Source organism: Sphingomonas hankookensis (assembly GCF_001619955.1).
Classification (GTDB): domain Bacteria; phylum Pseudomonadota; class Alphaproteobacteria; order Sphingomonadales; family Sphingomonadaceae; genus Sphingomonas; species Sphingomonas hankookensis_A.
In genome coordinates this window covers 1-57671 of record NZ_LQQO01000007.1, presented here as the reverse complement: position 1 = coordinate 57671, position 57671 = coordinate 1, and the positions used below count along the sequence as shown (strand labels likewise).

At 67.0% G+C, this 57671-nt stretch carries 48 protein-coding genes and 2 pseudogenes (1 of these 50 running past the window's edge); 31 read left to right on the top strand and 19 right to left on the bottom strand.

Annotated elements, in window-relative coordinates; all coding sequences use genetic code 11:
• The 3 genes from AVT10_RS05685 to folD form a co-directional block, all read right to left on the bottom strand.
• Nucleotides 1-1981, bottom strand: the 5' portion of a protein-coding gene (locus tag AVT10_RS05685) for a TonB-dependent receptor plug domain-containing protein (protein ID WP_420038494.1). It extends 1046 nt beyond the left edge of the window; 1981 of the gene's 3027 nt are visible here — the first part of the coding sequence; its start codon is at nucleotides 1979-1981; its stop codon lies beyond the left edge, outside the window.
• 283 nt (nucleotides 1982-2264) lie between these two features.
• Nucleotides 2265-2885, bottom strand: a complete 621-nt coding sequence (locus AVT10_RS05680) for a MarC family protein (protein ID WP_066689270.1) — start codon at nucleotides 2883-2885, stop codon at nucleotides 2265-2267.
• Entirely contained in the window at nucleotides 2882-3757 is an 876-nt protein-coding gene (gene folD / locus AVT10_RS05675) for a bifunctional methylenetetrahydrofolate dehydrogenase/methenyltetrahydrofolate cyclohydrolase FolD (protein ID WP_066689268.1), read from the bottom strand. Before folD ends, AVT10_RS05680 begins: the two co-directional genes overlap by 4 nt.
• A 111-nt stretch (nucleotides 3758-3868) precedes the next feature.
• Here folD and AVT10_RS17700 point away from each other — a divergent pair, with 111 nt between their 5' ends.
• From AVT10_RS17700 to AVT10_RS05660, 4 genes are all read left to right on the top strand, one after another.
• The gene (locus AVT10_RS17700; RefSeq protein ID WP_084401393.1) at nucleotides 3869-4171 is read left to right on the top strand and encodes a GIY-YIG nuclease family protein; all 303 of its coding nucleotides are present in this window, start codon (nucleotides 3869-3871) and stop codon (nucleotides 4169-4171) included.
• A gap of 182 nt (nucleotides 4172-4353) precedes the next feature.
• On the top strand, nucleotides 4354-5097 hold the full coding sequence (gene otsB / locus AVT10_RS05670) for a trehalose-phosphatase (RefSeq protein ID WP_066689266.1): 744 nt from the start codon (nucleotides 4354-4356) through the stop codon (nucleotides 5095-5097).
• Nucleotides 5094-6890 carry a glycoside hydrolase family 15 protein gene (locus AVT10_RS05665; protein WP_066689264.1) on the top strand — a complete coding sequence of 599 codons (1797 nt, stop codon included), beginning with the start codon at nucleotides 5094-5096 and terminating at the stop codon, nucleotides 6888-6890. The genes otsB and AVT10_RS05665 overlap by 4 nt, the downstream gene beginning before the upstream one ends.
• Nucleotides 6887-8263: an alpha,alpha-trehalose-phosphate synthase (UDP-forming) gene (locus AVT10_RS05660; RefSeq protein WP_066689262.1), complete on the top strand. Its 1377-nt coding sequence runs from the start codon at nucleotides 6887-6889 to the stop codon at nucleotides 8261-8263. The genes AVT10_RS05665 and AVT10_RS05660 overlap by 4 nt, the downstream gene beginning before the upstream one ends.
• A 394-nt stretch (nucleotides 8264-8657) precedes the next feature.
• Here the strand turns inward: AVT10_RS05660 and AVT10_RS05655 are convergent, their stop codons facing one another.
• Nucleotides 8658-10178 carry a fumarate hydratase gene (locus AVT10_RS05655; protein ID WP_066689368.1) on the bottom strand — a complete coding sequence of 507 codons (1521 nt, stop codon included), beginning with the start codon at nucleotides 10176-10178 and terminating at the stop codon, nucleotides 8658-8660.
• A 120-nt stretch (nucleotides 10179-10298) separates the two neighbouring features.
• On the opposite strand from AVT10_RS05655, the gene AVT10_RS05650 reads away from it, so the two are divergent.
• From AVT10_RS05650 to trhO, 6 genes are all read left to right on the top strand, one after another.
• Entirely contained in the window at nucleotides 10299-12365 is a 2067-nt protein-coding gene (locus tag AVT10_RS05650; RefSeq protein ID WP_198158506.1) for an EAL domain-containing protein, read from the top strand.
• Between the two features lie 184 nt (nucleotides 12366-12549).
• The gene (ligA, locus tag AVT10_RS05645; protein ID WP_066689258.1) at nucleotides 12550-14685 is read left to right on the top strand and encodes an NAD-dependent DNA ligase LigA; all 2136 of its coding nucleotides are present in this window, start codon (nucleotides 12550-12552) and stop codon (nucleotides 14683-14685) included.
• A gap of 153 nt (nucleotides 14686-14838) precedes the next feature.
• A complete protein-coding gene (locus AVT10_RS05640; protein WP_066689256.1) occupies nucleotides 14839-17316 on the top strand; it encodes a TonB-dependent receptor in 2478 nt (825 codons plus the stop codon).
• Between the two features lie 148 nt (nucleotides 17317-17464).
• A complete protein-coding gene (locus AVT10_RS05635; protein WP_066689250.1) occupies nucleotides 17465-18565 on the top strand; it encodes a sensor histidine kinase in 1101 nt (366 codons plus the stop codon).
• Complete coding sequence (locus AVT10_RS05630) at nucleotides 18562-19374, top strand: LytR/AlgR family response regulator transcription factor (protein ID WP_066689248.1); 813 nt, start codon at nucleotides 18562-18564, stop codon at nucleotides 19372-19374. Before AVT10_RS05635 ends, AVT10_RS05630 begins: the two co-directional genes overlap by 4 nt.
• Nucleotides 19374-20306: an oxygen-dependent tRNA uridine(34) hydroxylase TrhO gene (gene trhO, locus AVT10_RS05625; protein ID WP_066689245.1), complete on the top strand. Its 933-nt coding sequence runs from the start codon at nucleotides 19374-19376 to the stop codon at nucleotides 20304-20306. The genes AVT10_RS05630 and trhO overlap by 1 nt, the downstream gene beginning before the upstream one ends.
• Before the next feature lie 112 nt (nucleotides 20307-20418).
• On the opposite strand, the gene AVT10_RS05620 is transcribed toward trhO, so the two are convergent.
• Entirely contained in the window at nucleotides 20419-20709 is a 291-nt protein-coding gene (locus AVT10_RS05620) for a DUF3297 family protein (RefSeq protein WP_066689243.1), read from the bottom strand.
• 93 nt (nucleotides 20710-20802) lie between these two features.
• Nucleotides 20803-21216, bottom strand: coding sequence for a hypothetical protein (locus tag AVT10_RS05615; RefSeq protein ID WP_066689242.1), 414 nt, complete (start codon nucleotides 21214-21216; stop codon nucleotides 20803-20805).
• A gap of 141 nt (nucleotides 21217-21357) precedes the next feature.
• Here AVT10_RS05615 and AVT10_RS05610 point away from each other — a divergent pair, with 141 nt between their 5' ends.
• Nucleotides 21358-21756, top strand: a complete 399-nt coding sequence (locus AVT10_RS05610; protein ID WP_066689241.1) for an EVE domain-containing protein — start codon at nucleotides 21358-21360, stop codon at nucleotides 21754-21756.
• Between the two features lie 278 nt (nucleotides 21757-22034).
• Here AVT10_RS05610 and AVT10_RS05605 read toward each other — a convergent pair whose 3' ends face one another.
• Nucleotides 22035-23318 (bottom strand): MFS transporter, encoded by a 1284-nt coding sequence (locus tag AVT10_RS05605; RefSeq protein ID WP_066689239.1) that lies wholly within the window; start codon nucleotides 23316-23318, stop codon nucleotides 22035-22037.
• Between the two features lie 142 nt (nucleotides 23319-23460).
• Entirely contained in the window at nucleotides 23461-24291 is an 831-nt protein-coding gene (locus AVT10_RS05600) for a 2-keto-4-pentenoate hydratase (protein ID WP_066689237.1), read from the bottom strand.
• Between the two features lie 118 nt (nucleotides 24292-24409).
• On the opposite strand from AVT10_RS05600, the gene AVT10_RS05595 reads away from it, so the two are divergent.
• Together AVT10_RS05595 and AVT10_RS05590 are read left to right on the top strand one after the other, a co-directional pair.
• The gene (locus AVT10_RS05595) at nucleotides 24410-25447 is read left to right on the top strand and encodes a LacI family DNA-binding transcriptional regulator (protein ID WP_066689235.1); all 1038 of its coding nucleotides are present in this window, start codon (nucleotides 24410-24412) and stop codon (nucleotides 25445-25447) included.
• A gap of 130 nt (nucleotides 25448-25577) precedes the next feature.
• The gene (locus AVT10_RS05590; RefSeq protein ID WP_066689233.1) at nucleotides 25578-27119 is read left to right on the top strand and encodes a carboxylesterase/lipase family protein; all 1542 of its coding nucleotides are present in this window, start codon (nucleotides 25578-25580) and stop codon (nucleotides 27117-27119) included.
• 134 nt (nucleotides 27120-27253) lie between these two features.
• Here the strand turns inward: AVT10_RS05590 and AVT10_RS18705 are convergent, their stop codons facing one another.
• From AVT10_RS18705 to AVT10_RS05580, 3 genes and pseudogenes are all read right to left on the bottom strand, one after another.
• Nucleotides 27254-27604: a cupin domain-containing protein gene (locus AVT10_RS18705; protein WP_232307894.1), complete on the bottom strand. Its 351-nt coding sequence runs from the start codon at nucleotides 27602-27604 to the stop codon at nucleotides 27254-27256.
• A gap of 36 nt (nucleotides 27605-27640) precedes the next feature.
• Nucleotides 27641-28342 (bottom strand): annotated as a pseudogene (locus tag AVT10_RS18700) (ThuA domain-containing protein); the annotation flags it as partial.
• On the bottom strand, nucleotides 28339-29718 hold the full coding sequence (locus tag AVT10_RS05580) for a pectate lyase family protein (protein ID WP_066689230.1): 1380 nt from the start codon (nucleotides 29716-29718) through the stop codon (nucleotides 28339-28341). The gene AVT10_RS05580 and the pseudogene AVT10_RS18700, both read right to left, overlap by 4 nt.
• 233 nt (nucleotides 29719-29951) lie before the next feature.
• On the opposite strand from AVT10_RS05580, the gene AVT10_RS05575 reads away from it, so the two are divergent.
• The 4 genes from AVT10_RS05575 (at nucleotide 29952) to AVT10_RS05560 (ending at nucleotide 36279) form a co-directional block, all read left to right on the top strand.
• Nucleotides 29952-32789, top strand: a complete 2838-nt coding sequence (locus AVT10_RS05575) for a TonB-dependent receptor (RefSeq protein ID WP_066689229.1) — start codon at nucleotides 29952-29954, stop codon at nucleotides 32787-32789.
• Between the two features lie 23 nt (nucleotides 32790-32812).
• The gene (locus AVT10_RS05570) at nucleotides 32813-34372 is read left to right on the top strand and encodes a family 43 glycosylhydrolase (protein WP_066689227.1); all 1560 of its coding nucleotides are present in this window, start codon (nucleotides 32813-32815) and stop codon (nucleotides 34370-34372) included.
• A 137-nt stretch (nucleotides 34373-34509) separates the two neighbouring features.
• The gene (locus AVT10_RS05565; protein WP_066689366.1) at nucleotides 34510-35787 is read left to right on the top strand and encodes an MFS transporter; all 1278 of its coding nucleotides are present in this window, start codon (nucleotides 34510-34512) and stop codon (nucleotides 35785-35787) included.
• Nucleotides 35788-35790: 3 nt separating this feature from the next.
• The gene (locus AVT10_RS05560; RefSeq protein WP_232307888.1) at nucleotides 35791-36279 is read left to right on the top strand and encodes a MarR family winged helix-turn-helix transcriptional regulator; all 489 of its coding nucleotides are present in this window, start codon (nucleotides 35791-35793) and stop codon (nucleotides 36277-36279) included.
• Nucleotides 36280-36343: 64 nt separating this feature from the next.
• Here AVT10_RS05560 and AVT10_RS05555 read toward each other — a convergent pair whose 3' ends face one another.
• From AVT10_RS05555 to AVT10_RS05545, 3 genes are read right to left on the bottom strand one after another with little or no spacing between them, the layout of a single operon-like run.
• Entirely contained in the window at nucleotides 36344-36652 is a 309-nt protein-coding gene (locus tag AVT10_RS05555) for a 2Fe-2S iron-sulfur cluster-binding protein (protein ID WP_066689225.1), read from the bottom strand.
• Nucleotides 36652-37890, bottom strand: coding sequence for an NAD(P)/FAD-dependent oxidoreductase (locus AVT10_RS05550; protein ID WP_066689223.1), 1239 nt, complete (start codon nucleotides 37888-37890; stop codon nucleotides 36652-36654). Before AVT10_RS05550 ends, AVT10_RS05555 begins: the two co-directional genes overlap by 1 nt.
• Entirely contained in the window at nucleotides 37887-38990 is a 1104-nt protein-coding gene (locus AVT10_RS05545) for an aromatic ring-hydroxylating oxygenase subunit alpha (protein ID WP_084401387.1), read from the bottom strand. Before AVT10_RS05545 ends, AVT10_RS05550 begins: the two co-directional genes overlap by 4 nt.
• Nucleotides 38991-39103: 113 nt before the next feature.
• Between AVT10_RS05545 and AVT10_RS05540 the strand changes: the two genes are divergently transcribed.
• Nucleotides 39104-40054 carry a LysR family transcriptional regulator gene (locus AVT10_RS05540; RefSeq protein WP_066689219.1) on the top strand — a complete coding sequence of 317 codons (951 nt, stop codon included), beginning with the start codon at nucleotides 39104-39106 and terminating at the stop codon, nucleotides 40052-40054.
• 156 nt (nucleotides 40055-40210) lie between these two features.
• On the opposite strand, the gene AVT10_RS05535 is transcribed toward AVT10_RS05540, so the two are convergent.
• The gene (locus tag AVT10_RS05535; protein WP_126014219.1) at nucleotides 40211-42583 is read right to left on the bottom strand and encodes a TonB-dependent receptor; all 2373 of its coding nucleotides are present in this window, start codon (nucleotides 42581-42583) and stop codon (nucleotides 40211-40213) included.
• A 239-nt stretch (nucleotides 42584-42822) separates the two neighbouring features.
• Here AVT10_RS05535 and AVT10_RS05530 point away from each other — a divergent pair, with 239 nt between their 5' ends.
• From AVT10_RS05530 to AVT10_RS05515, 4 genes are read left to right on the top strand one after another with little or no spacing between them, the layout of a single operon-like run.
• Nucleotides 42823-43881, top strand: a complete 1059-nt coding sequence (locus AVT10_RS05530) for an alpha/beta hydrolase (protein ID WP_066689217.1) — start codon at nucleotides 42823-42825, stop codon at nucleotides 43879-43881.
• 21 nt (nucleotides 43882-43902) lie between these two features.
• The gene (locus tag AVT10_RS05525; protein WP_066689216.1) at nucleotides 43903-44886 is read left to right on the top strand and encodes an alpha/beta hydrolase; all 984 of its coding nucleotides are present in this window, start codon (nucleotides 43903-43905) and stop codon (nucleotides 44884-44886) included.
• 54 nt (nucleotides 44887-44940) lie between these two features.
• Entirely contained in the window at nucleotides 44941-45471 is a 531-nt protein-coding gene (locus AVT10_RS05520; RefSeq protein ID WP_066689214.1) for a DUF3237 domain-containing protein, read from the top strand.
• Nucleotides 45472-45485: 14 nt separating this feature from the next.
• Nucleotides 45486-47219 (top strand): tannase/feruloyl esterase family alpha/beta hydrolase, encoded by a 1734-nt coding sequence (locus AVT10_RS05515; protein WP_084401396.1) that lies wholly within the window; start codon nucleotides 45486-45488, stop codon nucleotides 47217-47219.
• Nucleotides 47220-47278: 59 nt separating this feature from the next.
• Here AVT10_RS05515 and AVT10_RS18980 read toward each other — a convergent pair.
• The 4 genes and pseudogenes from AVT10_RS18980 to ligK form a co-directional block, all read right to left on the bottom strand.
• A pseudogene (locus AVT10_RS18980) lies at nucleotides 47279-47392 on the bottom strand (2-pyrone-4,6-dicarboxylate hydrolase); the annotation flags it as partial.
• Between the two features lie 81 nt (nucleotides 47393-47473).
• A complete protein-coding gene (locus AVT10_RS05510; protein ID WP_066689212.1) occupies nucleotides 47474-48361 on the bottom strand; it encodes an amidohydrolase family protein in 888 nt (295 codons plus the stop codon).
• The gene (locus AVT10_RS05505) at nucleotides 48358-49413 is read right to left on the bottom strand and encodes a 4-oxalomesaconate tautomerase (RefSeq protein WP_066689210.1); all 1056 of its coding nucleotides are present in this window, start codon (nucleotides 49411-49413) and stop codon (nucleotides 48358-48360) included. The genes AVT10_RS05510 and AVT10_RS05505 overlap by 4 nt, the downstream gene beginning before the upstream one ends.
• A complete protein-coding gene (gene ligK, locus AVT10_RS05500; RefSeq protein WP_066689208.1) occupies nucleotides 49406-50077 on the bottom strand; it encodes a 4-carboxy-4-hydroxy-2-oxoadipate aldolase/oxaloacetate decarboxylase in 672 nt (223 codons plus the stop codon). The genes AVT10_RS05505 and ligK overlap by 8 nt, the downstream gene beginning before the upstream one ends.
• 105 nt (nucleotides 50078-50182) lie before the next feature.
• On the opposite strand from ligK, the gene AVT10_RS05495 reads away from it, so the two are divergent.
• From AVT10_RS05495 to AVT10_RS05455, 9 genes are all read left to right on the top strand, one after another.
• A complete protein-coding gene (locus AVT10_RS05495) occupies nucleotides 50183-51379 on the top strand; it encodes a LysR family transcriptional regulator (protein ID WP_066689358.1) in 1197 nt (398 codons plus the stop codon).
• A gap of 53 nt (nucleotides 51380-51432) precedes the next feature.
• Nucleotides 51433-52263 carry an NAD(P)-dependent oxidoreductase gene (locus AVT10_RS05490; RefSeq protein ID WP_066689206.1) on the top strand — a complete coding sequence of 277 codons (831 nt, stop codon included), beginning with the start codon at nucleotides 51433-51435 and terminating at the stop codon, nucleotides 52261-52263.
• Nucleotides 52260-53279, top strand: a complete 1020-nt coding sequence (locus AVT10_RS05485) for an amidohydrolase family protein (RefSeq protein ID WP_066689204.1) — start codon at nucleotides 52260-52262, stop codon at nucleotides 53277-53279. The genes AVT10_RS05490 and AVT10_RS05485 overlap by 4 nt, the downstream gene beginning before the upstream one ends.
• Nucleotides 53276-53686, top strand: coding sequence for a protocatechuate 4,5-dioxygenase subunit alpha (gene ligA / locus AVT10_RS05480; protein WP_066689203.1), 411 nt, complete (start codon nucleotides 53276-53278; stop codon nucleotides 53684-53686). Before AVT10_RS05485 ends, ligA (AVT10_RS05480) begins: the two co-directional genes overlap by 4 nt.
• Nucleotides 53686-54528 (top strand): class III extradiol dioxygenase subunit beta, encoded by an 843-nt coding sequence (locus tag AVT10_RS05475; RefSeq protein WP_066689202.1) that lies wholly within the window; start codon nucleotides 53686-53688, stop codon nucleotides 54526-54528. Before ligA (AVT10_RS05480) ends, AVT10_RS05475 begins: the two co-directional genes overlap by 1 nt.
• A gap of 126 nt (nucleotides 54529-54654) precedes the next feature.
• Nucleotides 54655-55602: a Gfo/Idh/MocA family oxidoreductase gene (locus AVT10_RS05470; protein ID WP_066689201.1), complete on the top strand. Its 948-nt coding sequence runs from the start codon at nucleotides 54655-54657 to the stop codon at nucleotides 55600-55602.
• Nucleotides 55599-56768 (top strand): 4-hydroxybenzoate 3-monooxygenase, encoded by a 1170-nt coding sequence (pobA, locus tag AVT10_RS05465; RefSeq protein ID WP_066689194.1) that lies wholly within the window; start codon nucleotides 55599-55601, stop codon nucleotides 56766-56768. The genes AVT10_RS05470 and pobA overlap by 4 nt, the downstream gene beginning before the upstream one ends.
• A 233-nt stretch (nucleotides 56769-57001) precedes the next feature.
• Nucleotides 57002-57397, top strand: a complete 396-nt coding sequence (locus AVT10_RS05460; protein ID WP_066689193.1) for a hypothetical protein — start codon at nucleotides 57002-57004, stop codon at nucleotides 57395-57397.
• A gap of 65 nt (nucleotides 57398-57462) precedes the next feature.
• Nucleotides 57463-57642, top strand: coding sequence for a hypothetical protein (locus AVT10_RS05455; RefSeq protein WP_066689191.1), 180 nt, complete (start codon nucleotides 57463-57465; stop codon nucleotides 57640-57642).
• Nucleotides 57643-57671: the final 29 nt, after the last annotated feature.

Genomic DNA, 57671 nt, shown 5'->3' with positions numbered 1-57671 from the left:
ACTTCGCACCGATCTTCGGCGAGAAATTGTCCTGGCCGCTCGAGTACTTGTCGTACCGGCCCGAGGCGTTGATCAGGAACTGATCGACGATCGGCGCTTCGAGTTCGGCATAGGCCGAATAAACGGTGCGGTTACCCTTGGCTGCGAAGCCGTTCAGGCGGAAATAGCGCTGCGTCGGGCCGTTGATGTCGCTATTGGCGCTGGGCGCATCGACCGCTTCGTAGCGGATCGCGGTGCCGACACCGATGGCGAGCGGACCGCCGGGCAGTTCGAACAGCGACGTCTGGACGCTGGCCTGTGCCTGGTACAGGTCGGACGTGGCGTTGTTGATGTTTTCCGGCGCGATCTGGTCCAGCACCGCCTGGCTGTTGGCCTGCGGATTGATGAAGTTGTAGCTGCCGGTGTTGACCGCGTTCAGCAGGTTCTGAATGCGGACATAGCCGTTCGCGCGGGTCTGCAGGTCGATGTGCATCGCCGTCGCGCCGACATTGTAGCTGACATTGTCGGTGATGTCGCCGGTAACGCCGAGTGCCGCACGATAGGCGCGGGTGCGCGTCTCGTTTTGTTCCCGCAGGTTCGGGATGCGCCCGATGATCGCCGCCGTCTGGTTCTGCGCCGCGAACGGGTTGTTCGGGTTCAACACCCGGTCGGCCGCGGTCGAGCAGTTCACGCCCGACTGGCAGATATAGACCGGCAACTGCAGGATGGTGTTGTTGCCATAGGCAGCGATATTCGCCGAGGTGCTGTAGCGCGGGAAGTAGAACCCGGCCGGCGCATTGCCGCGGATCGTTGCCGGCAGACCTTCATAGAAGGTGTTGGTCTGCAGGAAGTTGAATTCGCCATAGGCTTCGCCATTGTCGCCGAACTTCGCGGTGGCGCGGGCCGAACCGCCGAAGCGTTCGATACGCGGCGCAATGTTGCCATAGAGCAGGGTCAGGTCTTCCTGGCACACCACGCCATTGGCCGGCGCGGCGGCATTTTGCGCCAGCGCCAGTTCGGCGGTGCTCAGCTGCGCAGTGGGCAGGCCCTGGCAACCGTTCAGATACTGATAGCGGCTCGACACGCCCGGGATCGCGGCGCCGGTGATGGGATCACGCGGACGGACCGCGAACGGCGTGGTGATTTCGAAACCGCCGGTGTTGCCATCAGCTTCCGTGCCGTTCAGCACGCCGTTGGCACCGCAGTTCCCTTCGTAGCACACCTGACGCAGATCGTCGGTGTTGTAGGGATAGCGGCGGTTGGCGGCGCGCAGCGCTTCCGAACGATAATAGAAGCCGCTGCCATAGATGTTGAAGCCGTCGTCCGACAGGTCGCCGATACCGGCGGTCAGAGACATGCGATACTGGCTCGCATCGCCCCGCTCGGAAATACCGGCTTCGGCGCGGCCACCGACGCCCTTGAACTGCTTCTTGGTGATGATGTTGACGACGCCCGCGACCGCGTCCGCGCCGTAGAGCGACGATGCACCGTCGCGCAGGACCTGCACTTCCTGGACGATATCGTCGGGGATGGTGTTCAGGTCGACGAAGTTGCGCGTGCCGTCGTCGGCCAGCGGGTAATAGGCGCCACGCAGGCCGTCGAAGAGCACCAGCGTCGAGTTCGACGACAGGCCGCGCAGCGACACCGCCGACGCACCGCCGGCGAAGGCGCCGTTGGCGGTGAACGAGTTGGTCAGCGCCGGGCCGTTGTTCGACGACAGCGTCTGCAGGCCGTCCTGGATCGTCGCGAGACCGCGGCGGTCGAGGCTTTCGGTCGTCACAACGGTAACCGGCGACGGCGTTTCGGCGTCGGCGCGGCGCAGCAGCGAACCGGTGACGACGATCGTCTCGTCGTCTGTCTGGGCGGCGGTGGTCGTCGGAACGGTCGCCGGCTGGGCGGCCGGCTCGTCGGCCGTTACCGTCGACTGCGCGAAGGCTGGACCGGCGATCGTGCTGACGATGAGCGCGGACAAAGCCGCTCCGTGGCGCAACGACGTGCGCATTGAGATGGCAACCATGGAAACAGCAATCCCCTTTAACCCAGACGGGCGTTCCAAGCGGCCGACCCGCATCGCTGGCGGGCCGAACCGGGCAAGTATCGGGCGTTACAAGCCTATTTGTAAATACGGATGGCTGTATTCTAGAAATTACGTGTCAGCTGTAACTATTGCGCAACACTTTGTCATAGAACGGATAGTGTGAGGAAACGATCCGCCCGTGGCGAAGCGGCATGCCGCCGCCTCGCAAGCGTTGCGAAGACCCGCCCGGACCGGTCGGAAAACGGCGTTACAGGAAGCTCGCGCGGACCCCGTCGATGACGAACTGCGCCGCCAGCGCCGCCAGCAGCACGCCGAGCAGGCGGGTGATGACCGCCTCGATCCGCGCGCCCAGCAGCTTCATGATCGGGCCGGCCGCCAGCAAGGCCGCAAGCGTCAGGGCGAGGATCGTGCCCAGCGCCCCCAGCACGACGGCGCGCGCGCCCCAGTCGCCGACCTGGCTCATCAACAGCATGACGGAGGCGATCGACCCCGGCCCGGCGATCATCGGCATCGCCATGGGGAAGGTCGAGACGTCCTCAACCTCGGGGGTTTCGATGATCTTCTGCGCGCGGTCCTCGCGGCGCTGGGTGCGCTTTTCGAACACCATTTCCAGCGCGATCAGGAACAGCATGATGCCGCCCGCGATGCGGAAACTGTCGAGGCTGATCCCGAGCGCCTTCAGCAGCGCCTGTCCGAACAGCGCGAAGACGACGAGGATCGCGGTGGCGATGCCGACCGCGCGGATCGCCATCGACCGGCGCTGGATGTTCGACGCGCCAGTGGTCAGGCCGGCATAGATCGGCGCGCAGCCCGGCGGATCGATCACCACGAAAAAGGTGATGAACGACGAGACGAACAGCTCGATCACAGTGTCTTGTCGTCGAACGCGATGCCTGCCCGGCGATACGCCGCGACCAGCGTGTTGCGCAGCAGGCAGGCGATGGTCATCGGCCCGACCCCGCCCGGCACCGGGGTGATCGCGCCCGCGACCTCCTTCGCCGACGCGAAGTCGACATCGCCGACCAGTCCCGCATCGGTGCGGTTGATGCCGACATCGATCACGGTCGCACCGGGCTTGATCCAATCGCCCGGCACAAAGTTGGCCCGCCCCACTGCCGCCACGACGATATCGGCGCGGCGGACATGGTCGGCCAGGTCGCGGGTGCGCGAATGGGCGATGGTGACGGTGCAGCTCTCGGCGGTCAGCAGCGCCGCCATCGGCTTGCCGACGATGTTCGAGCGGCCGACGACGACCGCGTCCATCCCCGAGAGATCGCCCAGCACGTCGCGCAGCAGCAACAGGCAGCCATAGGGGGTGCAGGGCACCATCCCTGGCAGGCCGGTCGCCAGCCGGCCGGCATTGACCGGGTGAAAACCGTCGACATCCTTGTCCGGGTCGATGGTCAGCAGCACGGCGTCGCTGTCGAGATGCTTGGGCAGCGGCAGCTGGACGAGGATGCCGTCGACCGCCGGATCGGCGTTCAGCTGTTCGACCCGCGCGATCAGGTCGTCCTGCGACACATCGGTCGACAGGCGATGTTCGAAGCTGGCCATGCCCGCCTCGCGCGTCGCCTTGCCCTTCGAGCGGACATAGACGGAGGACGCCGCATCCTCGCCCACCAGCACGACCGCGAGCCCCGCCGGACGACCGGCAGCGGCCGCGAAGGCGGCGGCATGGGTGGCGACACGCGCGCGCAAATTCGCGGCGAAGGCTTTTCCGTCGATGATCCGGGCAGTCATAGGGGTTGCATAGAGGGTGGCGGCAGGGTTCGCCACCCCCGGATTTTGCTCCCCCACACACACGTCACCCCGGGCTTGACCCGGGGTCTCGCTTCTTCTTCTCTTCACATCATGGACGGAGAGCGGCAGGGAGGCTGGGTGTACATCATGGCCGACCGCTATCGTGGTGCGACCTATGTCGGTGTTACCGCTGATCTCTTAATTCGTATTCATCAGCATCGAACCGGTCACGGTTCGATCCATTGCGCCAAGTACAATCTTGCCCGCCTTGTCTGGGCCGAACGCGGTGACGACATTCTCGCGTGCATCGCGCAGGAAAAACGCATGAAGCGCTGGCACCGGGACTGGAAGTTCGAACTGATAGAACGCGGCAATCCAGATTGGCGTGACCTTTCTACAACCATCTTCGGGTGAAGAAGCGGGACCCCGGGTCAAGCCCGGGGTGACGAGGTGGAAGCGGCTAAGCCAACTCCCCGCCGTTGCGATCCGGGCGGGGTCAAGCCCGGGGTGACGTGGAGGCGCGGAGGATGCGCCCCCACGTCAAAATACACCGCACCTGCGAAACGATTTCCCCCGACCCGGCGTTCATCGGACCGATGCCCTACCAGGACCTCCCTCCCCCGCCCGCCGGCCTGCTCGACGACGCCGGCCTGTTCCTCGATTTCGACGGCACGCTCGTCGACCTGGCCGACCGGCCGGACGGCGTGGTCGTCGGCGACTCGCTCCACGCGCTGCTGCGCCGCCTGCCCGACCGGCTGGGCGGACGGGTCGCGATCGTCAGCGGGCGGTCGGTCGAGCAGATCGACGGCTTTCTGGGCGATACGATCCGCGACTTTGCCGTCGTCGGCAGCCACGGCGCGGAAATCCGCCCGGCCGGTGGCACCACCCTGCTGCCCGATCGCCCGGCCAGCCTGACCGCCGCCGAACGCGCGTTCAAGGATCGCTTCGCCGACGACCCGCGCATTGTGATCGAGATCAAGACATTGGGCGTCGCGATCCATTATCGCGGCGCTCCCGAAGTCGAACAGGAGGCGCATGCGCTGGTCGACGCCTTCGCGCAACGCGACGGGCTCACGGCACAGGCAGGCAAGATGATGATCGAACTGCGCATGGCCGGCCATGACAAGGGCACCGCGATCGCGACCCTGTGCGAGGACGCGCCCTTTGCCGGCCACGCGCCGGTGTTCGTCGGCGACGACCTGACCGACGAACCGGGCATGGTGGTCGCCGCGCATCATGGCGGGGCGGGCATCTTGATCGGACCGATGCGCGATACCGCCGCCGCCTACCGGCTGGACGATGTCGCCGCCTTTCTCGACTGGCTGGAGAAGAATGCATGACCGCGACGATGGACCTTTGGCCGATCGGGAATTGCCAGGTATCGGCGCTGGTCGACCGTAACGGACGGTTCGTCTGGGGCTGCCTGCCGCGAGTCGATGGCGATCCGGCCTTTTCCTCGCTGCTCGACGACCGGCGGCGCGGGTCGGACGGCGCGTTCGGCTTCTGGGAGATCGATCTCGACGGCTGTGTCGAGACGCAGCAGACCTATATCCGCAACACGCCGGTGCTGGTGACGCGCCATGTCGACGGCGACGGCAATGCGATCGAGGTCGTCGATTTCTGCCCGCGCTTCAAACGGCACGACCGCATGTATCGCCCGGTCGCCTTCTGCCGGATCGTGCGCCCGATCGCGGGGTCGCCGCGCATCCGCGTGCGGCTGCGCCCGTCGGTCAACTGGGGCAGCGCGCAGGCGGAGCGGACGCGCGGGTCGAACCATATCCGCTACCTGCTCGACAGCGAAGCGATCCGCCTGTCGACCAGCGCGCCGGTCGGCTGGATCGAGGACGAGCGGCTGTTCCGGGTCGAGCGCACGCTGCATTTCTTCCTTGGGCCGGACGAGAGCTTTTCCGACGAGCTGCCGGCTTCGGTCGAGCGGATGCTGAAGAACACCATCGACGAATGGCGCCACTGGGTCCGCGGCCTCGCCACCCCGGTCGAATGGCAGCAGGCGGTGATCCGCAGCGCCATCACGCTGAAGCTATGCCAGCACGAGGAAACCGGCGCGATCGTCGCCGCGCTGACCACCTCGATCCCCGAACATGCGAATAGCGGGCGCAACTGGGACTATCGCTACTGCTGGATCCGCGACGCCTATTATACGGTGCAGGCGCTGAACCGGCTGGGCGCACTGGACGTGCTGGAGGGGTATCTCGAATATTTGCGCAACATCGTTGACAATGCCGCCGACGGGCAGATTCAGCCGCTCTATGGCGTGGGCGGTGAGGCGACCTTGGTCGAACGCGAGGCGGAGGGGCTGGACGGCTATCGCGGCATGGGTCCGGTGCGCGTCGGCAACCAGGCCTATGAGCAGATCCAGCACGACGCCTATGGCCAGATCATCCTGTCGAACGCACAAGGGTTCTTCGACCAGCGGCTGTTCCGCGTCGGCAAGCAGGCCGATTTCGAGGCGCTGGAGCCGATCGGCGAGCGGGCATGGGAAAGCTACGACAAGCCCGATGCGGGCCTGTGGGAACTGCGCACCAAGAGCCATGTCCACACCTATAGCGCGGCGATGTGCTGGGCGGCGTGCGACCGCCTCGCCAATGTCGCCGGCACGCTGGGCCTGACCGAGCGCGAGATCTTCTGGCGCGACCGGGCGACGGCGATGCGCGCCAAGATCGAGCGCGAGGCATGGCGGCCCGAGACGAACCGCATGTCGGCGACCTTCGGCGGCGACGATCTCGACGCCAGCATCATCCAGCTGCTCGACCTGCGCTTCCTCGAACCGAGCGACCCCCGCTTCATCGGCACGCTGGAGGCGGTGGAAAAGGGTCTGCGGCGCGGCAGCCACATGCTGCGCTATGCTGTCGAGGACGATTTCGGCCTGCCGCACACCGCGTTCAACGTCTGCACCTTCTGGCTGATCGAGGCGCTGCACGCGACCGGCCGCTATGACGATGCGCGCGAACTGCTGGAGGAGATGCTGTCGCGCTGCACCCCGGCGGGCCTGCTGTCCGAGGATATCGACCCCGAAACCGGGGAATTGTGGGGCAATTATCCCCAAACCTACTCGCTGGTCGGCATGATCAATTCCGCCGTCCTGCTGAGCAAGTCATGGAATGTCGTCAGATGAGTCGCTTGATCGTCATCTCGAACCGGGTGCAGGCCCCGCAGCCGGGCACCGGCGGCGGTGCGCAGGGCGGCCTTGCCGTCGCGCTGAACGCCGCGCTGGCCGAGGAGGACGGTATCTGGTTCGGCTGGTCGGGCGATACCAGCGACAATCGCGAACTCCGCTTCCAGACCTATGGCGGCGTCACCAGCGCGGTGATGGATCTGTCCGAGCAGGACGTGGAGGAATATTATGACGGCTATGCCAACCGGACGCTGTGGCCGCTGTTCCACTACCGGCTCGACCTGACAGAGTTCGAACGCGATTTCCAGGGCGGCTATGAACGGGTCAACCGCGTGTTCGGCGAACGCATCGGCCCGCATATCGAACCCGACGACCTGGTGTGGGTCCATGATTACCACATGATCCCGCTGGGCTGGGTGCTGCGGCAACAGGGGATCACCAACCGCATCGGCTTCTTCCTGCACATCCCGTGGCCGCCGCGCCGGCTGCTGACCGCGCTGCCCGACCATCGCCGGCTGGTCGAGGCGCTGTTCGCCTATGACGTGGTCGGGTTCCAGAACGAGGAATGGCTCGACAGCTTCTTCAACTATGTGAAGGAGGAGATGGACGGCACGGTCGACGGCAACAACGTCACCGTCGGCGGGCGCACCATCTGCGCGATCAGCTGCCCGATCGGGATCGAGGCGAAGGACTTCATCGCCGGCGCCGCTGGGCCGGTGGCGCGCGCGGCGCAGCTCAACCAGCTCGAAAGCGCGGTCGGGCGCAGCCTGATCGTCGGCGTCGACCGGCTGGACTATTCGAAGGGGCTGCCCGAACGCTTCGCCGGCTACGAACGCTTCCTGCAGAACCATCCCGACCGGCGGGCGTTGGTCTATCTGCTGCAGATCGCCCCGCCGTCGCGCACCGCGGTGCAGACCTATCGCGACATCCGCAACAACCTCGAACAGATGTCGGGGCGGATCAACGGGGCCTATGCCGATACCGACTGGGTGCCGATCCGCTATGTGAACAAGGGCTATCCGCGCGAGGTGCTGGCCGGCATCTACCGCGCGGCGCGGATCGGGCTGGTAACCCCTTTACGCGACGGCATGAACCTGGTTGCGAAGGAATATGTCGCGGCGCAAGATCCGCGCGATCCGGGCGTGCTGATCCTGTCGCGCTTTGCAGGTGCCGCGCAGCAGCTGTCGGTCGGGGCGCTGATGATCAATCCCTATAGCGCCGAGGACATCGCCGACGGCATCGACAAGGCGCTCCGCATGCCGCGCGCCGAGAGGATCGACCGGTGGCAGGCGATGATCGAAAATGTGGTGGAAGAGGACGTCATCTGGTGGCGCAAGCGGTTCATCGACGCGCTGTCGGCGGAGACGCAATAGCCGACCTGCGCGTCACCCCGGGTTTGACCCGGGGTAACGCTTCCTTGCGGCGGTAGAAGAAGAAGCGGGACCCCGGATCAAGTCCGGGGTGACGTGGGCGGGAAGGAAGTGTCCCGCCCCCCGGCCCCCCGGCCCCCGTCATCCCGGCGCAGGCCGGGATCCAAGGTTCCGCATGCGCCGAAGTCTTGGGGGTATGCGGTACGGTGGATCCCGGCCTTCGCCGGGATGACGAAGGGGAGAGGTAACGGCTCCGTGCCACTCCCTCGTCGTTCCCGCGCAGGCGGGAACCCATAGACGCTGACGGTTCGGATAGAGGCGCGAGCGTTGCGGCTATGGATTCCCGCCTTCGCGGGAATGACGACGGGGGCGTTACCGGCACACCTCGAACGAGTGGTCACGCCCCCTCGAGCAACCGCTCCTTCGCAATCTTCTCCCGCCACACCAGCGGGGCGAGGTGGTGGACATTCTGCCCTTCGCTATCCACCGCGACGGTGACCGGGAAGTCCTGCACCTCGAACTCGTAGATCGCTTCCATGCCGAGGTCCTCGAAGCCCACGACCTTCGACCCCTTGATCGCCCGCGCGACGAGGTACGCCGCCCCGCCGACCGCCATCAAATAGGCCGACTTGGCCTCCGCAATCGCCTTGGTCGCGTCGGCACCGCGCTCCGCCTTGCCGACCATCGCCAGCAGCCCCTGGTCGAGCATCATGCGGGTGAACTTGTCCATGCGGGTGGCGGTGGTGGGGCCGGCCGGGCCGACCACTTCCTCGCCCACCGGATCGACCGGACCGACATAATAGATCACCCGGCCCCGGAAATCGACCGGCAGCTCCTCGCCCTTGGCGAGCATGTCGGCGATCCGCTTGTGCGCGGCGTCGCGGCCGGTCAGCATCTTGCCGTTGAGCAGCAGCCGGTCGCCATGCTTCCACGTCGCGACGACTTCGGGCGTCAGCGTGTCGAGATCGACGCGGATCGCCGCCTTATCCGGCGTCCAGTTGACGTCGGGCCAGTCGGCCAGATTTGGCTGTTCGAGATAGGCGGGGCCGCTGCCATCCAGCGTGAAATGCGCGTGGCGGGTCGCGGCGCAGTTGGGGATCATCGCGACCGGCTTGGACGCGGCGTGCGTCGGCCAGTCGAGAATCTTGACGTCCAATACGGTCGACAGGCCACCCAGCCCCTGCGCACCGATGCCGAGCGCATTGACCTTGTCCATCAGCTCGATGCGCAGCGCCTCGACATCGCTCTGGGGCCCGCGTGCCTTCAGCTGGCCCATGTCGATCGGTGCCATCAGCGATTCCTTGGCGAGCAGCATCGCCTTTTCGGCGGTGCCGCCGATGCCGATGCCGATCATGCCCGGCGGGCACCAGCCGGCGCCCATCTGCGGGATCATCTCCAGCACCCAGTCGACGATCGAATCGCTGGGGTTCATCATCTTGAACTTGGACTTGTTCTCCGACCCGCCGCCCTTGGCCGCGACATCCACATAGACCTTGTCGCCCGGCACCATTTCGACGTGCAGCACCGACGGCGTATTGTCCTTGGTATTGCGCCGGGTGAACGCCGGATCGGCGAGGATCGAGGCGCGCAGCTTGTTCTCCGGGTGCAGGTACGCGCGGCGCACGCCTTCGTCGACGACCTCCTGCAACGACCGGTCGCTGTCGAGCCGGCAATTCTGCCCCCACTTCACGAACACGGTGACGATGCCGGTATCCTGGCAGATCGGGCGATGCCCCTCCGCACACATCCGGCTGTTGGTCAGGATCTGCGCGATCGCGTCCTTGGCGGCCGGCGACGTCTCGGCGGCATAGGCCTCGCCCAGCGCGCGGATGTAATCCATCGGGTGATAATAGCTGATGAACTGGAGCGCGTCGGCGACGCTGTCGATCAGGTCGGTTTCGGTGATGGTGACGGTCATCGCGTGGTCCATGTCTGTCGAAAAATCTTTCCCGCCCTACAGGGGGACGACACTGGCTTGCAAAGAATTCGTTCACTTGTCGCACGCTATCCTCCCTTCGTATCACCCGGGGGAAGCGCATTGGCGAGCGGCGGTTTGAAGGCGGCACTGCGATCGTTGGTCCAGGGGACCGACGACAACGCACGCTCGCCCGGCGACCCCAGCCGGCGCCTGATCAGCGAAGCCGAGCATCACAGCCCCAACTGGTTCTGGCAGACCGACCGCAATGGGCGGATCTCCTATCTGAGCGACAAGATCGTCTCGGTACTGGCCGCCGCCGGGATCGATGCGATCGGCGCATCGTTGGTCGACGTGCTGCGCATCGCCGGCAGCGATTCGACCGCCGGCGACAACGAACGCACCATCGCCTTTCACCTGTCGGCCCGCACCGCCTTTACCGACTATGCCGTCACCCCCGCCTCAGCCACGCATACCGACCGCAGCTGGACCGTATCGGGCAGCCCGTTCACCGACCCCTATGGTCGGTTCGAAGGGTTCGTCGGCACCGGCACCGACATGGCCGCCGTGCGCCAATCGGATGCGGCGATCACCCGCCTCGCGCTGTTCGACAGCCTGACCGGCCTTGCCAACCGGCAACGGATGCGGATGTCGCTGGAACAGACCCTGGCCCAGCCGGGCTATGACGGCACCGCGCTGTTCCTCCTCGATCTCGACCGATTCAAGGCGGTCAACGACACGATGGGCCATCCGGTCGGCGACGCGCTGCTGAAGCAGGTGGCGCAGCGGCTGGAGCGGACGGTCGGCGATGCCGGGCTGGTCGGGCGGCTGGGCGGAGACGAGTTCCAGGTGATCCTGCCGCGCATCGCCAGCCGGTCGGACATGGTGACGCTGGCGCAGGCGATCATCACCGCGCTGTCGCAGCCCTATTTCCTGAACGGCGCCGCGGTATCGATCGGTTGTTCGATCGGCATCGCCGTATCGCCCGATCACGGCGCGACCCCCGACGCGCTGGTCGCCAATGCCGACCTCGCCCTCTATGCCGCCAAGGATGCCGGGCGCGGCGTCGCCCGCTTCTTCCACGACACCCTGCTGGATGGCGCGCGGTCGCGGCGACAGATGGAATCCGACCTGCGCGTCGCGCTGTCGCTCGACCAGATGCGCATCGTCTACCAGCCGGTCGTGGCGCTCGACGACAGCCGCATCACCGCGTTCGAAGCACTGCTGCGCTGGGAGCATCCGACGCGCGGGTCGCTCGAACCCGCCGAGTTCGTCGGCGTGGCGGAGGAGTGCCAGCTGATCGAATCGATCGGCGAATGGGTGTTGCGCACCGCCTGTCACGATGCCGCCGCCTGGCCCGGCGAGTCGCGGCTGGCGGTGCCGTTGTCGGGGGCGCAGTTCGCCAACCCCGCCCTGCCCGCGATCATCGCCAATGCCGTCGCGCGGTCGGGCCTGTCGCCCGAACGGCTGGAACTCGACCTCGACGAAGCCAGCGTGCTGCGCGACATGCGTGCCGCGGTCGGCAGCTTCGCCGCGCTGCACGGGATCGGCGTCCGCCTCGCGCTCGACGATTTCGGTGCGGGACCGGCATCGATGTCCTGCCTGCGCCGGTTGCCATTCGACCGGATCAAGCTCGACCGTTCGTTCGTGCGCGGGGTGAGCGATCCCGAAGGCCGCAACGCCGCCGTCGTCCGCGCGATCACGACTCTGGGCGAGTCGCTGGGCATCGATGTCACCGCCAAGGGCGTGGAATATCAGGACGAACTGAACGCGCTGCGCGATCTGGGCTGCTCCGACGTGCAGGGCCTGCTCTATGGCCCGCCGGTCGACAATGCGGCGGCGGCATCGCGGCTGCTGGCGGAGGGCGGCGCGATGACCCCGCGCGGTCCCAAGGCGCCGCGCGCACCGCGCACGCGCATGCTGCGCTCGACCACGATCGAGCTGAACGGCACGCGCCGCTCCGCCCGCATCCGCGACCTGTCGAGCGACGGCGCGCTGATCGATCTCATCGATTTCGACGAAGCCGCGATCGGCACGACGCTCCGGATCGATACCGGCGGCGGGCAATGGGTGGCGGCGACGCTGCGCTGGGCAGAGGACGGCCGCGCCGGGCTGCACTTCGATCACCCGATCACCGTCGAACGCCGCGTGACCATCCGCCGCAGCAGCGTGCGCGAACCCGGGGCGTAACGCTCCCCCCTCCGTCTCCCCCCCGTTTGCTTCGAGCGCAGGTTCGAGCCTGTCGAGAACCGCAGTCGAGAAGGGGCTTGCCCCAATCACCAAGTTCTCGACTGCCGCTTCCCGACAAGCCCGAAGCTGCTCGAACCGAACGGGAGCCTTGATCGCCCCGCATCCCCCCGATAGCGCTGGCGCCATGACCACCCAGCCGCTCCCCGCCACCCAGGACGATGCCCGCGCCGAACTGGCCGATCTGGCCGAGCGCATCGCGCGCGCCGACACCGCCTATCATGGCGAGGACGCGCCGGAGATCAGCGACGCGGAGTACGACTCGCTGGTCCGCCGCAATCGGGAAATCGAAGCGGCGTTCCCCGCGCTGGTGCGCACCGACTCGCCCTCGCTGCGCGTCGGCGCTGCCCCCTCGGGCCATCTGGCCAAGGTCGCCCATGCCCGGCCGATGCTGAGTCTCAACAACGCCTTCGCCGACGAGGACGTGGCGGAGTTCGTCGCCAGCGTCCGCCGCTTCCTGCGCCTGTCCGACGACGAACCCGTCGCGCTCACCGCCGAGCCGAAGATCGACGGCCTGTCCTGTTCGCTGCGCTACGAAGGGCGCAAGCTGGTCCGCGCGCTGACCCGCGGCGACGGCGCGGTCGGCGAGGACGTGACCGCCAATGTCGCGACCATCGCCGACATTCCCCAGACCCTGCCCGCCGCGCCGGACGTGTTCGAGGTGCGCGGCGAGGTCTATATGGCCAAGGACGATTTTGCCGCCCTCAATGCCCGCCTGCTCGCCGACGCCGCCGACCCGGCCAAGGCGCGGCAATTCGCCAATCCGCGCAACGCCGCCGCCGGATCGCTGCGACAGAAGAACGCCACCGTCACCGCGTCGCGCCCGCTCAAATTCCTGGCGCATGGCTGGGGCGAGGTCACGGCGCTCCCTGCCGATACCCAGGCCGGCGTGGTGCAGGCATTGAAGGACTGGGGCTTCCCGATCGCCGACGCGTTCCAGCGCTGCGACGGCGCCGCGCAAGCCCTCGCCGTCTATCGCGCGATCGAGGCCACGCGCGCCGACCTGCCCTACGATATCGACGGCGTGGTCTATAAGCTCGACCGGCTCGACTGGCAGGAGCGGCTGGGCTTTGTCGGCCGCGCCCCGCGCTGGGCCATCGCGCACAAATTCCCCGCCGAACGCGCGCAGACCACGCTGAAGGCGATCGACATCCAGGTCGGCCGCACCGGCGCGCTGACCCCCGTCGCCCGGCTGGAGCCGGTGACGGTCGGTGGCGTCGTCGTCACCAACGCGACGCTGCACAATGCCGACGAGATCGAGCGGCTGGGCGTCCGTCCGGGCGACCGTGTCGTCGTGCAGCGCGCCGGCGACGTCATCCCGCAGATCGTCGAGAACCTGACCCGCGACGAAGCGCGCGCGCCCTGGACCTTCCCGACCACCTGCCCCGAATGCGGCTCGCTCGCCGAACGCGGCGAGGGTGAAGTCGTCGTGCGCTGCACCGGCGGTCTCGTCTGCCCGGCGCAGCGGGTCGAGCGGCTGATCCATTTCGTCTCGCGCCACGCCTATGACATTGCCGGGCTGGGGCTGGTGCGGGTCGAGGAATTCTTCCGCGACGGGCTGATCGCCTCCCCCGCCGACATCTTCCGCCTGCACACCCATCGTGAGGCGCTGGTCCAGCGCGAGCGCATGTCCGAGCTGGTCGTCGACAAGCTGCTCGCCGCGATCGACGCACGCCGCAGCATCGGGCTCGACCGCTTCCTGTTCGCGCTCGGCATCCGCCATGTCGGCGAAGTCACCGCCCGCGACCTCGCGCGGCGCTACGGCACGATCGAGGCGTTCCTCGACATGATCGAGCGCGCGCTGGCGGTCCGAGCCGAGACCGTGCCGGCGATCGGCGAGAACGATCGCAAGTTCGTCCTGCGCCGCGGACGTGCCCTCGTCGCGGCAGTCGAGACGGCGGGCATCGGCCCCGAAGTCGCCGACGCCCTCCTCGCCTTCTTCGCCGAAGAGCATAACCGCGCCGTGGTCGACGACCTGCTGCGCGAAGTCACCCCCCTACCGGTCGAGCACAAGGCGGTCGCGTCCGAACTGACCGGCAAGACCGTGGTCTTCACCGGCAAGCTGGAAACGCTCAGCCGCGACGAGGCCAAGGCACAAGCCGATGCGCTGGGCGCCCGCGTATCGGGATCGGTGTCCAAGAAGACCGACTTGGTCGTCGTCGGCGCGGACGCGGGGTCGAAACGCGCGAAGGCGGAGGAACTGGGCATCCGCGTGATCGACGAGGCGACATGGGCGGAGATCGTATCCGCTGCAACAACGTGACGTTTTTGCAACGCACACAAAGAGACTGAGTTCCCCGCTTTCGGTTGTCGCAAAATAGAAATATGGCGCGTCCATTGGCGCCGGGACGGTGAATGCCGCCGCCTGAACCAGCGTACCGAGTCGCGCCACGACCTTGCGATTCAAAGGGGACTTATGAACACCAAGCTCTATGCCGGCGTGGCCTTTGCCGCGCTCCTGCTCCCGGCCTCCGCCTTCGCGCAGTCGACCGGCTCGACCGATTTCGAATCGGAAGAAATCGTCGTCACCGGTTCGAGCGTCCAGAACGGCGTCGACGGCATCAAGATTCCCGACAGCCCCAAGGCGCGCGTCGTGCTGGATCAGGAATTCATCGCGAAGCAGGCTCCGGGCAACACCGTCCTCGACGCGCTCAACATCGTTCCCGGCGTGAACTTCACCCAGAGCGATCCGTTCGGTTCGTCGGGTGGCAATATCCGCATCCGCGGCTTCGACAGCAACCGCGTCTCGCTGACCTTCGACGGTTTCCCGCTGAACGATTCGGGCAACTACGCGATCTATTCGAACCAGCAGCTCGACCCTGAGCTGATCGACGAAATCAACGTCAACCTCGGCGCGACCGACGTCGACAGCCCGACCGCATCGGCCGCCGGCGGCACGGTCAACTATCGCACGCTGATCCCGTCGGAAACACTGTCGGCCACGCTGGTCGCCTCGTATGGCGATTTCGATTTTCACCGCGTGTTCGGCCTGATCGAGACCGGAAACCTGACCTCGTTCGGCACCCGCGCCTTCCTGTCGGCGTCGAAGGCATCGAACGACAAGTTCCGTGGTCCGGGCGAAATCCGCAAGCAGCAGTTCAACGCCGGCATCTACCAGCCGCTCGGTGACAATGGCGACTTCATCCGCATCTCGGGCCACTACAACGAGAACCGCAACAACTTCTATCGTTCGGTCTCGGTGGGCGATATACGCACCCTTTTCGGCACCGGCGTCATCCCGGCGAACGCCAATGCATCGCCGTCGAACCCGATCCGCATCGACCTGAACGACAGCCAGTTCGAAACCGTCAGCAATTTCGAGAATAACGAATTCTGCTCGACGCCGACCCCGGTCAACGGCACGGCGCAGGCGGCGAACAACTGTTCGAACTATTACGGCATTCGCGTCAACCCGTCGAACACCGGCAACGTCCGCGCCAATTCGCGCTTCTCTCTGACCGACCAGCTGACGCTGACGCTCGACGGTTCGTACCAGTACACGCTGGCCCATGGCGGCGGCACCTCGACGCTGGCCGAGAACTCGGCACGCGCCAAGGGCAGCCTGACCACGTCGCCGGGTGTCGATTTCAACGGCGACGGCGACTTCCGCGACACGGTGCGCTTCTTCTCGCCCAACATCACCAACACCAACCGCTACACCGGCATCGCGTCGTTGCGTTACGACTTCAACGACGACCAGCGCGTCCGCGTCGCCTACACCTACGACAATGCGAACCACCGCCAGACCGGCGAATGGGGCTATCTCTATTCGAACGGTATGCCCGAGAACATCTTCTCGGGTCGTAACGGCCGTCCGGTGCTGGCCGCCGACGGCTTCGTGATCTCGCAGCGCGATCGCAAGTCGGTCGCCTTGCTGAACCAGATCTCGGGCGAATATATCGGCCGCTTCTTTGACCGGGCGTTCACGCTGCAGGTCGGCCTGCGTGCGCCGTTCTTCAAGCGTGACCTCGAAACCTACTGCCCGATCGAGGCACGCGGTTCGGGCTTCGCCTACTGCACCAGCGAACCGATCGCCTCGCTGCGCATCATCGCCCCGAACGCCGTCGTCCCGACCACCGGTGCGACCCCCTATTATGCGCCGTTCGCGACGACCTATAAGTACGACGCGATCCTGCCCAACGCCGGCTTCACCTACAACTTCGCTGATACCAACATCAGCATGTTCGGTAGCTATGCGAAGGGCTTCTCGGCGCCGCGCACGGATAACCTGTACCGCGCGCCGTTCATCGGTGTGCAGCCGGAAAAGACCGACTCGTTCGATCTCGGCCTGCGCTACAACAGCCGCGTGGTGCAGTCGCAGCTGACCGGCTGGTACATCAAGTACAAGAACCGCATCGTGACCTCGTTCGACTTCGATCAGGGCATCTCGTTCGACCGCAACATCGGTGCGGTGGACAGCTATGGCTTCGACGGCACCGTCACGGTCCGTCCGACCAACTGGCTGGGACTGACCGCGATCGCGTCGTACACCCACACCGAACTGCTCTCGAACGTCCAGACCGCCGGCACGGCGATCGCGCAGACCAAGGGCAAGAAGGTTCCGGAAACGCCGGAATGGCAGTTCGGTGGCCGCGCCGAATTTAACTACGGCCCACTGAACGTCGGCGTTCAGGGCAAGTATGTTGACGAACGCTTCGCGACCGACGTCAACGACGTCGTCGTCGGATCGTACACCCTGGTCGATCTCGACGCGCGCTTCAGCCTGGAACAGTACGGCCTGAAGCGCACCAGCTTCGCCGTGAACGTGCGCAACCTGTTCGACGAAAAGTATTTCGGCAACATCAGCACGCAGGTCGATGCGCTCTCGGGCAACCCGAACTTCTCGGTCGGCTACCCGCGCACGGTCATCGGTTCGATCAAGTTCGGCTTCTAAGCCCTACCCGATCCAACCAACCGCGAACCGCCGTCCCGGCAACGGGGCGGCGGTTTTCGTTTGGGGGCCGCTTGCGCTAAGGCCATTTTGCCAACCCGCCCCCGCCCCGCTATGACCATGCGGGGGCACAAGACGACTGACGGAGCGCATGACGCCGAAGCCCGCCATTTTCTCGCGCCCCTTCTTCGAACAGAAGAACCGCGCCTTCTGGCTGCTGCAGGCGGCCGGCTGGACCGGCTATCTGCTGCTGCGCTCGGTCTCGACCGTGGCCAGCGCCGCGTCGCTCAAGAATGTGCTGGGCAATATCGTCGAGGTGATCGTCGGCTATTGCCTGACGCTGCTGATGAGCGTGCTCTACGGCTATTATCGCTCGCTGCCGCGCGTGCCGGCGATCTTCCTGACGATGTGCACCTTGTCGGCGGCGACCTTCGCCTATTCGCTGATCGACGCCTTCGTCTTCACCTTCATCCGCAACGTGTCGCCCGATGTCAGCCTGTCGCTGGTGCTCGGCACGCTGTTCCTGAACTTCACCGTGCTGACCGGCTGGTCGGCGCTCTATTTCGGGATCAATTTCTACCTGGTGGTCGAACAGCAGGTCGACGAGATGCGGATGCTGGAGATGCAGGCGTCGTCGGCACAGCTCGCCATGCTGCGCTATCAGCTGAACCCGCATTTCCTGTTCAACACGCTCAATTCGATCTCGACCCTCGTCCTGCTGAAACAGACCGAGAAGGCGAACGTGATGCTCAGCCGCCTGTCGTCGTTCCTGCGCTACACGCTCGCCAACGAACCGACCGCGCACGTCACGCTGGAGCAGGAGGTTGAAACCCTCAAACTCTATCTCGATATCGAAAAGATGCGGTTCGAAGATCGCCTGCGTACCTGTTTCGACATCGATGCCCGCGTGGCGCACGCGCGGTTGCCGTCGCTGCTGCTGCAACCGTTGGTCGAAAACGCGATCAAATATGCCGTCACGCCGCAGGAGGACGGGGCCGATATCGCGATCACCGCTCGACTGGCCGGGGATCGGGTGCAGATCGCCGTGTCCGATACCGGGCCCGGCTTGATCGACAGACCGAAGCGGCCGACGCTTTCCACCGGTGTCGGCATTCAGAATATCCGGGACCGGCTGGCACAGGCGTACGGCCCCGACCATTGTTTCGAAACCCGCGCCGGCAACGACGGCGGGTTCGTGGTCGAGATCGAACTGCCCTACCAGACGCAAGACGTTACCAAAGAGGCTGCATGACCATCCGTACCATCCTTGTCGACGACGAATCGTTGGCGATTCAGGGCCTCGAACTGCGGTTGCAGGCGCATGAGGATGTCGAGATCATCGACAAATGCCAGAACGGCCGCGAAGCGATCCGGTCGATCAAGACCCACAAGCCCGACCTCGTCTTCCTCGACATCCAGATGCCGGGGTTCGACGGCTTTTCGGTGGTGCAGGGGCTGATGGAGGTCGAACCGCCGCTGGTGGTGTTCGTCACCGCGTACAGCGACCACGCGATCCGCGCGTTCGAGGCGCAGGCGGTCGATTACCTGATGAAGCCGGTGGAGGAATCGCGCCTCGCCGACACGCTCGACCGCGTGCGCCAGCGCCTGTCCGAAAAGCGGGGCCAGGCCGAGGTCGAGAAATTGAAGGAAGTGCTCGCCGAAGTCGCCCCCGACACCGCGGCGGAGATGGAAGCGGCCGACGGCGCGAACGACGACGCGGTCGGCGCGAACCGCTTCGAAAAGCTCATCAACATCAAGGATCGCGGCCAGATCTTCCGCGTCGATGTCGACACGATCGAGATGATCGAGGCGGCGGGCGATTACATGGTCATCAACACCGGCGACAATTCGCTGGTGCTGCGCGAGACGATGAAGGACCTCGAAAAGCGCCTCGACCCTCGCCGGTTCCAGCGCGTCCACCGCTCGACCATCGTCAATCTCGACCTCGTCAAGCAGGTCAAGCCGCACACCAATGGCGAATGTTTCCTGATCCTCGAATCGGGTTCGCAGGTGAAGGTCAGCCGCTCGTACCGCGACGTGGTGGCGCGCTTCGTCCACTGATGACCGGGCTGACCGTTGCGGCACTCTACCGCTTTACGAAGATTGCTGACCCGCAGGCGGTCCGCGACACGCTGGAAACCGTGCTCGCCGACGCGGGGGTTCGCGGCACGCTGCTGATCGCCCCGGAAGGGGTCAACGGCACCATCGCCGGCAGCGCGGAGGGCATCGCCACCGCGCTCGCCGCGATCCGCGCCCTGCCCGGCTGCGAAGACCTGACACCGAAGTTCAGCCACGCGGCGACGATGCCGTTCCACCGGCTGAAGGTTCGGGTGAAGCAGGAAATCGTCACGATGGGCGTGCCCGGCACCGATCCGAACCGGATCGTCGGCACCTATGTCGCCCCCGCCGACTGGAACGCGCTGATCGCCGACCCGGAAACGGTCGTGATCGACACCCGCAACGCCTATGAGGTGAAGGTCGGCACTTTTGCCGGCGCGGTCGATCCGCAGACCGACAGCTTCCGCGACTTTCCCGACTGGTTCCGCGCCAATCGCGACACGCTGCTGGCCGGCAAGTCTAAGGTCGCGATGTTCTGCACCGGCGGCATCCGTTGCGAGAAATCCACCGCCTTCCTGAAGGGCGAAGGCGTCGAGGACGTCTATCACCTCGACGGCGGCATCCTGAAATATCTGGAGGAAGTGCCCGCGCAGGCGAGTGCGTGGGAGGGCGAATGCTTCGTCTTCGACGAACGCGTCGCGGTCGGCCATGGGCTGACGCAAGGCACCCACGCGCTATGCCGCGGCTGCCGCATGCCGGTCAGCCCGGAAGAGCGCACGTCACCGTTGTTCGAGGAAGGCGTACAATGCCCCGCCTGCGCCGGCACCCGCGACGCCGCGACGCTGGCGGCGAAGGCCGAACGGCACCGACAGGTGATGCTGGCCGCCAGACGCGGCGAACAGCATGTGGGTAAGCGGATGGCGCGGGAAGCCTAGCCTCCACAATCCGCGCCACGAACGTCACCCCAGCGCAGGCTGGGGTCTCTCCGTAATCAGGCGCGCTCCTCGCCGCAGGAGGCCCCAGCCTTCACTGGGGCGACGCCCTCTATTACTCCGCCTCGCCGCCCTTCGTTTCGTCCGCAGGCGCATCCGCACCCTCGGCCGGCGTCTGGAAATAGGCCTCGACCGGGCCCGACAGCTTGATGGTCAGCGGCTGGCCCTTGCGGTCGACCTTCTTGCCGAGGCCGACGCGGATCCAGCCTTCGGAGATCGAATATTCCTCGACATCGTTGCGCTCGGCGCCCTTGAAGCGGATGCCGATGCCGCGCTCCAGCACGGGCTGGTCGAAATGCGGGCTGCGCGGATTGATCGAGAGGCGATCGGGGGGCGTATCAGTCATGGGCGCGGCCCATGCCGCAAAACGCCGCGCCCGCCAAGCGGAAAGGGCGGAGGACATGCTCCCCCGCCCCGCCGCATGTCGTGCGGTCAACAATCAGTTACAGACGCGCACGCGCACCGTCTGGTCGTAATAGGGGTCGTAGCGCCGCTCGACCCAGCACCGCTGATAGTTGTTGTAGCGATAGGCGTAATAGCCGTCGTTCGGATAATAGCCCCGCTGACGATAGAAGCGGTCGTCGTAATTATAGGCATAGCCCCGGTCGCGATAATAGCGATCGCGGAACCGCCGGTCGTTCGCGCTCGACGCCAGCGCCGCGCCGATCGCGAGGCCCGCAATGCCGGCGACGACCGCCGCACCGCCATTGTCGCGGCCCCGGTGCCAGCCGCGGTCGTAGCCACGGTCCCAGCCATAGCCGCGGCGCCACTGTGCATCGGCCGGCGCGGCAGCGGTCAGCGCCGTCGCGGCCAGCGACAACCCCAGGCCCGCCTTGGTCAGCAAGCTATTCATGCCAATCTCCTCAACCTGCGTGGGGGCCAGCAAGGCCCTTGTCACGACGACGCATCTGCGCCGATGATCGAATCGATAGCACCGGGCGACTGAACGGACGCGGAACCGGCCATTCACCGGCGGTTTAGGGAAGGGGTAACCATGGCGCACTGGCTGTTGAAGTCCGAACCCGACAGCTATGGCTGGGACGATCTGGTCCGCGACGGCGGCACCGAATGGGACGGGGTGCGCAACCACGCCGCCGCAAAGCATCTGCGCGCGATGGCGGTCGGCGACGACGCGATCTTCTACCATTCGGGCAAGGACAAGGCGGCGGTCGGCATCGCGCGCATCGCCCGCGCGGCGCAGGCGGATGGCGACGAAGGCTGGGTGTCGGTCCGCGTGGAGCCCGACCGCTCCCTGCCCCGCCCCGTGACGCTGGCGGCGATGAAGGCGGCGGTCGGGTTGCAGGACATGGCGATGCTGCGCCAGTCGCGGCTGTCGGTGTCGCCGGTGACGGACGGGGAATGGACGGCGCTGATGCGTTTGGCGGGGGAGTAGCGACTTCTCTCCAACAACCCCGTTTGGTTCGAGCAGCTTCGAGCCTGTCGAGAAGCGGCCGTCGAGAACTCCCCGTTTGGGGCAAGGCGTTCTCGACAGACGCTTCTCGACTACGCTCGAAGCTGCTCGAACCAAACGGAGAAAACCAACCCCCACCGTTCGTCCTGAGTAGCCGCTGAGCCTGTCGAAGCGGCGTATCGAAGGACCGCCCCAAATGCTTCGATACGAGCCTTCGACTTCACTCAGTCTCTACTCAGCACGAACGGAGTGGCGGAGCCTCAAGCCCCCTCCACCCGCGCCAACCGCGGCGACAACACATGCACCAGCAGCAACGCCACGAAATACGCCGACCCGGCAACGAAGAACAACGGCGCATAGCTGCCGATGCTGTCCAGCACATAACCGGCGTACTTCGCCATCAACATGCCGCCGACCGCGCCGACCGTCCCGCCGATGCCGACGACCGACCCCACCGCGGCGCGCGGGAACAGGTCGGACGGCAGCGTGTAGAGGTTCGCCGAAAAAGCCTGATGCGCCGCGGTCGCGATCCCGATCACCAGCACCGCAACCCACAGATTGTCGATCGACTGCGCGAACAGCACCGGCAGCACCGCCACCGCGCAGACGAACATCGTCGCCTTGCGCGCGAAATTGACGGTCCGCCCGCTGGCGATCAGCCGCGACGACAGCCATCCGCCCGCAACGCTGCCCAGGTCCGACAACAGATAGATCGCGACCAGCGGCGGCCCGAAGCTGAGCAGATCGAGGTCGTAGCGGTCGCCCAGATAGCCCGGCAGCCAGAACAGGAAGAACCACCAGATCGGATCGATGCAGAATTTGCCCAGCGCATAGGCCCAGGTCTCGCGCTTCGTTACCAACCGGCGCCACGCGATCGGCTGCACCGGATCGGCCGGGTCCTGCTCGATCCATGCCAGTTCGGCCGTCGACAGCTTCCTGTGCTCACGGGGGGAACGGTAGAAGGCCAGCCACGCGACCAGCCACACCAGGCTGACGACGCCGGTCACGACGAACGCCATGCGCCACCCATAGGCGAGCGTCAGCACCGGCACCGCCAGCGGGGTGATGATCGCGCCGACATTGGCCCCGGCGTTGAACACGCCGATGGCAAAGGCGCGTTCCTTGGCCGGGAACCATTCGGTCACCGCCTTGATACCGGCGGGGAAATTGCCCGCCTCGCCGACGCCCAGACCGAAGCGCGCCATCGCGAATTGCGTCACGCTATACGCGCCGCCATGGGCGATATGCGCGACCTGCCAGATGACGAAGGCGACGGCATAGCCCATGCGCGCGCCGATCACGTCGACGATCCGCCCGAACCCGATATAGCCGATCGCATAGGCCATCTGGAAAAAGAAGATGACGTTGGCGAAATCGGTTTCGGTCCAGCCAAGGTCCTTGGACAGGGTGGGTTTCAGCACCCCGATCATCTGCCGGTCGACATAGTTGATGACCGTCGCCATGAACAACAGCGCGACGATCCCCCAGCGATAGCGGCCCGCGCGCGTCGCCGCACGTTCGATGCCGTCAGCCTGCTCCGTCATTCCACGCCTCCGCTTGCATCCTCTGCGGATCGGCCCGTCTGTCGGGGCCGATTCCGCGGTGTTGGTTAGGGGTGACGGCTCGCTGCTTCACCGTACCCCCGCGCAGGCGGGGGTCCAGAGCCACGAGATCAAGCCGTCGCGATCAGGAACCCTGGACCCCCGCCTGCGCGGGGGTACGGTCTGAATCCGCCGCACCGCCCGCCGCCACGATCCCGCACGCGACGCGCATCGCCCCGAACTCCGCCTCGAACCGCTGCCCCGGCCGGATCTGGTGCACGCCCGTCACCGCGCCCGACGACACCCAGGTCCCCGGCGTCAGCGGCACCCCGCGCGCGGCGAGGCAGTCGACCAGGAACGCCACCGCGCCGATCGGCCCGTCGAGCATCGTCCGCGCGGTCGCCGTGCCGACCACCGCGCCGTCGATCCGCGATTCCACCGGCCAGTCGAGAAAGCCCAGTTCGCGCCAGCCGGGCACTTCCGCCCCGATCAACAGCCCGTAATTATTGCCATAATCGCTGATCGTGACCAGCGGCCCGTCGGCATTGATCCCGGCATAGGGCGAACTGGCGATCTCGATCCCGACATGGACCGCATCTACCAGGTCCAGCGCCTCGTCCAGCGACAGCCCGGTCCGCCCCGGCTCCGGCGCCCGGCCGATCCGCACGCAATATTCCGCTTCGGCCGCGGCAAAGCCGTCGGCGATCACCGCCATTGCGCCCGCCTCCGTGCCGACGACCTGATCGGCGAAGATCGGCCCGGCCAGCCGGTTGGCACCCAGCGCGGTGTCCAGCGGCGCGTTGATCCGCCCGACCTTCCATCCCGCGACCGTGCGGCCGTCGATGGCGATCGCGCGGTCCTGAATGGCATAGGCCTCGGCCAGCGTCGTCGGCGCCTCCCCCGGATAGGGCGACAGGCCCACCGCCTGCCGCCGTGCCGTCACGAACGCCTGCGCGATCCGATCGCGATTACCCATGCCCCACAGCCTCTCTCAAATCCGCGATCGGCGTATAGGAAACCGGTGTCACACGCAAGGCGGCGAAATCGTCCTTCGGGACATTGGCGGATCGTTCCGGTCAAGCTATCGAAGCTGCATGAAGAAAACCGGCCAGCCGACCATCAACGACGTCGCCCGACTGGCCGGAGTCTCGAAAAAGACGGTCAGCCGGGTCATCAACCAGTCGCCGCTCCTGAATGGAGAGACGCGGGACAAGGTTCAGGCGGTCATCGCCGACCTCGGCTACATTCCCAATCCTCAGGCGCGCGCGCTGGCACTGCGCCGCAACTTCCTGATCGCGCTCATCCACGACAATCCCAATGCGCAGATGGTGTTGCGCGTGCAGCAGGGCTTGCTGGAGGTGTTGCGCGACACCGAATTCGAACTGCTCGTCCATCCGGTCGATCGGGGCGCGCCCGACATGCGCGACGAAATCCGCCGCTTCCTCGAACGGCAGCGTCCCTATGGCGTGATGCTGCTCCCGCCCATTTCCGAAAACGACGCGCTCGCGGCGCTGTGCGCGCAGATCGGCTGCCGCTATGTCCGCATGGGGTCCGCCGCGTTCGACGATCCCGCCCACATGGTCTCGTCGAACGACCGGGAGGCGGTGCGCGGCGCGATCGATCATCTGCTCGCCGCCGGCCATCGCCGCATCTGCATGATCGCCGGCCCGCACGGCTTCCGCTCCGCCTTCGAACGGCAGCAGGGGTATGAAGCGGCGATGGAGGCGGCGGGGCTCGGCGTGCAGCGCACCTGGATCGCGCAGGGCGACTATACCTTCGAATCCGGCATGCGCGCGGCCGAACGGCTGCTCGACCTGTCGCCGCGTCCGACCGCGATCTTTTCCTCGAACGACGAAATGGCCGCAGGCGCGCTGCACATCGCGCGGCAGCGCGGGCTGGACGTGCCGGAAAACCTGTCGATCGTCGGGTTCGACGATACCTCGATCGCCTCGCACCTCTGGCCGCCGCTCACCACGGTCCGCTGGCCGATCGCCACCATGGCCCGCGCCGCCGCGCTGAAGCTGATCGGCGACGATGACGACGAACCCGACGCCGACGCCCCCCCGGCGGAAGAGACGATGTTCGTCTCGACCCTGATCCGCCGCGCCTCGGTCGCCAAACCGCAGGAGTGACTTGCGGGGAAGAATGACACCGATTACCTTGCCTCGATAGCGTCGCTCCGGCGCAGGCTGGAACATCCCTCCGCAAGCGCGCCGTCAGCCGCACGCACGGAGTCAGCGCGACGTCGAAGGGAGAGGACCCATGCACCATCTACCGATCGCCCGCCGCGACCTGATCGCCGGCGCCGCCGCACTGGCGCTGGTCCGCCCCGCCCGCGCCGCACCGCGCACCGCCGACCCCGTCGTCACCGCGCCGGCCGGACGCTGGCGCGGAACCACCGAAGCTGGCGTCCACGTCTTTCGCGGCATCCGCTACGGCGTCGACCCGACCCGCTTTCGATTTCAACCCGTTACGGCGCCCGCTCCGTCCCGCGACACGCTGGCCGCGACCGATTTCGGGCCGTCCTGCCCGCAACGTGCCAACATCGACGACCAGAATGAGGATTGCCTGTTCCTCAACGTCTGGACCCCCGATGCCCGGCGCGGCGCCAATCGCCCGGTCATGGTCTATTTCCATGGCGGCGCCTACACGACCGGCACGGTGGTCGATCCGCTGGTCTACGGCCACAAACTGGCGGCGGACGGCGACGTCGTGGTGGTGACGGTCAACCACCGGCTGAACGCGCTGGGCTATCTCTATCTCGCCCGGCTCGACCCGCGCTTTCCCGACAGCGGCAATGTTGGACAACGCGATCAACTGCTCGCACTACGGTGGATACGCGACAACATCGCCACCTTCGGCGGCGATCCGTCCCGCGTCATGCTGTTCGGCCAGTCGGGCGGCGGGGCGAAGATCGCGACCCTCCTGGCGATGCCCGACGCCACCGGCCTGTTCCACGCCGCCGCGACCATGAGCGGCCAGCAGGTCACCGCCTCCGGCCCCCTCAACGCCACCCGCCGCGCCCAGGCATTCCTCGCCCGGCTCAAGGCCACCCCCGCCGAAGCCGCGACCCTGCCGATCGCCCGCCTGGTCGACGCATTGGCGGCCGAGGACCCGATCCTCGGCGGCGGGGTCTATATGGGGCCGGTGCTCGACATGCGGTCGCTTCAGCGCCATCCCTTCTGGCCCGACGCCCATCCGCTCGGCCGCCATATTCCGTTGATTCTAGGGAATACCCGCGAGGAGACCCGCGCCTTCATCGCGCCGCAGCCGGACCTCCACTGGACCAATCTGGCCGAACGCATCGCCCCGCAGCTGCGCGTCGACGCCCCGCCCGAATGGGTCGTCGCCCAGTATCGCGCGCAATTCCCGGCGATGACGCCGGAGGATATCCTCTACCGCGCGACCACCGCCGGGCGCAGCTGGCCGGGACAGGTGATCGAGGCGGAGGCCCGCGCCGCCGCCGGTTCGCCCGCCTGGGTCTACCAGCTCGATTATGCCTCGCCCGTCCGCCCCGGCGGCCGCGCTGCGCATACCGACGACATTCCGCTGGTGTTCGGCACGCTCGACGCCCCCGGTTCGATGAGCGGCACCGGCCCCGCCGCCCGCGCCCTGTCGCAGCGGATGATGGCCGCCTTCGTTTCGCTCGCCACCCATGGCAATCCCGGCCGCGACTGGCGGCACCACACCCTGCCGACCCGCGCGACGATGGTGTTCGACACCACCAGCCAGGCGGTCAACGACCCCCGCCGCTGGGAACGCGAACTCTTCGCCCGCTTCCCCTATATTCAGCCGGGAACCTAGCGTTTGATCCCCCTGCATCGAACCAGACGTCATCCCAGCGCAGGCTGGGATCTCCCGGTGATGGCACGCGGCAAGAGCCGCTTGACACCCCAGCCTTCGCTGGGGTGAGGCTTCCAATCGGATGGATCAGGCCCTTACCGCACCGGCATCGCCAGCGGATAGGCGATCGTCAGCGCCAGCGGCTTGGCCCCACGCTGCGCGATCCCGACCTCGGCCCCGGCATAGAGATAGACGGTCGTGCCCGCCGCCACCCGGCGCGTCACGCCGTCGCTGGTCACGTCGCCCTCGCCCGACAGCAGCTGATACACCTCGTCATGGTCGATGCGGTGGACGCCGATCGCGGCGCCCTTGTCCAGCGTGCGGCGGCGGAACTCCATCGTCCGGCCGGGCACGCGGTCGGTGATCCGCCAGGCGGTGCTCATGCCGATCTTTCCATGCGGCGGCGCCTCGCGCACCCGCGTCGTCGCCTCGTCGATCACGACCATGGCCGGCGCCTTGCCCCGACCGGTCGCCCAGTCGAGCGCTCCGCCGACATGGGCGAGCACCCGCGCATCGGCCCAGCTCTCCTTGCGGTGGCCAAGGCCGGAGTAGACCACCCGCCCCTGCCCGACCCGGTGTGCCCACGCCAGCGGCTTCGGGTTCACGTCGCTCGCCCCGATCGACTGCGGATCGAACGTCAGCAGCTGATCGAGATCGGTCGACAGGTCGCGAAAGCCGTACCATTCGTCGGCAATGCGGAAGCGCTCGGGCAGGCCGTCGATCGCCGGATGCCGCTCGGCCGATCGCATCACCTCCGCCTCCGGCACACCCGGCGGATGCTGCGCGAAGCGCCCGCCGATCATCCGCGCATACCAGGGCCAGCTATAGTGCGAATCGGCTGCCGCATGGATCGCGACGATCCCGCCGCCGCCTTCGACATAGCGTTGCAGCGCGTCCCGCCGCGGCCCCACGAACCATTCGCTCTCCGGGCGTTTCGGGTCGGTCGTGGTCGATACCAGCACGATCGCGGCATAGTCGAGCGGACGGTCGAACACCGCCGGATCATCGCTCGCCACCGGCTCCAGCCCTCGCGCGCGCGCCATCTGCGTCAGTGCGACGACGGCGACCGGAATCGAATCATGCACGAACCCGGTCGCGCGGTGGAACAGCAGCACGCGCTCTGCCGCCTGTCCCGGCACCGCGAACAGCAGCGCCAGCAGCGCGACGATCAGCCGCACGATCATTGCCGCATCGCCCGGTCGCGCGCCGACAGCGATTCCTGGATCGGCCCCTTCTGCCCCGGATAGCGTCCCGATTTCGGCTCCATCGTCACCAGATCCCATTCCGCCTCGACGAACGGCGCCGCAGTCGGCACCGGATGGGGATATTCGCTCACCTCGCGTTCGTCGTCGATGATCTTTCCACGCCCCTCGGCGACGAAGAACAGCACGCGGATGTCGTCGGCATCGCGGTCCCATGGCCGCGCGCCGGCATTGGCCAGCACATGCGTCTCGACATCCTGCGCCGGCAGCACCGGCAGCCCGGTCGGCCAGACCGGCGGGGTCTTCGCCTCGATCAGCTTCGCCCGCGTCACGCCATAGCGGCCGAACATCGGCAGCGGATTGCCATGCTTGTCGACCGCCACGTTATCGCGCCCGTGATAGCGCAGGTCGCCATCGCCGCCGAGCATCAGGAACGGCAGACCGGCATCGGTCGACGGCCCGGCGCGCATCACATTGCCGACCGCCGACAGCTTGCCCTCCTGATAGTCATGCCCGGCCCATTCCAGCGCCATCAGGTTGTAATGCACCGCCCGCGTGCCGGGGTCGTAGATCAGGTTATTGACCACCGCCGCCTGCACGCCGCCCTTCAGCAGCGGGCTGCGTTCGACATTATGGGCATAGATGTTGCGCCAGATCAGCACGCCGGTCGCGTTGTCGTGGATCAGCGACCCCTTGCTGTGCTCGCCCTTGGGATGGCTGGCATCGGCAAGGCCCTCCGACAGCAGGTTGTAGCTGACGGTGATGTTATGGCTGGTCCCACGCCGCCAGTCGTCGGGTGTCGCCCCCTCGAACCGTGGACCGGAGGCGGAGAGATTCTCGTCCAGCGCCCAGCTCATCGTGCAATGGTCGACGATGACGTTGCGCGCCGACACGGTGTTCATCGCGTCGACCTCCCACCCCGACCGCTTGGGCTGTCCGTCGAGGCCCGGGCGCACGCGCAGGTGGCGGACGATCACGTCATGCGCGCGAATGTCGATCCCGCCGCGGATCAGCGTGATGCCGGGCGACGGCGCGGTCTGTCCGGCGATGGTCAGGAACGGTTCGGTGATGGTCAGCGTGGTGCGGCCGAGATCGATCACCCCGCCCACCTCGAACACGACGATGCGCGGCCCCTTGGCCTCCAGCGCAGCCTTGAGCGAACCGGGCCCATCCGCCGCCAGCGTCGTCACGCGGAGGATGCGTCCGCCACGCCCGCCGGGCGTCGCCGCCGCCCATCCCTGCGCGCCGGGAAACGCGCTAACCCCCGAAGACACCGCGACATTCTGTGCCTGAGCGACCGGCGTGGCCAAAGCGAATGGCAACAGCCCGTATAGGGCCAGGGCAATCCGTCGGTTCATATTGATTTCCTCTCCGCGCGCTTCTTGACAGCTTCGTCGTGACGGCACAATGTCGCGTTGACACCGGTTTCTCAAGCCGAAAACGGCGAAACCGGATTCTCGCGGCGAATCATACCATCGCGAGGAGGATCGACGGAGGCGCGGGCCGAACCGGGAACCGTGTCGCCGAAAGCAGATGGCCGGAGCAGGAGCAATAATGCTCCCGGTGTCATCGGGCAGGGAGAGGGATTGCCATGGAAGTTCGCACCGACCGCCGCCTCATTCGCGCGCTACTTGCCGCGACGTCGCTCATCGCCGTTGCCGGCGCAGCCCACGCACAGGACGCACCCGCCCCCGCCGAACCGGCCCAGACGGCGGACGATGCCGAGGGCGAGATCGTCGTCACCGGGTTTCGCGCGTCGCTGAATGCCGCGCTGAACGTGAAGCGTACGTCGGTCGGCGCGGTCGATGCGATCGTGGCGGAGGATATCGCCAAATTCCCCGACCAGAACCTCGCCGAATCGCTCCAGCGCATTCCTGGCATCGCGATCCAGCGCGACGGCGGCGAAGGCCGCGCGATCACCGTTCGCGGTCTCGGCGCGCAATTCACCCGCGTCCGCGTCAACGGCCTCGAAACCGTCACCACGTCGAGCGACGGCGCCTCGGCCAATCGCGACCGGTCGTTCGACTTCAACGTCTTCGCATCCGAACTGTTCAGCTCGATCGTGGTACACAAGACCGCTTCGGCCGATCTGGACGAAGGGTCGCTGGGCGCGGTGGTCGACCTGAACACCGGCAATCCGCTGGCCGGCAAGACCGGCGTGACCATCGCCGCCTCCGCCGTCGCGAACTATAACGACCTGTCGAAGACGGTCGGACCGCGCTTCGCCGGCCTGATCGGCTGGAAGTCGCCCGACGGGACGCTCGGCGCGTCGGTTTCCGCCGCCTATCAGGATACCCGCACCAAGGAGATCGGCAACAACACCGTCCGCTGGGCGCAGGCGCGCTTCGATTCGGTCGACGGCACGCGCTGCTGGACCGCGCCGAACCGGGGCGGCACCTATATCGCCAGCGCCGCGTGCGACCGTGCCGCTCTGTCCTTCCACCCGCGCATCCCGCGCTATGGTGAGGTCGAGCATAGCCGCGAGCGATTGGGTCTGACCGGCAGCGTGCAATGGTCGCCGACCGATGCGACCAAGGTGTCGATCGACGGCCTCTATTCGCGCTTCCGCGCCGACCGTCGCGAGAAATGGGGCGAGGTGCTGCTGCGCTCCAACGAGCGGCAGATCGACGTGCTCAACCCGACTCATGACGACAACAACAACATGGTGTCGGCGACGCTGAACGACGCGTGGGTGCGGACCGAGCATTTCTATCGCCAGTCGCAGACCGAATTCTACCAGATCGGCGGAACCTGGGATCAGGACGTCACCGACAAGTTCCGCTTCACCCTGCTCGGCGGCTATTCCAAGTCCGACGCCAGCGTGCCGGTCGAAACGACCCTCGTGTTCGACGACCGCGATGCCCAGGGCTATCGCTACGATTACAGCGACAAGAATTCGCCGCTGCTCGCGTTCGGCACCAGCGTCACCGATCCCGCGAATTTCCAGCTGGCCGAAATCCGCGACCGTCCCTCGGACGTGGTGAACCAGTTCAAGACCGCGCAGTTGCGCACCGAATGGGACGTGGCGGAGGGGTTCCAGGTCCGCGTCGGCGGCATGTGGCGGCGCTACGACTATGACATCACCGCCTTCACCCGCGACACGGCGGTGTGCGGCAATGGCGGGCGCGATCTGGTGCTGGGCACCATCACCTGTTCGGCCAGCACCGCGTTCGGCCCGAGTGCCGTTTATGGCTTCCAGGCGACGCCGCAGCTGTCGGAGCTGTTCACGCTGCGGGGGGCAAAGGCGCCGGCGGGCACCACGACCCAATGGCTGATCCCGAACCTCGACGCCGCGACGCAGTTCACCGGGCTGTACGACCGTCCGCTCGCGCTCGACGTCGGCAATAACCGCGGCGTCGTCGAGGAGACAAAGGGCGGCTATCTGCAATTCGATGCCAAGGGCACGGTCTTCGGCCTCGAATATGCCGCCAATGCCGGTATCCGCTATGTCCGCACCGACCAGTCGTCCTATGGTATCAACAGCGGCGTCAACGTGACGGTGAAGCGCGATTACGAGGACTGGCTGCCCTCGATGAACGTCGCGCTGTACCCGACCAGCGACATCATCGTGCGCGGCGCGATCGCCAAGGTCATCACCCGCCCGTCGCTCGGCAACCTGACGCCGGGCGGGTCGGCCGACGGCTTCAACTTCCGCGTGACCAGCGGCAATCCGTTCCTCGAACCGTTCCGCGCGACCAATTACGACCTTGCCGCCGAATGGTATTTCGCGCCGCAATCGGCCTTCTCGGTCGCGCTGTTCCGCAAGGATATTGCGAGCTTCCCGGTCGCCGTCACGCGCAGCGGCACCTTTACCGAAACCGGTCTGTCGCCCTCGGTCCTCGTCCCCTCCTCGCCCGCCGCGGTGAACCCGGCGCTACAGGGACAGGATATCTGGACCATCGCGACGACGACCAACGGCACCGGCGCGACGCTGGACGGGATCGAGATCGCGTTGCAGGCGCCGTTCCGCTTCCTGCCCGGCGTTTTGCGCAATTTCGGCGGCATCGTGAACGCGACCTTCGTCCGGTCGGAGGCCGATTATACGCAGCAGGCGCCCGCGACCGTTCCCGGCGGCGCGCTGCCGACCGTTACCCGCACCGAAACCCTCTACAATGTGTCGAAGCGACAGTTCAACGCGACGCTCTATTACGAAGACGCGAAGTTCAGCGCGCGGACCTCGGTCGCCTATCGCGGGCCCTATGTCGATGGCGGGTCGGGCACCGGCAACATCTTCGAAGGGTATGATTCGATCGCCAATGTCGATGCGTCGATCCGCTACAAGCTGACCGACTTCCTCGAACTGTCGCTGGAGGGCACGAACCTGACCGATGCCTATCGCCGCCGGATCGTCGACGTCGATGCGCGCCGCAATTACGAGAACAACCATTTCGGGCGCACGCTGCTGGTCGGCGCGCGGGTGAAGATGTGAGCACCCTCTCGCGCCGGGGGGTGATGGCGGGCGCGGCGCTGGGCGGAGCACTGTCCGCCCTGCCTGCCACCGGACTGGCGACCCCGGTCGCCGCCCCCACGCCCCGGCGCGGCTATGACAACCAGCGGATCGCCGATCTCGGCGACGGACGGTTCCTCAACCCGCTGATGGCGGGCGACCATCCCGATCCGACGATCCTGAAGGACGGTCGCGATTATTACATGACCTTCTCGACCTTCGATTCCTATCCCGGGCTGGTCATCTGGCATTCGCGCGATCTGGTGAACTGGACCCCGCGCACGGCGGCGCTCAGGACCAATATCGGGGCGGTCTGGGCGCCCGAGCTAACGAAGCACAAGGGCCGCTATTACCTCTACGTGCCCACCAAGAACCCGACGACCAGCTGGGTGATCTGGGCCGATCATATCGACGGGCCATGGTCGGAACCGATCGACCTGAAGCTGCCCGACCATATCGATCCGGGCCATGCCGTCGGAGAGGACGGGTCGCGCTGGCTGTTCCTGTCGGGCGGCGACCGCATCCGCCTGTCCGACGACGGGCTGTCGACGGTGGGCACGGTCGAGCATGTCTACGACCCGTGGCGCTATCCCGATACGTGGGATGTCGAGGGGTTCAGCCCGGAGGGACCGAAGGTCACAAGGCGCGGCGACTGGTTCTATCTCGTCACCGCCGTCGGCGGTACGGCCGGGCCGCCGACCGGCCATATGGTGATCGCCGCCCGTTCGCGATCGATCCATGGCCCGTGGGAGCATCATCCCGGCAACCCGATCGTCCGCACGACCTCCCTGCAGGAAAAATGGTGGTCGCGGGGGCACGCGACACTGGTCGAGGGACCGGACGGCAGCTGGTGGTCGGTCTATCACGGCTATGAAAATGGCTATTGGACGCTTGGGCGACAGACGTTGCTCGATCCGGTCGAATGGACGCCCGATGGCTGGTTCCGCATGACCGGCGGCGACCTGTCGCGCCCGATCGCGAAACCGCGCGGCGGACAGGCGGTGCGGCACGGCCAGCCGCTGACCGACGATTTCGGCACGCTGGCGCTCGGCACCAAATGGAATTTCTTCCGTCCGACGCCCGAGGATCGCGCGCGGGCGCGGGTGCAGGACGGCGCGCTGCTGCTCGATGCGAAGGGCAAGGCGCCATCGGACGGTGCGCCGCTGCTGCTGATCGCCGGCGACACCAGCTATCGCTTCGAATGCGATATCGAGATCGCGCCGGGCGGAACCGCCGGGCTGATCCTGTTCTACGACGACCAGCTCTATTGCGGTCTCGGCTTCGACGAACAGCGCTTCGTCACCCACCAATATGGCATCGAACGCGGGCGGCCGGCCAATCCGCTGGGCAAACGGATGCGGATGCGCGTCACCAACGACCGGCATATCGTGTCCTTCCATACCAGCGGCGACGACGGCAGGACATGGCAGCGCTTCGACCGGGGGATGGAGGTGTCGGGCTATCACCACAATGTCCGCGGCGGCTTCCTGATGCTGCGGCCGGGGCTGTACTCGGCTGGCGCCGGCACCGCCCGCTTCCGCGACTTCCGGTTCACCGCGCTGTAGGCCCAAGCGCCACCAGCCACCCCGTCACCCCGGACTTGATCCGGGGTGACGTTGGTGTTCAGGATTAAGGCAGTCTCCCACAACCCCCTTGCCGCCCGTCCGATAACCCGCCACCACCTCTCGCGAAGGGAATGGCGATGAACGACGGCGGCACGCAGCACGGCCTTTCGCGCCGGTCGATGACCATCGCCGCCTTTTCGACGGTCGTCGAATGGTACGACTTTACCCTCTATCTCTATCTGGCGACCGTGCTGTCGCGCGTCTTCTACGGCGGCGGTACGACGTCGCTGGCGGTGACGCTGGGCGGGTTCGCCGTATCCTATCTGATGCGACCGCTGGGCGCGCTGGTGTTCGGGCAGGTCGGCGACCGGTTCGGGCGGCGGCGGATGATGTTGCTGTCGATGGCGCTGATGACGCTCGCCATGCTCGGCATCGCATTGCTGCCGACGCGCGACGCGATCGGGCCGGCGGCGGGATGGCTGTTGCTCGCCTTGCGCTGCGTCATGGCCTTCTCGGTCGGCGGCGAATATACCGGGGTCGTCGCCTATCTCTACGAAGGCGCGCAGCCCGAACGGCGCGGGTTCATCACCTCCTCGGCATCGGCGGCGAGCGAGGTCGGCGGGCTGCTCGCGGTCGGCATCTCGGCGGCGGTCGTCTCGTGGCTGACCGCGGTGCAGCTGGAGACATGGGGCTGGCGCATCCCCTTCTTCATCGGCGCGGCGCTGGCCGCGACCATCGGCATCGCCCGCTCGACGCTGCAGGAATCGCCCGAGTTCGAACGCCAGCAGCGGGCAGGGTCGATCCCCGCCAACCCGATCGGCCATGCGCTGACCCATCACCGCGCGGCGATCGCGCGCGGCTTCGCCATCTCGGCGCTGGGGTCGATCACCTATTATGTCGGCATCGTCTATGTGCCCTCCTTCCTGACCAGCACCGGCGCGATGGGCGAAGGCGATGCGCTGTGGCTGGCGACCGCCGCCGCCGTGATGGTGATCGCGGTCACGCCGCTGGTCGGGCTCCTGTCCGACCATGTCGGGCGCAAGCCGGTGCTGATCGCCATCTGCATCGCCGCCGCGATCCTGCCGATGACGATGTTCGCGTGGATGGCGGGTGCCGGTTCGTCAGCGCTGATCGGCGCGCTCGTGCTGGCGGCCCTGGGCGGGGCGATGAGCGCGGTCGGCGCGGTCGCGACCGCCGAACAGCTTCCCGGCGAAGGACGGCTGAGCGGCCTCGCGCTCGGCGCCACGGCGGCCACCGCGATCTTCGGCGGGCTGACCCCGCTCGTCTCGCACTGGCTGCTGGAATCGACCGGATGGGTGATGGTGCCCGGCGCGATGATCGCGGTCGTGGCGCTGGCGGTCGCTCCGGCGCTGCTGACCCTGCGCGCAGCCCCGCACGCTCCGATCCGCGATTAGAATTTGACGCGGTTCGCGGAACATGGCTTCCCCATCGGCATGACCGAACCGCAACCCCATACCACGACGCTCGGCCGGCTGGTCGGCTATCGCCTGCGCCGCGCCTCCGCCGTCTTCGCCAGCGACTTCGCCGTGACGCTGGAGGGCACCGGTATCCGCCAGATCCCGATGGGCATCCTGGCGGTCGTCGCCGACAATCCGGGAATCAACCAGGGCACGGTCGGCCGCCTGCTGGGGATCAAGCGCGCCAATATGGTGCCGCTGATCAACGAACTGATCGAGGCGGGGCTGATCGTCCGCGAAACCGACCCGACCGACCGCCGCGCCTTCACCCTCGGCATGTCGGCGGAGGGGCAGCGCATGCTGACCGAATGCGTCGCACGGATCGAGGCGCACGAGGAGCGGCTGCTGTCGGGCTTCACCGCTGCGGAAAAGGCGACCCTGCTCGACCTGCTGGAGCGGATCGAACAGCGCGCGGTGACGACCGACTGAGCCAATTCCGTCGTCACCCCGGGCTTGACCCGGGGTGACGTTGAGGGATTGGGCATTGCCCGGCTCAGTCCTCCGGCGCAACCTCCACCCGCAGCCCGTCGAACACCGTGATCTGGCACGACAGCCGCGACCGCGCGGTGCGATGCTCCGACGCGTCGAGCAAGTCGTCCTCATCCGCCGTCATCGGTGGCAGCAGCGCCATGTCGCCAGCATCGACATAGACATGGCAGGTCGCGCACGAACAGCATCCGCCGCACACTGCCGCCAGTTCGTCGATCCCGCCGTCGCGGATCGCCTCCATCACCGACAGTCCGACCGGCCCATCGATCTCGCGCACCGCTCCGTCGCGAGTCGTCACGGTCAGCATCGGCATCACAACAACTCCTTGAGCGGCACGGCCGCATCGGCCAGCCGCTCGCGCGGCGGCGACGCGCCCTGCTCGACCAGCTTGCGCCCCTGCACATAATCGCGGGTGACGTTCACGCAATCGAGCGCGATCACCTGCCCCCGACGCATATAGACGAGCGAAAAGGCCCGCGTGGCCATGCCGCCCCGGACCACCACATCGTCATGGCCCATCGACAGCCCGACCGTCTGCAACCGCAGATCATATTGGTTCGACCAGAACCAGGGCAGCGCTGCATGGGCCGCCGCCTCGCCGGTCGCGATCAGCGTCGCGACGGTCGCCGCCTGGTCGTTGGCATTCTGCACGCTTTCGACCCGGATGCGCGCATCTTCCGCAAAGCGGTTCGCCTGCACCGCGCAATCGCCGATGGCGAAGATATCCGGCAGCGTCGTGCGGCACCACGCATCGACCTCGACGCCGTTACCGCCCACAGCGCCGGCGGCCAGCAACGGCTCGACCGCCGGCAGGATGCCGATGCCGACGATCACCATCTCGCACGCGAACGCCCCGTCATCGGCGGTCCGCACCGACAGCCCGCCCTGCGCGCCGCGTTCGATACAATCGACCGTCACCCCGGTCCGCAGGTCGACCCCCGCCGCGCGGTGTTCGGCTTCGTAAAAGGCCGACAACGGCGCGCCCGCGACCCGCGCCAGCACGCGGTCCTGCGCTTCCAGCAGCGTCACCTGCTTGCCGAACTTGGTCAGCACCGCCGCCGCTTCCAGCCCGATATAGCCGCCGCCGATGATGCAGACCCGCTGCACCTCGTCCAGCTCGGCCATGATCGCATCGACATCGGCCCGCGTCCGCACGCCATGGATGCCGGGCAGGTCGTGCCCGCTGCACGTCAGCCGCCGCGGGCTGCCGCCGGTCGCCCAGATCAACTGGCCATAGGCGAACGCCTCGCCCGCGGCCGTCTCGACCCGGTGCGCATCGGCATCGACCCGCACCACCCGCCGGCCGAGCAGCAACTCGATCGATCGCTCGGCCCAGAAGGCGAGCGGACGCAGCAGGATGCGCTCGAACGGCTTGTCCCCGGCCAGATATTCCTTCGACAAGGGCGGCCGTTCATAGGGCGGATCGACCTCTTCGCCGACGATCGCGATCGTGCCGGCAAACCCCTTTTGCCGCAGCGCAATCGCCGCCTGCGCACCGCCATGGCCGCCGCCGACGATCAGCACGTCGAACCGGCGCGGGTCCGTACTCATTCGGCCTCGACCTGTTCGCGCGCGATCGCCCGGTCGATCATCAGCCGCGACCGCACGCCACCGGCATCGATGTTCAGTTTCAGCAACTTGCGCTCAGGAAATTGGGTCAGGTTGCGCTGCTGCTGTTCGAGCATGTCGAGATCCTCGGAGAAAATCTTTCCCTGCCCTTCGCGGATCGACTCGGTCAACGCCGCATCGTCCACCGCGAACTGCCGTGCCATGCCCCAGAAATACCAGTGCGACGTCTCGGTCTCGGGCGTGATGAAGTCGACGACGATGCTCGCCGCCTTCTTGGTCACCGGCGCGTCATAGCCACCCTCCCCCTGCAAGGCGACGCCGACCTCGATCATCACATGGCTGGGCAGGCTGAACCGGCATTTCTGCCACCGGTCGACCACCGCATCCTCGGGCAGTCCCGCCCCGCGCAGCGCCATCCGCCAGAAGGGCGGCGCCGTCACCCCGTCCATCACCCGGCTGGTGACGACCTCTTCGGGCGTCACCTCGGTCTTGACCGGCGCCTCGTCGATCTCCTTCTGCCCGATGCTGCTGGCATGGACATAGGTTTCGTGGGTCAGGTCCATCAGGTTGTCGATCATCAGCCGATAATCGCACGCGATATGGAACAGCCCCCCGCCATAGGCCCAGTCGGGGCTTTCCGCCCAGGGCAACGGATGCAGCTTGTCGGCCGATGCCTGTTCGGGATCGCCCGGCCATACCCAGATGAAGCCATAGCGTTCGATCACCGGGAAGTTCTGCGCCGACGGGAACTTGCCGACCTGCTGCCCCGGCATATTGTCCGGCCGTCCTTTGCAGTTGAGCGCCAGCCCGTGATAGCCGCACACGATCGTATCGCCGCGCACGAAGCCGAGCGACAGCGGCGCACCGCGATGCGGGCAGAAATCCTCGAGCGCGACCACGCCGCCGCTCGCCGGACGGAAGAACACCATCCGCCGTCCGGTGATCTGGCGCGCGAGCGGCTTGTCGGTGATCTCGGCGGCGGTCGCGGCGACATACCATGCGTTGACCGGCCAGGTTGTGCGCGGTGCCTGCGGTGCAGCGGCACGCGGCTTGGGCGGGGCTACGAGCGTATCGATGGTCATGTCCTGCTCCTGTCCGGCCGTTCGCGACGGCTCTCGGTTCATGACATGATGCTATCAGTCGGCCCCGCCATAAGCATCGCATATCCCGCTTATACCTAGTATAACTGGTTCACATGCCGCCACTCGACCTGAACCTGCTCCGCGTCCTCGATGCGCTATTCTCGCAAGGCAGCGTCTCCGGCGCCGCCCGCACGCTCGGCCTGACCCAGCCGGGCGTCAGCATTGCGCTGCGCCGCCTGCGCGACCATTTCGGCGACGACCTGTTCGTGCGGCAGGGCGGCGCGATGGTGCCGACCGCGCTGGCGGAGGAATTGCGCGAACCCGTGCTGCGCACGCTCGCGACGATCCAGTCCGAAATCCTACCCGCCGGCCGGTTCGATCCCGCCCGCTCCGACCGCAGCTTCACCATCAGCCTGTCGGATCTGGGCGACCTCGTCTTCCTCCCCGACCTGATGGCGCGGTTGCGGGAGCGGGCGCCGGGGGTGACGGTGCATTCCGTCGCGGCCGATCCCGCCCAGCTGATCGACGGCATGGCGCGCGGCACGGTCGACCTCGCCATCGGTCACCTGACCGACGCCAATTCCGCCAGCCTGTTCGAACAGACGCTGTTCGTGCAGCATTTCGTCTGCCTGGTACGCGGCGACCATCCGACGATCGGCGACACGCTCACCCTCGACCAGTTCCTGGCACTGGACCATATCGTCGTGTCGCAGGAGGGGCGCAGTCAGGAACGCTTCGAACGACAGGTGCGCGAACTGGGCCTCAACCGCCGCATCGCGCTACATTCGCCGCATTTCATGAGCGTGCCGCTGCTGGTCGCCGGGTCGGACATGATCACCGTCGTCCCGCAGGCGGTCGGGCGCATCTATGCCCGGCTGCTGGGCCTGAAACTGTTGCCGCTGCCCTTCACCGTGCCCGGCGTCGAGCTGCGCCAGTTCTGGCACCGGCGCTCGCACACCGACCCGGCGGTGTCGTGGTTGCGCAAGCTGGTCGCCGAATGCTTCATCGGCCGCGATCCGACCCAGGCGCGGGATTCGGTCTTCTGGTCCGATTACAGCGAGTGAGCAGGCGTGCCGTACCCCCGCGCAGGCGGGGGTCCAGAGCCACATGAACGACGGTTCGTGCGTGGTACCCTGGACCCCCGCCTGCGCGGGGGTACGGTGAAGGTGCCAGATGGGAGGAACGACCGGAGCGGCTACGCACCGCCCCGGCCTTCCGCCTCACCGCAAATTCATGCCCAGCCGCACGCCATAGGTGCGCGGCGGATCGTAATTGGCGGTGGTCGAACTCCACACGGTCACCAGCGTGTTGGGCACGCGGCTGTCCTCGACATTGTTGACGAAGGCGGTGATCGAATAGCGGTCGTCCGCATCCTCGAACCGTAAATTCAGGTCGGTCTTGGTGTACGCATCGCGCCGGCTCTGCGCATAATTCTGCACGTCGCTATAGGTCGGCGACTGGGCATAGAAATCGACGCTCGGGATCACCCGCCCGCCGCTCGACAGGTCGAAGGTGTGGGCATAGCTGAACCGCCCGCTCCACTTCGGTGCGTTGGCCAGCCGGTTGCCCGACGCATCGAGGATCAGGTTGGCCGGCAGCGGCCGGAACCCGAACGCCGGGGCGAAGGCGTTGTAATTGCCGCTCGCCGAATTGAGATTGTCCGACGCCGTAGGGAAGGATTTGATCCGCGCGTCGAGGTAGGAGACATAGCCGCCGATCCGGTCACGCGGGGTCGGGCGCAAGCTCGCCTCCAGCTCGATCCCGCGCAACCGCGCCGTCGCGGCATTGGTGGTGACGGCCGATACCTGGTTGGTCAGCGGGTTCAGCACGATGCTGGACACCTGCAGGTCCTTATACTCCATGTTGAAGCCGGTGGCGCTCAGATACAGCTTGCCGTCCATCAATGTGGTGCGGACGCCCGCTTCGTAGTTGGTCACCGTTTCCGGACGGTACTGGCGGAACTGCGGCGCATTGCCGCTCGCCTCCAGCCCGCCGCCACGGAAGCCGGTGCTGACCGTCGCATAGACGAGCGTGGTCGGGCTGACCTCGTAATTGGCGCCGACCTTCCAGCTGATATTGTCGAACTTCGCCTCGGGCCGGTTGGTATCGTTCGACAGCGCAAAGACGAACGGGATGCCGGGGCAGGTCGTGGGCGTAATGTTCTGCCGGTCGATCGTGTCGCCGGGGCACACCAGCTCGATGTTGCGTGCGTTCACCTGTTCCCAGGTCGAACGGATGCCGCCGATCAGCTTGAGGCCCGGCAGGATTTCCAGCGTCCCCTGCCCGAACACCGCCTGCGACTTGGTGCCCTGCCCGCGATAGCTGGTGACGACATCGACGCCGCTGATCGTCGAGATGCCGGTGCCGGTCCCCGCGATCTTCGCGCCGATCAGGTTGTAGACGGTGTTGAACGGCGCGGGCGCGGTGTCGCCAGCATGCAGCAGCCGCGTGCCCGACGGCTGGCGATCCTGATACAGGAACCCGCCGAGCACGAGGTTCAATATGCCGCGGTCGTAATTGACGTTGACCTCATGCGACCAGCTTTCGGTGCGTCGATCGATCGATTCCTGCGAAAACACGCCGGTCGCGGCATCGATGCCGTCGTTCTTCAGCAGCGTATAGCCCGCCAGATAGGTCAGTGAGAGCCCGTCGGCGACCTGCCACCCCAGCCGCGAGCGGGCGGAATAATATTCGAGGTCCATGCGGTTGTCGCGCACCGCCGCCTGTCCGACGTTCAGCGCGTCGGTCTCGATCACCTGCCGCGGCCCGAAGGTGCCAGCGGCCAGATTGCCCTGCGGATAAGTGTTGATGCTGGTCAGGTAGCTCGCCGGAACCGTCCCCTCGTTGCGGCCATAGTTCAGCGACAGCCGCCACGTCACCGGCCCGACGTCGAGCAGCGAGGTGACGCGCAGCCCCGACTGGTCGGTCTTGCCATAGCCGTGCCTTGCGCCGAAATTATCGTCCACCCCGTCATCGACCTGGCGATAGGCGGCAAAGCGCAGCCGCCACGCATCGCTGACCGGCAGATCGACGGCGGCGCGCGCGCGGACTTCGTTGAAGCGGCCGATTTGCAGGTCGGCGGTGACGCCGCGCGTCCTGCGCGGGTCGGCGGTGTTGATGTTGACGACGCCGGCGGTCGCGTTGCGGCCATAGACGGTGCCCTGCGGCCCGCGCAGCACCTCCACCGCGCCCAGGTCATAGAGGCCGAACGACAGCGCCTGTGCCGAGGGTTCGTAGATGCCGTCGATCTGCGTCGCGACCGTCGAATAGCCGCTGAAGCTGTTGTTGCTGCCGATGCCGCGCACCGCGAAGCCATTGGCGCTCAGTTGCAAATTCGGCACGGTGGTCGCCAGCGCGGAGGCCGAATCGACGCCCTGCCGGGTCAGCGAATCCTGCGACACCACGCTGATCGCGATCGGCGCGCGCGACAGGCGTTCGGACGTCTTCTGCCCCGTCACGATGATCTCGCCCACCGCGCTGTCGTCGCTGGCGGCGGTCGCGGTGACCGGGTCGCTCGGCGGCGCGGCATCCTGTGCCCAGGCACCTGCCGGCAACAAGGCGGTTCCCGCCAGCAGCAACGTCCACTTACGCATGATGATCCTCCCATGTCCGTCGTCTTTCGGACGCGAACGGGGATCGGGACCGTCGCGAAACGCGAACGGCCGGCGGTGATCCGCCTGTTCCTCTCCTGCGTTGGCATCCTCCAACTGCAATAGTTCATAACAATATCTAAAATCGTTTGCAAACGCATTCCGCGCAGCGCAGACACGAAGTTATAGAACATATCTAAGCAGCGGGCGGCGGAAGCGGTGGCGGCTGCGGGAGAGGTGGCATGACACTGGAACGGCGGGACGTATTGCGCGGCGTAGCACTGGCCGGGGTGGCAATGGCGCTACCCATCGGTGCCCTCGCCCGCGCTACGGCCGCCCTGCCCGATCCGATCGCGGCGGTCGCCCCCGAACTGCGCGCCGGCGCCCGCCAGATCCAGGCGATGGTCGCCGCCATGCCGCCGATTACGCAAGCCTATAAGACGATGCGCGCCGGGCCCCAGCCGCCGCCCGCGACCGACATTCCCCATGTCGAACGCCGCATTCCGGGTGCGCCGGGCCAGCCGCCGGTGACGATCTACGTCATCAACGCCAGGCCCGGCACCCGCCGTCCCGCCATCCTGCACACCCATGGCGGCGGCTATATCGTCGGGTCGGCCAGCGGATCGATCCTGCAATGCCAGGACCTTGCCCGGCAGCTCGACTGCGCCGTCGTCACCGTCGAATATCGGCTGGCCCCCGAAACCAGCTATGTCGGTTCGGTCGCCGACAATCATGCCGCGCTGCTGTGGCTCCACGCCAATGCCGCCACGCTCGGCGTCGATCCCGCCCGGATCGCGGTGATGGGCGAAAGCGCGGGCGGCGGCCATGCCGCGCTGCTCGCGCTGATGGCGCGCGACCGCCGCAGCGTGCCGCTATGCGCGCAGATCCTGATCTACCCGATGCTCGACGACCGCACCGGCAGCACCCGCACCGTGCCGCCGTTCATCGGGCGGATCGGCTGGGACGCACCGGCCAATGTCTTCGGTTGGCGGTCCTTCCTGGGGCAGGCACCGGGCGGGGCGTCCGTTCCCGCCGCCGGGGTGCCGGCGCGGGTGCGCGACCTGTCGGGCCTGCCGCCGACCTTCATCGGCGTCGGCGGGGTCGACCTCTTCGTCGACGAGGACATGGATTATGCCCGGCGGCTGAACGCGGCGGGCGTGCCGACCGAGCTGGTCGTGACGCCGGGCGCGTTCCACGGCTTCGATGCCGTCGCGCCCGAAACCGGGCTTGCCAAGCGCTTCACCGCCGCCAAGATCGCCGCGCTGCGCCGCGCCTTCGGGATCGATGGCGCGGCGACATGATACTCCGACAGGATATTGCCCATGGCCGCCCTTTCCCTGCCCCTTCGCGCCGCGTTGCTGCTGTCGCTCGCCCTCGGTACGGGCGTCGCCGTCGCGCAGAAACCCGCCGCCATGGCTGAACGCCCCGCCCCGCCCGCCGCATGGACCGCCGCGCCGTTCGTGCCGCTATGGACCGGCACCCCGCCGGGCGGCGGCTTCCGCCCGGTCACGGTCCCGGCCGACAGCCCGGCCACCTTCCTGCGCAATATCGACCGGCCCGGCCTGCGCCTGTTCCGCCCGGCGCGCGCCAATGGCGCGTCGGTGCTGGTCGTCCCCGGCGGCGCCTACGACTTCCTGTCGATCGGCAATGAAGGCGTCGAGATCGCCGAGCGGCTGAACGCGCTGGGCTATACCGTCTATGTCCTTGTCTATCGCCTGCCCGGCGAAGGCTGGGCCAACCGCGCCGACGTGCCATTGCAGGATGCGCAGCGCGGCCTGCGCATGGTCCGCGCCGCCGCGTCGAAGGACGGCCTCGACCCGCACCGGGTCGCGGTGCTGGGCTTTTCGGCGGGCGGGCACCTCGCCGCGACACTCGAAACCGACTTCGCGCAGACCGTCTATCCGGCGCACGACGCCGTCGACCGGATCGATGCCCGGCCCGATGCCGCCGCGCTGATCTATCCGGTGATCGCCGCCGCCCCGCCCTTCACCCATGCGCTCTCCGCCGAACGGCTGCTGGGCAAGAAGCCGAGCGCAGCGGCGATCGCCCGCCGCTCGCCCGCCGACCATGTCACCGCCACGACCCCGCCGACCTTCCTGCTGCACGCGATGGACGATGGCGCGGTCGTGCCCGACAACAGCATGGCGATGATGGCCGCGCTGCGTCGCGCGGGTCGCCCGGTCGAGGCGCATTTCGCGGCGGAGGGCGGCCACGGCTTCGGCGTCGGCTCCCCCACCCTGCCGGTCGGGCACTGGGTCGAGACGTTCGACCACTGGCTCCAGCGCCAGTTCGCCAAGACCGGTTGACGCCGGCAACCCACGTTAGATATATAACATAACAATATTCGGAGTGGATATAGGATGGTCGATTCGATGACGGACGGCTGGACACGGCGCGCGATGCTCGGCGCCTCCGCCGCGCTGGCCGGATCGGCGGCGCTCCCCGGCGGCGCGGCGGCGGCAACCCCCGAACGGCTGACCAGCATCGGCCTGACCTTCGTCTATGAAGCGATCGTGACGCTGGGCAAGGCGGAGGAGGTCGGCGCGACGCCGATGGGCAAGCGCATCCGCATCCCGATCACCGGCGGCCGCTTCGCCGGTCCGCGCATCTCCGGCACGATCCTGCCCGAGGGGATGGACTGGCAACTCGTCCGCGCCGACGGATCGACCCTGCTGGAGGCCGCCTATCTGATGCGCGAGGCAGACGGCACCCTCATCCACATCACCAACAAGGGCGTGGTGTTCGATGGTAAGGTCCGCACGACCCCGGTGTTCGAAGTGCCGCTCGGCAAGCATGGCTGGCTCAACCAGGGCAATTTCCTCGGCACGGTCGGCCCGGCCGATCCGGCGGACGGGGCGGCGGTGCGGATCACCGTCTATCAGCTGGCATGACGATGGAGAGCAACATGACGCGACGGCAGGTTACGATGGCCGCGATCCTCGCCGGGTCGGCGCTGGCGGGATGCGCGACGCCGGTCACGCCGATCGCCGCAACACAAGCATCCACGCCGCAGGGTTGCGCCGCGCTGATGGCGGGCGGCTGGAGCGATCCGACCATGCGCATCCTGACCGCCGACGACCGCGCCGCCGGGCTGGTGCTGGATCTGGGCATGGGGGCGAAGACTGCGCCCCTTCCCGCGCATTGCGAAGTCACCGGCGTCTTGCGGGAACGCACCGGGCAGGACGGCCAGCGATACGCCATCCGCTTCCGCATGCGCCTGCCCGACCAATGGAACCGCCGTTTCCTGTTCCAGGGCGGCGGCGGCACCAATGGCGACATCGGCTCGGCGGTCGGGCCGCTCAACGCCGGGGCAACCGCGCTGGCGCAGGGCTTTGCCGTCATCAGTCAGGATTCGGGCCATTCCAACGAAACCAATGCCGACCCGGCACGCGGCGGCGCGGTCGCGTTCGGCTTCGATGCACAGGCGCGCGCCGATTACGGCCATGCGTCGCTGAAGGCCAGCTATGACGCCGCCCGCGCGATCCTGAAGCGGCGCTATGGCGGCGACCCGGCGCACAGCTATTTCGCGGGCTGTTCGAAGGGCGGGCAGGAGGGCATGGCCTTCGCCCAACGCTACCCGGAGGCGTTCGACGGCATCCTTGCCGCCGCCCCCGGCTTCGCCCTGCCCAAGGCGGCGATTGCCGAGGCATGGGACACGCAAAGCTATGCCGCCCTGGTCCGCGCGCCCGGTGAAAAGAGCGTACCGGTCGCCCGTCTGGCGCAGGCATTCTCCAACGCCGACCTGCTACTCGCACGGCAAGCGGTGCTGGCGGCGTGCGACGCGAAGGACGGGCTTGCCGACGGACTGGTCGGCGCGTTCGCCCAGTGCGGCACGGCGGAAGTCGTGCGCGAACTGCGCGCGCGCCAGTGCAGCGGGCAGAAGAACCAGAGCTGCCTCGCCCCCGCGCAAATCGACGCGATGGTGCGCGGCTTCGGCGGTCCGCGCGACAGCCGGGGACAATCGCTCTATGCCAGCTTCCCCTGGGATGCCGGCATGGCCGACAATGGCTGGCGCATCTGGAAACTGGGGCTGGAAACCCCGGCGGTGCCGTCGATCAACGCCGGAATGGGCGCGCCGGCGCTGGCGACGATCTTCTCCACCCCGCCGCGTGCGCTGGGTCCGGGGCCGCAGGCCGGCATGGACTATGCCATGGCCTATGACTTCGACCGCGATCCGGCCGCGATCCACGCCACCGCGCCGGGCTTTCCGCGTTCGGCATGGGAAGACATCGCCGCCCGGTCGAGCGACCTATCGCGCTTCCGCAAGCGCGGCGGGCGGATGATCGTGCCGCACGGCGCATCCGATCCGGTCTTCTCGATCAACGACACCATCGCGTGGTGGAACGACGTGAACCGGTCCAACGCCGGACAGGCCCCGAGCTTCGTCCGCATCTTCCCGGTGCCCGGCATGGCGCACTGTCAGGGCGGTCCGGCGACCGACCAGTTCGACGGCCTCGGCGCCTTGGTCCGCTGGGTCGAACAGGGCCAGGCCCCCGACCGGATCGAGGCGAGCGCCGGTCCGATGACGCCGTGGCCCGGCCGCACCCGCCCGCTCTGCCCCTATCCCCTGGTCGCACGACCGGTGGCGGGGGCGACCGACACGGAAAAGGCGGCGGCGTTCACCTGCCAGAAGGCGTAAGAGGGGCACTAGCCAAACCCCCATTGTCACCCCGGATCAAGCCCGGGGTGACGGAGAGATTACGCCGCCTCCGGCCAATACAACCGCATCGGATTGTCCACCAGCAACCGACGCTGCAATGCCACCGTCACCGCGATCACCGCGATCACGTCAACCAGCAACCCGTCGTCAGGCGGCAAGCCCATCCCCATCGTCACCCGGGGCTTGACCCGGGGGCCCGCTTCTTCTCCTCCTCCCACGCCCGGCGCCGAAGGTTACACTTCCTCCGGCCAGTACAACCGCATCGGATTGTCCACCAATAACCGACGCTGCAATTCGGCCGTCCGCGCAATCGCCGGGATCACATCGACCAGCGCCCCGTCGTCGGGCAGCACGCTCTCCATATTGGGATGCGGCCAGTCCGTCCCCCACAGCACCCGATCCGGGTACGCCTCGACCAGCGGTCGCACCGCCGCCACGAAATCGGCATAGGGCGGCCCCGCCGGGTCCAGCCGGTCGGGGCACGTCACCTTCGTCCAGATATCGTCCCGGCTGTCGAGCAGGCGGCGAAACGCGTTCATATCCGCGCCGTCCGGCCCCTGCGCCACATCGGGCCGCCCCATGTGATCGATCACCACCGGCACCGGGATCGCCGCCAGAAAGGCACGCATCTCCTCCAGCAGGTCCGCCTCGAAATAGACGACGACATGCCAGCCGAGCCGCTCGATCCGCCGCGCCACGTCGAGGAACTTGTCCTTGGGCGCGTCGTCCACCAGCCGCTTCAGAAAATTGAACCGCACCCCGCGAATGCCGCCCGCGTGCAGCGCGTCCAGTTCCGCGTCGCTGATCGCGGGATCGACCACCGCCACGCCCCGGCACGTCCCTTCCGACACGGCGATGGCGTGCAAGGTGGCACGATTGTCGGTGCCGTGGCAGCTCGCCTGCACGATTACGTTGCGGCTGAACCCCAATGTCCGGCGCAGCGCGAACAGCGCGTCCGGCCCGGCATCCTGCGGCAGGTATTTCGCCTTGGCACTGAACGGAAATTCCCCCTGCGGCCCGAACACGTGGCAATGCGCGTCGACCGCGCCCGGCGGGGGCACGAAGCGCGGCGTGGAGGGTTCCAGCGTCCAGCTGCGGATGCGTCCCTGTTCGTCCTTCACGCTAAAACCTCCCCGTCCATCAACTTCCGCGCGGTTCGCAACATCCCCGCCTCGATCGGCTGCCCCGCTTCGTCCAGCGTAACGACGCATTCGGTCACCCCGCTCGGGTGCTCGACCCCCAGGGTCAATTGCCTGCCCTGCGGCACCTTCGCCACCTTCGCCGCCGGTGAATCCGGGATCAGGCACGCGGTCGCGACACTCACCGCCCCCAGCACCCCGATCGACGCATGGACCCGGTGCGGGATCAGCGACCGCACCGCAATCGCCCCGCCGTCCCTGGGTGCTGCGACCAGCATCATCTTGGGCACCGACTTGGCCGTCACGTCGCCCAGGTTCATCAGCGGCCCGGCCTGCAACCGGATCGCCTCCACCCGCGCCTTCATCGCGTCATTCGCTTCCAGCGTCTCGCGATCCTCATAGCCGGTGATTCCAACGTCTTGCGCCGCGATCACTACGCAGGGCATGCCATTGTCGATCATCGTCACCCCTACCCCATCGATGACATCGACCCCGTTGCCGGTAGGCAGCAGCGCGCCGCACGACGCCCCCCCCGTATCGCGAAACGCCAGCGGCACCGGCGCGGCGGTGCCCGGCACCCCGCTGATCGCTGCCTCCCCCGCATAGGTCACACGCCCGTCCGGCGTCTGCACCGTGGCGACCGCCACCTGGCCCGTATTCTCCATGAAGATCGCGACCCGCGTCTCCCCGTCCGCCGCGGCGACCAGTCCACGCTCGATCGCGAACGGCCCGACGCCCGCCAGGATATTCCCGCAATTCTGCGCATCGGTCACGATCGCCTGATCGACGAACACCTGCAAAAACAGATAGTCGACGTCCACGCCCTCGCGCGCCGAAGCCCCGACTACCGCGACCTTGCTGGTCAGCGGGTCCGCCCCGCCCATCCCGTCGATCTGCCGCGGATCGGGCGACCCCATGATGCGCAGCAGGAACGCATCGCGCTCCGCCGGATCGGCGGGCAGGTCGTCCTTCAGGAAATATCCCCCTTTCGACGATCCCCCGCGCATCCACATGCAGCGCACGCCATCAGACATATTTCAGCCCCATCGCTTCCAGCCGCGGCCGCATGTCGTATATGTCGAGGCCGAGTTCACCTGCCGCCAGCCGCACCCGCTTGCCCTCTTCCGCCGCTTCGCGCGCGCGGGCCTTCTCCAGCACCGCCGCCGCATCCGCCCGCTTCACCACGCATACGCCGTCGTCATCGGCCACGATCACGTCGCCCGCCTCTACGCCCGCCCCGGCGCAGACCACCGGGACATTGACCGACCCCAGCGTGTTCTTCACCGTCCCTTGCGCGAACACTGCCTTCGACCACACCGGAAAGCCCATCTGCGTCAGGTCGCGCACGTCGCGTACACCCGCATCAATCACCAGCCCGCGACAGCCCCGCGCCATCGCGCTGGTCGCCAGCAGGTCGCCGAAATAGCCGTCGATGCACGGCGAAGTCGGTGCGAGGACGAGGATATCGCCCGCCTTCAATTGTTCGATCGCGACATGCACCATCCAGTTGTCGCCGGGCGCTGCGGAAATCGTCACCGCGCTGCCGGCAATCCGCGCACCGGGATAGATCGGCCGCAGATAGGCGCCCAGCAGCCCGATCCGGCCCTGCGCCTCGTGCACCGTGGCGACACCCGCCGCCGCCAGCCCGTCGATGACCGCCGCGTCGGCCCGTTCGATATTCTGCACGACGACGTTCATGGCGATCCTTTCTGCCGGCAAATCGCATCGTCCGTCCCGCGTCGCGCCGGCCAAGGCCAATCCATCTTGCGCGCACGTCATAAGTTTTTGCTATATCCGCGTGCCGTGAAGCCGTTCGATCTTAACCTGCGCCATCTGCGTGCCATCGGCCATATCGTCGCCGAACGCAGCCTCAACCGCGCCGCCGAGGTCGCCGGTCTGTCGCAGCCCGCGCTGACGCAAGGGTTGAGCAAGATGGAGCGGCAACTCGGCACCCGGCTGTTCGAACGCCAGCCCGACGGCATGGCCGCAACCGCCGCCGGGCTGGCGCTGGCCGAGCGGACCGAGCGTGCCTTCGCCCTGCTGGCGGGGGTCGGACGGCGCAGCGGCAAGCGCGGCTTCGCCCGGCCCGACGCGCTGATGACCGCGACCCAGGCCGAGGCGTTCCTGCACTTCGCCGATGCCGGCGGCTTTGCCGGGGCGGCGGCGAGCAGCGGCCTGTCGCAACCGGCGATCCACCGCGCGGTACGCGAACTGGAACAGATCTGGGCGACGCCGCTGGCCGAACGGCGCGGGCGCGGCATGGTGCTGACCCCCGCCGGTCGCGCGCTGGCGCGCGGCGTGCGACTGGCGGCGGGGGAGATCGCCGCCGGTATCGCCGAGGCACGCGGCGATGCGGCGGAAGGTGGCCGGATCGCCGTCGGCGCGATGCCGCTCAGCCGCGCGCTTTTGCTGCCCCATGCGCTCGCCATTTTCCTGCCCGATGCCCGCGGGACGCTCATCGACGTGGTGGAAGGGTCGTGGCGCGAGTTGATCGACCCGCTGCTCGACGGGGTGATCGACCTGATGATCGGCGCGCTGCGCAGCGACCCGCCGCCCGGGATCGATCAATTGCCCTTGTTCACCGACCGGCTCGCCATCTTCGCCCGCGCCGGCCATCCGCTTGCCGGGCAGGCGGTCGATCTGGAACGGCTGGCCGCGCAGAACTGGGTCGTCGGGCCGATCGGCACACCGCTGCGCAGCCATTGGGAGACGCTGTTCGCCGGCCGCCCGCTTCCCAACGTACCGGTCGAATGCGGGTCGGTGATGGTGATCCGCGGGCTGCTGGCGACCAGCGATCTCCTGACGCTGTTGTCGCCCGATCAGGTCGCGCTGGAGGTGGATGCCGGGCTGCTGGTACGGATCGGTCCCGAGCTGACCGATACGGTGCGGATGATCGGCATCACCACCCGCACCGGCTGGCGCCCGACCGCAGGGCAGGCGCGGTTGATCGCTCTACTGGAACGCGCATCGCAGGAAACCAGACTTCAGGAAAACCGATAGGCTCCGGCGCTTTCCGATTGGCCGGACCGATGGCCGCCTGCCACCCAGGGGGCATGGCAATGACCATCGCATCGATCGGGTTCGGAGAGGCAGGACAGGCATTCGCCCGGCCGGGCATCCGCGCCTATGATCGGAAGGGCGCGGCGATCGGTGATGCGTACGGCGCGACTGGTGTTATCGGCTGCCAAACACCGGCTGAGGCGCTCGCCGATGCCGATGCCGTCTTCTCGCTGGTAACGGCGGATCAGGCGCTACCCGCCGCCCGCGCCTATGCCGCCCTGCTCGCGCCCGGTGCGCTCTGGCTCGATATGAACAGCGTCGCTCCCGACACCAAGCGTGCGGCGGCGCAGGCGGTCGCCACCGCCGGTGGCCGCTATGTCGATGTCGCGGTGATGGCACCGGTCCTGCCTGCGCGCCTTGCCGCGCCGCTGCTGCTCGCCGGTCCGCACGCGGCAGAGGCCGAGGCGGTATTGCGCGACCATGGCTTCACCAATGTCGCCATCGCCGGCCCCGCGATCGGCGCGGCATCGTCGATCAAGATGATCCGGTCGGTCATGGTGAAGGGGCTGGAGGCACTGACCGCCGAATGCGCACTCGCCGCCGAACGCGCCGGGGTGCTGGACCCGGTCATCGCCTCGCTCGACGCCAGCTGGAAGCCGCAAGGATGGGAAACGCGGATCGACTATAATCTCGACCGTATGATGGCGCATGGCCTGCGCCGCGCCGCCGAGATGGAAGAGGTCGCCGTCACACTGGCGGCGCTAGGCGTCGACCCCGCGATGACGCGCGGCACCATCGAACGTCAGCGGACGCTCGGCGGCCTCGGCCTCACCCCGCCCGCCGGCCTGACCGCCAAGCTCGCCGCTTTGGGAGACACGCAATGATCATCGACTGCCACGGCCATTACACCGTGCTGCCCAAGGCCCATGATGCATGGCGCGAGGCACAGGTCGCGGCATATCAAGCCGGCGAACCCGCCCCGCCCTATCCCGACATCAGCGACGCCGACATTCGCGAGACGATCGAAGCGAACCAGCTGCGCCTCATCAGGGAACGCGGCGCCGACCTCACCATCTTTTCCCCCCGCGCCTCCGCGATGGCGCCGCATGTCGGCGACGAAGCCGTGGCGATCGACTGGGCACGCCGCTGCAACGACCTGATCGCACGCGTCGTCGGCCTTTTCCCCGAAACCTTTGTCGGCGTGTGCATGCTGCCGCAAAGCCCGAAGGCGGACATGACCGCCTCGATCGCCGAACTGGAGCGCTGCGTGCGCGAGTTGGGCTTCATCGGCTGCAACCTGAACCCCGATCCGGGCGGCGGCCATTTCACCCACCCGCCGCTGACCGACCGCTACTGGTATCCCTTCTACGAGGCGATGGTCGCGCTCGACGTGCCGGCGATGATCCATGTGTCGGGCAGCTGCAACCCGGCAATGCACGCGACCGGCGGCTATTACATCGCCGCCGATACTGTCGCCTTCATGCAGTTGCTGCAAGGCGACCTGTTCGCCGATTTCCCGACACTGCGCTTCATCATCCCGCATGGCGGCGGCGCGGTCCCCTATCACTGGGGACGTTATCGTGGGCTGGCCGATATGCTCAAGAAGCCCGCGCTCGACACGCATCTGATGAACAACATCTTCTTCGACACCTGCGTCTATCACCAACCCGGCATCGACCTGTTGGCGGACGTGATCGACAACAAGAACATCCTGTTCGGCAGCGAGATGGTCGGCGCGGTGCGCGGCATCGATCCGACGACCGGGCAGTATTTCGACGACACCAAACGCTATGTCGATGCGCTGGATATCAACGATGCGGAGCGGGCCGCGATCTTCGCAGGCAATGCCCGCCGCGTCTTCCCGCGCCTCGATGCGTTGCTGAAGGAGCGCGGCCGGTGAGCGAGCCCAAGGACATCCACGCCTATCTCGCCGAGTTCGAGGATATTCCCGGCACCCGCGTCTTCACCGCCGCGCGGGCGCGACAGGGCTATCACATGAACCAGTTCGCGATGAGCCTGATGAAGCCGGAAAACCGCGAACGGTGGAAGGCGGACGAGGCGGCCTATCTCGACGAATGGCCGCTCAGCCCGGAGCAGCGCGAAGCGATCCTGTCGCGCGACTATAATCGCTGCCTCGATCTGGGTGGCAATATCTATTTTCTTGCCAAGGTGTTCTCGACCGATGGCCTGAGCTTCGTCCAGGCAGTCAGCACCATGACCGGCGTGTCGGTCGAGGAATATCAGGCGATGATGAACGCCGGCGGCCGCTCGCCCAACGGCGTCCGTTCCAAAAAGGACCTGCGATAATGGCCCGCATCACCGCCGGCGTGGCGACCAGCCACGTTCCCCTGCTCGGCGTCGCGCATGACCTGAAAAAGGATCGCGACGATTATTTCGGCCCGATCTTCGCCGGATATGACTGGACCCGCGCCTGGGAGCAGGCGGAAAAGCCCGACGTCGTCATCCTGGTCTATAACGACCATGCCAGCGCCTTCGACATGAAGTTCATCCCGACCTTCGCGATCGGCTGCGGCGAAAGCTACCGACCCGCCGACGAAGGCTGGGGTCCGCGCAAGGTGCCCGTCGTCCACGGCCATCCCGACCTGGCGTGGCACATCGCACAAGGCCTGATCTTGGACGAATTCGACATGACCATCATCAACGAGATGGATGTCGATCACGGGCTGACCGTCCCGCTCAGCATGATGTTCGGCGACGTGGCCGAATGGCCGGTCAAGGTCATTCCGCTCGCAGTCAACGTCGTCACCTATCCCCCGCCCTCGGGCAATCGCTGCTGGGCGCTGGGCGAGGCGATCGCGCGCGCCGTCGCCAGCTTCCCGGAGGATCTGAACGTACAGGTCTGGGGCACCGGCGGCATGAGCCACCAGTTGCAGGGGCCGCGCGCCGGACTCATCAACGCCGAATGGGACAATGACTTTCTCGACGGCATGATCGGCGACACCGACCGGCTGCGCCACATTCCGCATATCGAATATCTGCGCGAAACCGGGTCCGAAGGGATCGAGATGGTGATGTGGCTGATCATGCGCGGCGCCATGGGCAAGCGCACCGCCGCTCTTCACCGGCATTACCATGTCCCGTGCAGCAACACCGCCATCGGCCACCTCGTACTCAAACCCGACAATTAAAGCCCTCTCCCCTTCAGGGGAGAGGGTTGGGAGAGGGGCAGTCGACAACCGAAAACGATAGGGCTGGCGTGAGAGACTGCCCCTCTCCCCAGCCCTCTCCCCGCAAGCGGGGAGAGGGAGATCAATATGAAAATCGCACTCGCCGGCGCCGGCGCCTTCGGTGAAAAGCATCTCGACGGCCTGAAGAACATCGACGGCGTCGACGTCGTCTCGCTGGTCGGTCGCCGTCTGGAACCGACCCAGGCGATCGCCGCCAAATACGGCATCGGCCACGCCACCACCGACCTTGCCGAAGCGCTCGACCAACCCGGTCTCGACGCCGTCATCCTGTGCACCCCGACCCAGATGCATGCCGCACAGGCGATCCAGTGCCTCGACGCGGGCAAGCATGTGCAGGTCGAAATTCCGCTGTGCGACAGCCTGGCCGATGGCGAGGCGGTGCTGGCCAAGGCGAACGCGACCGGGCTGACCGCGATGTGCGGCCATACCCGCCGTTTCAACCCCAGCCACCAGTACGTCCATGACCGCATCGCGCGGGGCGAGTTCGCCGTGCAGCAGATGGACGTGCAGACCTATTTCTTCCGCCGCAAGAACATAAATGCGAAGGGGGAGCCGCGCTCGTGGACCGACCATCTGCTGTGGCACCATGCCGCGCACACCGTCGACCTGTTCGCCTATCAGGCGGGGCCGATCGTACAGGCCAACGCCATCGAAGGGCCGCACCATCCCGACCTCGGCATCGCGATGGACATGTCGATCCAGCTGAAGGCGCAAAGCGGTGCGATCTGCACCCTGTCGCTGTCGTTCAACAATGACGGGCCGCTCGGCACCTTCTTCCGCTATATCGGCGACACCGGCACCTATATCGCCCGCTACGACGATCTGGTGACGGGCAAGGAAGAGCCGATCGACCTGTCGGGCGTCGCGGTGTCGACCAACGGCATCGAATTGCAGGACCGCGAATTCATCGCCGCGATCCGCGAAGGCCGCGAACCCAATGCCAGCGTCGCACAGGTCATGCCCTGCTACCGCGTGCTCGACGCGCTCGACAAGCAACTGGCGGCGGCCCGGTGAAGACCTCGGTCGTCATCATCGGCGCGGGGCCGTCGGGACTGTTGCTGGGGCATCTGCTGCGGGCGAGCGGGGTCGACTGCATCGTCGTCGAACGCCAGTCGCCGGACTATGTCCTCGGCCGCATCCGTGCAGGCGTGCTGGAGGCGGTGACGACCGACTTGATGGAGCGGCTCGGCCTCGACCGGCGGTTACGCGCGGAAGGGATGGTCGAGGAAGGGTTCAATCTCGCCACCGCCGACCATCTGATCCGCATCGATATCTTGGGCCTCACCGGCAAGCACGTCACCGTCTATGGCCAGACCGAAGTCACGCGCGACCTGATGGACGCGGCGCCGACGCGCGACCTGACGATCCTGTACGATGCGAAGGACGTCGCGCTGCACGACCTCGACAGCGATGCGCCGTTCGTGACCTTTGCGAAGGACGGCGAACCGATGCGGATCGATGCGCAGTTCGTCATCGGCTGCGACGGATTCCACGGCCCCTCGCGCAAGGCGATCCCGGCATCGGCGGTGCGCGAGTTCGAACGCGAATATCCGTTCGGCTGGCTCGGCATCCTCGCCGATGTGCCGCCCTGCCATCCCGAACTGATCTATGCCAACACCGATCGCGGCTTTGCCCTCGCATCGATGCGGTCCGCCACGCGCAGCCGCTATTATGTGCAGGTGCCGCGGACCAACCGGATCGAGGACTGGAGCGAGGAGCGGCTGTGGGACGAACTGGCCGAGCGGTTCGACCCGATCTCCGACCATGGCGTCACGCGCGGGCCGGCACTGGAAATGTCGATCGCGCCGCTGCGCTCCTATGTGTTCGAAACCATGCGCCATGGCCGGCTGTTCCTGGCCGGTGACAGCGCCCATATCGTGCCGCCGACCGGGGCGAAGGGGCTGAACCTCGCCGCGTCCGACGTCGCCTATCTCTCCGACGCGCTGATCGCCTTCTTCAAGCACGGCGACGACGCCGGGCTGAACGGCTATCAGGCACGCGCGCTGGCCCGCATCTGGAAGGCGGAACGGTTCAGCTGGTATCTGACCAAGCTGATGCATCGCTTTCCGGAGGACGGCGCATTCGAACACCGGATGCAGACTGCCGAGCTCGACTATGTCGCCGCATCGCGCACCATGCAGACCGCGATCGCCGAAAACTACGTGGGTCTGCCGCTGTAGCGGACCGGCGGAGCGCCGCTCGCCAACGATGGACGCCCGACAACGCGGAACCGACCGGCCGCGGGGTCGGGCGTTCGCGCGTCCTGAGTTTCGATGGCAGACTGAACGCTTCATCGCACGCCCCCATCAATTTATCGATGTTCATTTGAGATTAATTGAACGTCGTGTATTTAGGATTGCGAGGCCGACATCGGCTTCCGACCCCGGATCGACCGGGACGAAGGAGAGAGACGATGGATCGCAAACCCTGGATCGCCGCCGTTGCGCTCGCCCTGTCGACGATCGGCATCGCCCAGCCCGCCGCCGCCTATCCGCTGCGGATCACGGGACAGACCCGCGCGACGCAGCAGCTCCAGCTCGACGTGCTGCGCGCGATTGCCGAATATTCCAGCCGCACCGGCGGCTGTCGCATGATGACCTCGGCGCACATGACCATCATGCCGCGCACCTATGTCCCGCGTCAGCCGACGCGTCCGGCCCCGTCGATGGGCGGCCATTACGAGGTGTGGACCGTCAGCATCTGCGCCGCCAAGCAGCGGTTCCAGGTCGCGATGTGGCCTGCGCGTCAGGGCGGGGCGGACTATGCCATCACGCCCCTGACCGGCCGCATGTCGTTGCTGGCCAAGTGAAGCGCAACGCCGCTTCGAACGTTACATCCCCGTTCTGACCCTTTCGCTCGACAAGGAGAAGGATCGTGAAGACCATATTCCTCGGCATCGCGTGGGCGACGCTGACGCTGGCAGCCGTCGCATCCCAGCCGGCATCCGCGCAGGTCGCCACATGGCAGGGCCGCTATATCTGGGAAGAGGATGTCGGCCGTTACGGCGGACCCGACAAGCGCGACAGCGTCGTCGCGTTCATCACCTACACCTGAGCTGCCCCCTTCTGAGTGGTCCATCGACT

Coding starts and splice junctions, on each gene's coding strand:
- AVT10_RS05490 (WP_066689206.1), top strand. CDS start 51,433: ATGGCAATGACCATCGCATCGATCGGGTTCGGAGAGGCAGGACAGGCA.
- AVT10_RS05640 (WP_066689256.1), top strand. CDS start 14,839: ATGAACACCAAGCTCTATGCCGGCGTGGCCTTTGCCGCGCTCCTGCTC.
- AVT10_RS05600 (WP_066689237.1), bottom strand. CDS start 24,291: ATGGGTAATCGCGATCGGATCGCGCAGGCGTTCGTGACGGCACGGCGG.
- AVT10_RS05590 (WP_066689233.1), top strand. CDS start 25,578: ATGCACCATCTACCGATCGCCCGCCGCGACCTGATCGCCGGCGCCGCC.
- AVT10_RS05615 (WP_066689242.1), bottom strand. CDS start 21,216: ATGAATAGCTTGCTGACCAAGGCGGGCCTGGGGTTGTCGCTGGCCGCG.
- AVT10_RS05505 (WP_066689210.1), bottom strand. CDS start 49,413: ATGTCTGATGGCGTGCGCTGCATGTGGATGCGCGGGGGATCGTCGAAA.
- AVT10_RS17700 (WP_084401393.1), top strand. CDS start 3,869: ATGGACGGAGAGCGGCAGGGAGGCTGGGTGTACATCATGGCCGACCGC.
- folD (WP_066689268.1), bottom strand. CDS start 3,757: ATGACTGCCCGGATCATCGACGGAAAAGCCTTCGCCGCGAATTTGCGC.
- AVT10_RS05550 (WP_066689223.1), bottom strand. CDS start 37,890: ATGAGTACGGACCCGCGCCGGTTCGACGTGCTGATCGTCGGCGGCGGC.
- AVT10_RS05520 (WP_066689214.1), top strand. CDS start 44,941: ATGGTCGATTCGATGACGGACGGCTGGACACGGCGCGCGATGCTCGGC.
- AVT10_RS05595 (WP_066689235.1), top strand. CDS start 24,410: ATGAAGAAAACCGGCCAGCCGACCATCAACGACGTCGCCCGACTGGCC.
- AVT10_RS05620 (WP_066689243.1), bottom strand. CDS start 20,709: ATGACTGATACGCCCCCCGATCGCCTCTCGATCAATCCGCGCAGCCCG.
- AVT10_RS05610 (WP_066689241.1), top strand. CDS start 21,358: ATGGCGCACTGGCTGTTGAAGTCCGAACCCGACAGCTATGGCTGGGAC.
- AVT10_RS05545 (WP_084401387.1), bottom strand. CDS start 38,990: ATGACCATCGATACGCTCGTAGCCCCGCCCAAGCCGCGTGCCGCTGCA.
- AVT10_RS05605 (WP_066689239.1), bottom strand. CDS start 23,318: ATGACGGAGCAGGCTGACGGCATCGAACGTGCGGCGACGCGCGCGGGC.
- AVT10_RS05630 (WP_066689248.1), top strand. CDS start 18,562: ATGACCATCCGTACCATCCTTGTCGACGACGAATCGTTGGCGATTCAG.
- AVT10_RS05555 (WP_066689225.1), bottom strand. CDS start 36,652: ATGCCGATGCTGACCGTGACGACTCGCGACGGAGCGGTGCGCGAGATC.
- AVT10_RS05470 (WP_066689201.1), top strand. CDS start 54,655: ATGAAAATCGCACTCGCCGGCGCCGGCGCCTTCGGTGAAAAGCATCTC.
- AVT10_RS05535 (WP_126014219.1), bottom strand. CDS start 42,583: ATGCGTAAGTGGACGTTGCTGCTGGCGGGAACCGCCTTGTTGCCGGCA.
- AVT10_RS05575 (WP_066689229.1), top strand. CDS start 29,952: ATGGAAGTTCGCACCGACCGCCGCCTCATTCGCGCGCTACTTGCCGCG.
- ligK (WP_066689208.1), bottom strand. CDS start 50,077: ATGAACGTCGTCGTGCAGAATATCGAACGGGCCGACGCGGCGGTCATC.
- AVT10_RS05655 (WP_066689368.1), bottom strand. CDS start 10,178: ATGACCGTCACCATCACCGAAACCGACCTGATCGACAGCGTCGCCGAC.
- AVT10_RS05565 (WP_066689366.1), top strand. CDS start 34,510: ATGAACGACGGCGGCACGCAGCACGGCCTTTCGCGCCGGTCGATGACC.
- AVT10_RS05485 (WP_066689204.1), top strand. CDS start 52,260: ATGATCATCGACTGCCACGGCCATTACACCGTGCTGCCCAAGGCCCAT.
- trhO (WP_066689245.1), top strand. CDS start 19,374: ATGACCGGGCTGACCGTTGCGGCACTCTACCGCTTTACGAAGATTGCT.
- AVT10_RS05570 (WP_066689227.1), top strand. CDS start 32,813: ATGGCGGGCGCGGCGCTGGGCGGAGCACTGTCCGCCCTGCCTGCCACC.
- otsB (WP_066689266.1), top strand. CDS start 4,354: ATGCCCTACCAGGACCTCCCTCCCCCGCCCGCCGGCCTGCTCGACGAC.
- AVT10_RS05530 (WP_066689217.1), top strand. CDS start 42,823: ATGACACTGGAACGGCGGGACGTATTGCGCGGCGTAGCACTGGCCGGG.
- AVT10_RS05665 (WP_066689264.1), top strand. CDS start 5,094: ATGACCGCGACGATGGACCTTTGGCCGATCGGGAATTGCCAGGTATCG.
- AVT10_RS05540 (WP_066689219.1), top strand. CDS start 39,104: ATGCCGCCACTCGACCTGAACCTGCTCCGCGTCCTCGATGCGCTATTC.
- AVT10_RS05515 (WP_084401396.1), top strand. CDS start 45,486: ATGACGCGACGGCAGGTTACGATGGCCGCGATCCTCGCCGGGTCGGCG.
- AVT10_RS05635 (WP_066689250.1), top strand. CDS start 17,465: ATGACGCCGAAGCCCGCCATTTTCTCGCGCCCCTTCTTCGAACAGAAG.
- AVT10_RS05660 (WP_066689262.1), top strand. CDS start 6,887: ATGAGTCGCTTGATCGTCATCTCGAACCGGGTGCAGGCCCCGCAGCCG.
- AVT10_RS05475 (WP_066689202.1), top strand. CDS start 53,686: ATGGCCCGCATCACCGCCGGCGTGGCGACCAGCCACGTTCCCCTGCTC.
- ligA (WP_066689258.1), top strand. CDS start 12,550: ATGACCACCCAGCCGCTCCCCGCCACCCAGGACGATGCCCGCGCCGAA.
- AVT10_RS05460 (WP_066689193.1), top strand. CDS start 57,002: ATGGATCGCAAACCCTGGATCGCCGCCGTTGCGCTCGCCCTGTCGACG.
- AVT10_RS18705 (WP_232307894.1), bottom strand. CDS start 27,604: ATGGTCGTGATCGACGAGGCGACGACGCGGGTGCGCGAGGCGCCGCCG.
- AVT10_RS05525 (WP_066689216.1), top strand. CDS start 43,903: ATGGCCGCCCTTTCCCTGCCCCTTCGCGCCGCGTTGCTGCTGTCGCTC.
- AVT10_RS05580 (WP_066689230.1), bottom strand. CDS start 29,718: ATGAACCGACGGATTGCCCTGGCCCTATACGGGCTGTTGCCATTCGCT.